This is a genomic window from Vreelandella songnenensis (assembly GCF_003002925.1).
Lineage (GTDB): Bacteria > Pseudomonadota > Gammaproteobacteria > Pseudomonadales > Halomonadaceae > Vreelandella > Vreelandella songnenensis.
Map to the genome: position 1 here is coordinate 170,956 of NZ_PVTK01000005.1, position 57,194 is coordinate 228,149.

Here is a 57,194-nt window from a genome sequence, read left to right on the forward strand (position 1 = left end):
TGATACCACGAACGGTAACTGCTTTGTTCAGTTCGCCTGAAAGGATGATCTTCGCGTGAAGCGTTGCATCCTTCAGCACGTTGGCTTGCTTCAGGGTTTCCATGGTGACTTCGTCACCGGCAACCTTGGCAAGCTCGGCCAGGCGTACTTCTTCAGACACCAGCGATTTAGCTGACGTGAAGCCGAACTTCGGCAGACGACGCTGCAGCGGCATCTGACCGCCTTCGAAACCAGGCTTGACGCTACCGCCACTGCGTGATTTCTGACCTTTGTGGCCACGGCCGCCGGTCTTACCAAGACCGGAACCGATACCACGACCAACGCGCTTTTCAGCGTGTTTGGAGCCCGGTGCCGGGCTCAGGGTATTGAGTTTCATGGATTACTCTCCCTCAACGCGCACAAGGTAGTTAACCTTGTGGATCATGCCGCGTACGGCAGGGGTGTCTTCCAGTTCAACCGTATGACCGATGCGACGCAGACCCAGGCCGTTCATAGTAGCCTTGTGCTTGGGTAGAACGCCGATGGTGCTGCGGATCTGGGTAACCTTGATCGTTGCTGCCATGGTGTCTTACCCCGTGATCGCTTCGACAGACAGACCGCGCTTGGCGGCGATGTCTTCCGGTGCCTGCATGGCAGAGAGACCTTTAACTGTCGCTCGTACCACGTTGACCGGGTTGGTGGAACCGTAGCACTTGGCCAGTACATCGTGGACACCAGCAAGCTCTAGTACAGAGCGCATGGCGCCACCGGCGATGATACCGGTACCTTCAGATGCCGGCTGCATGTACACCTTGGAAGCACCGTGACGGGCTTTTACCGGGTACTGCAGCGTGTGGCCTGCAAGGTTAACCTTGACCATATTGCGACGAGCCTGGTCCATCGCTTTCTGGATCGCAACCGGCACTTCACGCGCCTTGCCACGACCGAAACCGACACGACCTTTACCATCACCAACGACGGTCAGTGCGGTGAAGCCGAAAATACGACCACCCTTGACCACCTTGGCGACGCGGTTGACCTGCACTAGCTTCTCTTGCAGATCACCGCTTTGCTGTTCGTTCTTCGCCATCGTAAAACCCTTTAGAATTCCAGGCCGCCTTCACGAGCGGCGTCGGCCAGAGCCTTGACGCGACCGTGATACTTAAAGCCAGCACGGTCGAAGGCCACCTGGGTGATGCCTGCTTCTTTAGCGCGTTCGGCAATCAGTGCGCCAACCTTGGAGGCGGCGTCTGAGTTACCGGTCGCACCCTCGCGCAGTGCTTTGTCCAGCGTGGAAGCGCTGGCCAACACTTTGCCACCATCCGGCGAGATAATCTGCGCATAGATGTGACGCGGGGTACGGTTGACGCACAGGCGATACACGCCCAGCTCGCGGATCTTGGCGCGAGCGCGGCGGGCACGACGGAGACGAGATTCTTTCTTCGCGTTCATAACCCTGCCTTACTTCTTCTTGGCTTCTTTACGGCGGACCTGCTCGTCGCCGTACCGAACACCCTTGCCTTTGTACGGCTCTGGCGGACGGAAGGCGCGGATTTCCGCGGCGCACTGACCGAGCTTCTGCTTGTCCGCGCTTTTCAGCACGATAGTGGTGTTCTTGGGCGTTTCCGCCACGACACCTTCAGGCAGTTCATAGTCGACCGGGTGCGAGAAGCCCAGTGAAAGATTGAGCGTCTGGCCCTTAGCTTGGGCACGATAACCGACGCCAACAATTTCGAGAGTCTTTGTGAAACCCTCGGATACGCCCGTCACCAGGTTCTGAACCAAGGCGCGGGTAGTACCGGCCATTGCCCAGCTCTTGGCAGTTTCGCTCGGGGCGAAGGTCAGCTGGCCGTCTTCCTGACCAATCACCACGTCCTGGTGAATGGGCATTGACAGCGTGCCCTGGCCGCCTTTGGCGGTCAGCTGGCCAGCGTCGATTTTAACGTCGACACCAGCAGGCACTTTAACCGGATATTTCGCTATGCGGGACATTCCAGCCTCCTAGAATACGGTGCAGATGACTTCGCCACCGACACCCGCCTGGCGCGCGGCACGATCGGTCATGACACCATTGGATGTGGTGACAATCGCGATACCCAGGCCGTCGGCAACCTTAGGCAGGTTGTCCTTGCCTTTGTACTGACGCAAAGACGGCTTGGAAACCCGCTGAATGTGCTCAATAACCGGCTTGCCCTCAAAGTACTTGAGAGTCACAGTCAGTGAAGGCTTGACACCTTCAGCCACTGCGAAGTCGGCAATGTAACCTTCTTCCTTTAGCACGCGGGCCACTTCCACTTTCAGCTTGGAAGACGGCATGACTGCCGTCTCCTTGGTGGCCATCTGCGCATTGCGGATACGGGTACACATATCCGCCAGAGTGTCTTGCATGCTCATTTAATGTGCGCTCCTGATGATTCTACGTGGCGTTACCAGCTGGACTTTTTCAGACCAGGGACGTCGCCACGCATGGCGGCTTCACGCAGCTTGTTACGGCCGAGACCGAACTTGTTGTAAAAACCGTGCGGACGACCGGTAATACGGCAGCGGTTACGCTGACGCACCGGGCTTGAGTCGCGCGGCAGTTGCTGCAGCTTCAGCGTCGCCTCGAAGCGCTCTTCCTCGGACGTGTTAACGTCCGAGATGATTGCCTTGAGCTCAGTACGCTTGGCCGCATACTTCTCGACCAGCTGCGTACGCTTGAGCTCACGCTCTATCATACTTTTCTTAGCCATGATCCAACCCTTATTTCTTGAACGGGAAGTTCAGCGCCGCTAGCAGCGCGCGACCTTCCTCGTCGGTGTTGGCGGTAGTAGTGATAGTGACGTCCAACCCACGGATACGATCGATCTTATCATACTCGATCTCCGGGAAGATGATCTGCTCACGCACACCCATGGAGTAGTTGCCGCGACCGTCAAAAGACTTCGGGTTAAGACCACGGAAGTCACGCACGCGTGGAATCGCGATGTTCACCAGACGGTCAAGGAAGTCCCACATGCGCTCAGCGCGCAGTGTTACCTTGATACCGATCGGCCAACCTTCACGCACCTTGAAGCCCGCGATGGACTTACGTGCTTTGGTCACCAGCGGCTTTTGACCGGAGAGTTTCTCCAGGTCGCCGATGGCATTGTCGATCAGCTTTTTATCACTAACCGCTTCGCCGATACCCATGTTCAGAGTCACTTTCGTGATCCGGGGTACCTGCATAACGTTGGCGTAGCTGAACTGCTCTTTGAGTTGAGCCACCACCTCGTTTTGATAACGTTCTTTCAAGTTCGCCATTGTGCTACCCGACTCGCGTTAGGCGTCGATCTGCGTCTGCGTCGACTTGTAGATACGTACCTTGGTACCGTCTTCCTTAACTTGGAAGCCGACGCGATCCGCCTTACCGGTCTCCGAATTGAAGATGGCTACGTTGGACGCGTGAATCGGAGCCTCACGCTCGACGATACCGCCCTGATTTCCCGCCATGGGATTCGGCTTGGTGTGACGTTTAATCATGTTCACACCGGACACCAGGAAGCGGTTTTCCATTACCCGCTTAACGGTGCCACGTTTGCCTTTATCCTTCCCGGCGATGACGATGACTTCATCGTCACGTTTGATCTTTTGCATATCCGCCTCGCTCCTTACAGCACTTCAGGCGCTAGGGAAATGATCTTCATGAACTTCTCATTACGAAGTTCACGAGTTACCGGCCCGAAGATACGCGTGCCGATCGGCTGTTCGTTGGTGTTATTCAACAAAACCGCCGCATTTCCATCGAAACGGATCAGCGAACCGTCACTACGACGGACGCCACTACGGGTGCGAACGACTACCGCTTTCAAGACTTGGCCTTTTTTGACCTTGCCACGCGGGATAGCCTCTTTCACCGTTACCTTAATGACGTCACCAACGCGGGCGTAGCGACGGTGTGAACCGCCTAGCACCTTGATGCATTGCACCCGGCGCGCTCCGCTGTTGTCGGCGACATCCAGCATTGTCTGAGTCTGAATCATCGGTTTTCTCCAAACCTAATCTGACTGCACTGGTCGGCAGACTTTAGGTATTAACCCTTAGCCTGCTCAACCACCTCGACCAGCGTCCAGGCTTTCTTCTTGGAAAGCGGACGGCACTCCTGAATGGAAACCGTATCGCCTGCCTTAGCCTGGTTCGCCTCATCATGGGCGTGCAGCTTGGTGGAGCGCTTGACGTATTTTCCGTAGATCGGGTGACGTTCACGACGCTCGATCATAACGACGATGGATTTATCCATCTTGTCGCTCACCACCTTGCCGGTGAGCGTACGGGTTTTTTTCTCTTCGGCCATCTCAATCACCTGCCTTCTCGTTGAGCATAGTCTTAACGCGGGCGATATCCCGACGGACCTGCTTGAGCAGATGAGTCTGGCTCAGTTGGCCAGTGGCCTTCTGCATGCGCAGGTTAAACTGCTCGCGGAGTAGCTCGAGGAGCTGCTCTTTAAGCTCTCCTGCGGACTTTTCACGAATTTCCTGTGCTTTCATCACATCACCGTCCGTTTCGCAAAGGTGGTGGACAAGGGCATCTTCTGTGCGGCCAGTTCAAATGCTTCACGGGCCAGCTCTTCGGATACGCCTTCAATTTCGTACAGGACCCGACCCGGTTGGATCTGGGCTACCCAGTACTCAACAGAACCTTTACCTTTACCCATACGAACTTCGAGCGGCTTCTTGGAAATCGGCTTGTCAGGGAAAACGCGGATCCAGATTTTACCGCCACGCTTGACGTGACGTGTGATCGCACGACGGCCGGCTTCGATCTGACGCGCAGTGATGCGGCCGCGACCGGTAGCTTTCAGACCGTATTCCCCGAAGCTGATCTTGCTTCCGCGATGCGCCAGGCCACGGTTGCGGCCTTTCATCATCTTGCGGAATTTCATACGCTTGGGCTGTAACATCGACTCGCTCTCCCTTACCTGGAACCTTTCTTCTTGGGCGCGTTGCCGGCAGGCTGCTGTTGCTTAGCCTTGGCACGTACTTCCTCGATACCGCCGAGGATTTCGCCCTTGAAGATCCACACTTTGACGCCGATAACGCCGTAGGTGGTGTGAGCCTCGAAGGTGGCGTAGTCGATATCAGCACGCAGGGTATGCAGCGGAACGCGACCTTCGCGGTACCATTCGGTACGAGCGATTTCAGCACCACCAAGACGACCTGACAGCTGAATCTTGATGCCGCCAGCGCCAAGACGCATTGCGTTCTGTACCGCGCGCTTCATCGCACGACGGAACATTACGCGACGCTCAAGCTGACCTGCAACGTTGGCTGCAACCAGCTTGGCATCCAGCTCCGGCTTGCGAACTTCTTCGATGTTCACATGAACCGGGACGCCCATCATTTCGGTGAGATCGCGACGCAGACGGTCGACATCTTCACCTTTTTTACCAATCACGATACCCGGACGGGCAGTGTGAATGGTGATGCGGGCATTGTTAGCCGGACGCTCGATGTGAATGCGGCTTACGGAAGCGCTTTTCAGACGCTCTTCCAGGAAGCTGCGCACTTCGAGATCGTTATTGAGCTTATCGGCATAGGCGCCGCGCTCGGCATACCAGACAGAAGCATGGTCTTTGACGATGCCCAGTCGAATGCCTGTTGGATTGACTTTCTGACCCATCTGGTCGACTCCTACTTCTCGGCTACCTTGACGGTGATGTGGCAGGTGCGCTTCAAGATACGATCCGCACGGCCTTTGGCGCGCGGCTTGATACGCTTGAGCGTCATGCCCTCATCGACGCAGATGGTCGAGACACGCAGCTCGTCGATGTCCATGCCGTTGTTTTCTTCCGCATTCGCGATGGCGGACTGAAGCACTTTCTTGACCAGTTTGGCAGCCTTCTTCGGTGAGAAGGTCAGCAGGTCAATAGCTTCGGCGACCGGTTTACCGCGCACCTGGTCAGCCACCAAACGGGCCTTCTGTGCGGATAAAGCAGCGCCACTCAGCTTAGCTGTGACTTCCATCTCTTAATCCTCTCTGGCTTACCGTTTGGCTTTCTTGTCCGCTGCATGCCCGCGGTATGTGCGGGTAGCTGCGAATTCGCCAAGTTTATGGCCCACCATTTCCTCGGAGACGTGCACCGGGACATGCTGGCGTCCGTTATGGACTGCGATGGTCAGACCTACCATGTTGGGCAGGATCATCGAACGACGCGACCAGGTCTTGATCGGTTTGCGATCGTTCTTCTCCACTGCAGCCTCTACCTTCTTCAAAAGATGAAGGTCAATGAAGGGACCTTTCTTTAGTGAACGTGGCACAGCCGTTACCTCTTAATGTCTTGGCAATTTCGATTAACGCGTCTTGTTACGACGACGGATAATCAGCTTGTCGGTGCGCTTGTTCTTACGCGTCTTGTGACCCTTGGTCGGTACGCCCCATGGGGATACCGGGTGACGACCACCACTGGTGCGGCCTTCACCACCACCGTGCGGGTGGTCTACCGGGTTCATCGCGACACCGCGAACAGTCGGACGCACGCCTCTCCAGCGCTTCGCACCGGCCTTGCCAAGTTGACGCAGGCTGTGCTCGGAGTTGCTCACTTCGCCCAGAGTCGCGCGGCACTCGGCCAGCACTTTACGCATTTCGCCAGAGCGAAGACGCAAGGTGGCGTAGTTACCTTCACGAGCGACCAGCTGAGCGCTAGTACCGGCACTGCGAGCAATCTGCGCGCCTTTGCCCGGCTTCAGTTCGATACCGTGAACGGTAGAACCAAGCGGCACATTGCGCAGCGGCAAGGCATTGCCTTTCTTGATCGGCGCGTTGACACCAGATTCCAGCACGTCACCCGCGCTGACACCTTTCGGTGCAATGATGTAACGACGCTCGCCATCTGCATATTTCAGCAGCGCGATGTGCGCACTACGGTTCGGATCGTGTTCCAGGCGCTCAACGGTGGCCGGAATGCCATCCTTGGTGCGCTTGAAGTCGATCAGACGGTAGTGATGACGGTGACCACCGCCCACGTGGCGGGTGGTGATGCGACCGTAGTTGTTACGGCCACCGGACTTGGACTGTTTTTCCAAAAGCGGTGCATACGCACGGCCCTTGTACAGCTCCTCGCCAACGATCTTGACGACGTGGCGACGACCGGCGGAAGTGGGTTTGGTCTTGACGATTGCCATTTTCCGTACTCCTGCCCTTATTCGGCGCCAGAGAAGTCTTCGAGCGTTTCACCCGCAGCCAGGGTCACATACGCTTTGCGGTAACCCTTACGCTGGCCAACGCCGTGTGCAGTACGTTTGGTTTTACCCTTCATGTTCAGTACCTGAACATTACCGACCTTCTTGCCGAACAGTGCTTCAACGGCCTTCTTGATCTCGGGCTTGGTAGCATCAGTTGCCACCTTGAAAACGTACTGGTTGCGCTCTGCAGCTGACGCGGCCTTTTCGGTCACGTGCGGTCCAAGCAGAACCTTGAATACGCGTTCCTGGTTCATGCCAGCTTCTCCTCGAATTTACGCAGGGCGGAGACGGTAACCAGGACCTTATCAAAGGCAACCAGGCTTACCGGGTCAGCTGCCGCGACATCCACCACGTCAACGTGGGGAAGGTTGCGTGCGGCAAGATAGAGCTTCTCGTCGACTTCTTCAGTGACGATCAACACTTTTTCAAGGTTGAGCTCTTTCAGCTTGGCAGCTACCTGCTTGGTCTTGGGCGCTTCGACGTTGAACTCTTCAATCGCGACCAAGCGCTCTTGACGTACGAGTTCAGACAGGATGGAGCGCATCGCCGCGCGGTACATCTTGCGGTTAACCTTCTGGGTGTAGTCTTGCGGACGAGCCGCGAAGGTTACGCCGCCGCTGCGCCACAGCGGAGAGCGGATGGTGCCGGCACGTGCACGACCGGTACCCTTCTGACGCCACGGCTTCTTACCACCACCACGTACGTCGGAACGGCTCTTTTGAGCGCGAGTGCCCTGACGGCCAGCTGCCAGATAGGCAGTGACAACCTGGTGAACTAGCGCTTCGTTGAATTCTTTGCCAAAAGTGGCGTCGGCTACTTCAACGGTACCCGTGCCTGCAGCAAGATTCAGATTCATTGGTAATTATCCCCTTCAGCCAGCTTTCACGGCGCTGCGAACGATAACGTCGCTACCCGGTGCTCCCGGTACGGCGCCCTTGATCAGCAGCAGGTTACGCTCGGCGTCAACACGGACGATCTCAAGGCTTTGAACGGTGCAGCGGACGTTGCCCATCTGACCGGCCATTTTCTTGCCTTTAAATACGCGACCTGGTGTTTGACACATGCCGATAGAACCCGGCGCGCGATGCGACAGGGAGTTACCATGGCTGTTGTCTTGGGTACGGAAGTTCCAGCGCTTAACAGCACCCTGGAAGCCTTTACCCTTAGAGGTGCCGGTCACGTCGATCATTTGACCAGCTTCAAAGAGGGATACGGTGAGTTCGCCACCCACTTCAGGAGCTTCCTCACCTTCTGCAAGGCGGAATTCCATCAGCGAACGACCAGCCTCAACACCCGCCTTGGCAAACTGACCAGCTTGCGCTTTGGAGAGGTGCTTGGCTTTACGAGAACCTGTGGTGATCTGAATCGCTGCGTAGCCGTCAGACTCAATGGTCTTAACGCGCGTAACACGATTAGGATCAACTTCAATAACGGTCACGGGCACGGATGCGCCATCTTCGGTAAAGACACGGGTCATCCCGGCCTTTTTACCGACTAAACCGATAGTCATACTCAGTCTCCTATAGTGTACGGGGCTATCACCCGCTATGGCTGCCCTTTCCAGAGCATTCCACTAGCACATTGTGTGGCGCCTCACGGCGCGGCGGCTGCTGATCGTGCTAACTCGCTAGTGCGAGCGACGAACGCTGGGCCGCAAGTGTCTAGTGTGATTAGTCGAGCTTGATTTGCACGTCTACGCCGGCGGCGAGATCGAGCTTCATCAGCGCATCAACAGTTTTCTCAGTCGGCTCAACGATGTCGAGCACACGCTTGTGCGTACGAATCTCATACTGATCACGCGCATCCTTGTTGACGTGCGGTGAAATCAGAATGGTATAGCGCTCGCGGTTGGTCGGCAGCGGAATCGGCCCACGAACCTGAGCACCAGTACGCTTAGCGGTTTCAACAATCTCCGCTGTGGACTGATCGATCAGGCGATGGTCGAACGCTTTCAACCGAATGCGAATCTTTTGGTTCTGCATTTGCCCTAAACTCCAATGGATGTCGACGGCGCGAGCCGTCTACCCACGCATTCAAAGGATGCGCATTATAGGCACGCCAAAAGCCCATGTCAAACATTTGCTATTGGTGCGCAGAAAAGGGGGCTCCCAGGAGCCCCCTTTCTCATTCAAGTAAAATAATTACTGAACGATTTTGGCCACAACACCAGCACCAACGGTACGGCCGCCTTCGCGAATCGCGAAGCGCAGACCTTCATCCATGGCGATCGGAGCGATCAGAGTAACAACCATTTGCACGTTGTCACCCGGCATGACCATTTCAACACCTTCCGGCAGTTCACAAGTACCTGTTACGTCAGTGGTACGGAAGTAGAACTGCGGACGGTAGCCCTTGAAGAAAGGCGTGTGACGACCACCTTCTTCTTTGGACAGTACGTAAACTTCTGCTTCGAAGGTAGTGTGCGGTTTGATGGTGCCCGGCTTGGCCAGAACCTGACCACGCTCGACGTCATCACGCTTGGTACCACGCAGCAGGGCGCCAACGTTCTCACCTGCACGACCTTCGTCGAGCAGCTTACGGAACATTTCAACACCGGTAACGATGGTTTTGGAAGTGTCGCGGATACCCACGATCTCTACTTCCTCACCCGCTTTCACGATGCCGCGCTCTACACGACCGGTAACAACAGTACCACGGCCAGAGATAGAGAATACGTCTTCGATCGGCATCAGGAACGGCTGGTCGATAGCACGCTCCGGCTCAGGGATGTACTCATCCAGAGCTTTGATCAGGTTAGCTACCGCAGTAGTACCCATGCCGTTCTCGTCTTCACCGTTCAGTGCCATCAGGGCAGAACCAGTGATGATCGGCGTGTCGTCGCCCGGGAAGTCGTACTGGTCGAGGAGTTCACGAACTTCCATCTCTACCAGTTCGAGCAGCTCTTCGTCATCAACCATGTCCGCCTTGTTCAGGAACACAACGATGAACGGTACGCCAACCTGACGAGACAGCAGGATGTGCTCGCGAGTCTGCGGCATCGGGCCATCAGCGGCAGAACATACCAGGATCGCGCCGTCCATCTGAGCAGCACCGGTGATCATGTTCTTGACGTAGTCAGCGTGTCCCGGGCAGTCAACGTGCGCGTAGTGACGCTCTTCAGACTGGTATTCAACGTGCGAAGTCGCGATGGTGATACCACGCTCACGCTCTTCAGGAGCGTTATCGATAGTATCGAATTCACGCCAGTCGCCGCCGAAAACTTCAGCAGACACGCGGGTCAGGGCCGCAGTCAGGGTCGTTTTACCGTGGTCGACGTGACCGATGGTGCCGACGTTGACGTGCGGTTTGGAACGTTCGAATTTTTCCTTAGCCACTGCTATAACCTCTTTACGTTAGCTAACGGTTAACCGTTTTGATTGATGACGGCTTCAACGACGCTGGAGGGCGCCTCCTCGTACTTCGCGAACTCCATGGAGTAGCTCGCACGGCCCTGGGTTTGTGAGCGCAGGTCGGTTGCATAACCGAACATCTCACCCAGTGGCACCGTTGCACGAATGACTTTACCAGCAGATGAGTCATCCATGCCCTGCACCAGACCGCGACGACGGCTCAGATCGCCCATGACGTCACCCATAAACTCTTCGGGAGTCACGATTTCGACCTTCATCACCGGCTCCAGCAGCACGGCCTTGGCCTTCCTGGCACCTTCTTTTACTGCCATAGAAGAAGCAATCTTGAACGCAGTCTCGTTAGAGTCCACGTCGTGGAAAGAGCCATCAAACAGCGTCACTTTAACGTCGATCATCGGGTAACCCGCGATGACACCGTTTTTGAGCTGCTCGTAAGCACCTTTCTCGACCGCAGGAACGTATTCCTTCGGAACCGTACCACCTACGATCTCAGAGTTGAACTTGAAGAAGATTTCGTCTTCGCCTTCACCCTTGTCTGCAGCAGTCAGCGGCTCGATACGCAGCCAAACGTGACCGTACTGACCACGACCACCGGACTGACGTACAAACTTGCCTTCCTGCTCAACGTTGCCACGAATGGTTTCGCGGTACGCTACCTGCGGCTTACCGATGTTGGCCTCAACCTTGAACTCGCGACGCATACGGTCAACGATGATGTCCAGGTGAAGCTCACCCATACCAGAAATGATCGTCTGGCCGGTCTCTTCGTCGGTCTTGACCTGGAAGGAGGGATCTTCCTGAGCAAGTTTGCCCAGTGCAACGCCCATCTTCTCCTGGTCAGCCTTGGATTTCGGCTCAACGGCTACCGAAATAACCGGATCCGGGAATTCCATGCGCTCGAGAACGATCTTGTTGTCGATATCGCACAGGGTGTCACCGGTGGTAACGTCTTTCAGGCCGATACAAGCCGCGATGTCGCCGGCCAGTACTTCCTTGATCTCTTCACGAGAGTTGGCGTGCATCTGAACGATACGACCAACGCGCTCTTTCTTCTGCTTGACGGAGTTGTACACGCCGTCGCCAGATTTCAGAACGCCCGAGTAGACGCGGATAAAGGTCAGCGTACCAACGAAGGGGTCGGTGGCGATCTTGAACGCCAACGCCGCAAAAGGCTGGTTGTCGTCGGCTTCACGAGTCGCGATAGTGCCGTCTTTATCGTCCAGCTCGCCTTCGATCGCTTTAACTTCGGTCGGAGACGGCATGTACTCGATAACACCGTCGAGAACCGCCTGAACACCCTTGTTCTTGAACGCAGAACCACAGGTGACCAGAACGATATCGTTAGCCAGCGTACGCGCGCGCAGACCCGCCTTGATTTCTTCGACGGTCAGCTCACCTTCTTCAAGGTACTTTTCCATCAGCTCGTCAGAGCCTTCAGCAGCCGCTTCGACCATCTCTTCACGATATTTCTCGGCTGTTTCTTGCAGCTCAGCCGGGATATCGATCAATTCGAAGTTCATGCCCAGGCTTTCTTCGTCCCACAAGATAGCCTTCATCTCGATCAGGTCGACGACGCCTTTGAAATCTTCTTCCGTACCCCAGTTGATCTGGATCGGCACGGCATTCGCACCCAGGCGATCTTTCAACTGGTCGACGACCATGAAGAAGTCAGCACCGGTACGGTCCATCTTGTTGACGAAGACCATGCGCGGTACTTCGTACTTGTTGGCCTGACGCCATACGGTTTCGGTCTGCGGCTGAACGCCGGAGGAACCGCACAGTACAACGACCGCGCCATCGAGCACACGCAGCGAACGTTCAACTTCGATAGTGAAGTCAACGTGCCCAGGGGTATCGATGATGTTGATGCGGTGCTCGTCGAACTGCTTGGCCATGCCCTGCCAGAAACAGGTAGTCGCAGCCGAGGTGATAGTGATACCACGCTCCTGCTCCTGCTCCATCCAGTCCATGGTCGCAGCGCCGTCGTGTACTTCACCTACCTTGTGAGAAAGGCCGGTGTAGAACAGTACACGCTCGGTCGTCGTGGTTTTACCCGCGTCGACGTGCGCTACGATACCAATGTTGCGATAACGCTTAAGTGGTGTCTTGCGTGCCACGGTGAAACTCCCGTTAGTTGGCGATGCTCGTTAATTTAGCAAGCGGTGAAAGTGAGCCTTACGCCACCGCCGCCATCACAGCATGATAGCGGCGGGGTGTTGCAACAAAGCGACTCGACTTACCACTTTCAACGACGCCGTGCTGAAACAACGTGCATATATAAACGCGAACCTTGCAGACGCTATGTTTAAAAGCGTCATGCTTGGAAGCGACGCACTTAGAAACGACGCCTTTAGAAACGATAGTGCGAGAAAGCCTTGTTGGCTTCGGCCATACGATGCACGTCTTCGCGCTTCTTAACGGCAGAACCTTTGCCTTCAGCGGCATCCAGCATTTCACCTGCCAGACGCTGAACCATCGTTTTCTCACCGCGACGACGCGCCGCGTCTACCAGCCAGCGCATAGCGAGCGCTTGACGGCGAGACGGACGAACTTCAACCGGCACCTGATAGGTCGCACCACCAACGCGGCGCGACTTGACTTCGACCATCGGCTGGATGGTTTCCAGCGCCTTGTCGAAGATTTCCAGCGGCTCTTCTTTACTACGCTCGGCAACCTTGTCCAACGCACCGTAAACGATGCGCTCAGCTATGGACTTCTTGCCGCTGACCATCAGGTGGTTCATGAACTTCGCCAGACGCTCACTTCCGAACTTGGGATCCGGCAGGATTTCGCGCTTAGCTACAACTCTTCTTCTAGGCATGATAAGCCCTCAATTAAGGATCCTTCAGGTAAACCCGGGACTCACGCTAGGCATTCGGCGCTTGGCGCCGCCCGACCTTACTCTTATCAGACCGTCATATATTCGTGTTAAAGGTAACAGACGGAAATGCAGTACCGCCTCAAGCAGCCTTGACGCCCTGGACTCAGGACTTCGGCTTCTTGGTACCGTACTTGGAACGACCCTGCTTACGGTTCTGTACGCCAGAGGTGTCCAAGGCGCCACGAACGGTGTGATAACGCACACCTGGCAAATCCTTTACACGACCGCCGCGAATCAGAACAACGGAGTGTTCCTGCAGGTTGTGACCTTCACCACCGATGTAAGAAGAGACTTCGAAACCGTTGGTCAGGCGCACACGGCAAACCTTACGCAGGGCCGAGTTCGGCTTCTTGGGGGTAGTGGTGTATACGCGCGTACATACGCCGCGTTTTTGCGGACAAGCTTGCAGCGCAGGCACGTCACTCTTGGTGACGGGGCGCTTGCGCGGCTTGCGCACTAGCTGATTAATCGTTGCCATGGTGTTTAGCTGACTCCAATGGTTGCCTGGCCTTTCAACAAATACGGGCAGCGGATGCGGGCGCACCCACCCCACTGTTAAAGGCTGCGCATTCTAAAGGCTGACCCTAGGCGGCGTCAAGTCCTGCCGGCGGTTTAACCGGCAAGGACATGACGCCTCCAGAGACAGATACTTATTTTACTACTCGGTTTTAGAGCTCGTCGTCAGTATCAAGTGCTGTCAACTGGGCTCCAAGCTCCTGCTCTACCTCGGTCGCCGAGGGATTGAACAGACGCTCGACGTCTTCGCGCTTGCGACGACGTTCTGCGTGGTGAGTCAGACCGGTACCTGCCGGAATCAGACGTCCAACTACCACGTTTTCTTTCAGGCCGCGCAGATAATCGCGCTTGCCGGTCACCGCCGCTTCGGTCAGTACTCGCGTGGTCTCCTGGAAGGAGGCCGCGGAGATGAACGACTCGGTCGCCAGGCTCGCCTTGGTAATACCCAGCAGCAGACGCTGATACTTCGCCGGGAACTTACCCTCTTTCTCGAGACGGGCATTCTGTTCCAGCACACGAACAAGCTCAGCCTGGTCGCCGGTGATGAAGTCAGAATCACCCGAATCGGTAATTTCAACCTTGCGCAGCATCTGACGCACGATCACTTCGATGTGCTTGTCGTTGATGCCTACGCCTTGCAGACGATAAACGTCCTGTACTTCGGCCGTAATGTACTTGGCAAGTTCCGCCACGCCCAGAAGACGCAGAATATCGTGCGGGTTGCTAGGACCATCGGAGATGACCTCGCCCTTCTCGACGCTTTCACCTTCGAACACGGCAATCTGACGCCATTTCGGAATCAGCGCCTCGAACGGATCACCAGACTCCGGGGTAATCGTCAGACGACGCTTGCCCTTGGTCTCTTTACCGAAGCTCACCACACCGCTGATTTCAGCCAGAATGGAGGACTCTTTCGGCTTACGCGCTTCGAACAGGTCGGCAACGCGGGGTAGACCACCGGTGATGTCCTTGTTACCCGAGGCTTCAACCGGGATACGGGCAACGACTTCACCCACACCGATGGTTGAGCCATCGTCGACCGAGATGATCGAGTTACCCGGCAGCAAGTACTGTACCGGCGTGTTCGAGCCGGAAACCGACACGTACTCGCCTGCGGCATCCTGAAGCATGACCATCGGGCGCTTGTCGCGGCCAGCCATCGGGCGTGCTGCGGACTCGATAACTTCGATAGAGGAAAGGCCGGTCATCTCATCGACTGAGCGGTGCATGGTGACACCCTCGTCAAGATCGAGGAACTGCGCTTTACCTTCTACTTCGGCAATGATCGGGTGAGTGTGCGGATCCCATTTGGCGACCATCGCACCGGCATCGACCACATCGCCGTCACGCACGGACAGCTCGGCGCCGTAAGGCAGCTTGTAGTATTCGCGCTCACGACCGTGATCGTCAGCAACCGCCAAGGCGCTTGAACGCGATACCACCACCAGCTTGCCGTCGGCACGCTCTACGTGCTTGATATTGTGCAGACGAACCTTGCCGCCGTGCTTGACCTGTACGCTATCTACCGCGGATGAACGCGATGCCGCGCCACCGATGTGGAAGGTACGCATGGTCAGCTGGGTACCCGGCTCACCGATGGACTGTGCGGCGATAACACCGACAGATTCACCGATATTGACCTGGTGGCCACGGGCAAGGTCACGTCCGTAACAGGACGAACACACGCCGTGCGGCGTATCACAGGTGATGGTCGAGCGTACGATGATCTCATCCACACCCATGGTGTCGAGCTCGGCACACCACTTCTCGTCGAGCAGGGTGTTACGCGGAATCAACACTTCTTCGGTGCCCGGATCGACAACGTCTACCGCTACGACACGACCCAGTACGCGCTGGGACAGCGGCACGATGATGTCGCCACCCTCGATGATCGGGTGCAGCGTCAGGCCGTTTTCAGTACCACAGTCGACCTCGGTAATCACCAGATCCTGGGCCACGTCGACCAGACGGCGGGTCAGGTAACCGGAGTTGGCCGTTTTCAGGGCCGTATCCGCCAGACCTTTACGGGCACCGTGGGTCGAGATGAAGTACTGAAGTACGTTCAGACCTTCACGGAAGTTGGCGACGATGGGCGTCTCGATGATCGAGCCATCAGGCTTGGCCATCAGGCCACGCATACCGGCCAGCTGACGGATCTGGGCGGCAGAACCACGCGCACCGGAGTCGGCCATGATGAAGACGCTGTTGAACGAATCCTGCTCAACCTCGTTGCCATCGCGGTCGATGACGGTCTCTTTCGAGATACCCACCATCATCGCCTTGGCAACTTTATCGTTGGCCTTGGACCAGATATCGATAACCTTGTTGTACTTCTCGCCGGCCGTTACCAGGCCAGATGAGAACTGGTCTTCGATCTCTTTGACTTCGGCTTCCGCTGCATCAACGATTTCAGTCTTGGCATCCGGGATAACGAAGTCGTTGACGCCGATCGAGGCGCCGGACCAGGTCGCCAGGCGGAAACCGGTGTACATAAGCTGGTCAGCGAAGATGACCGTCGGCTTGAGACCGGAGCGGCGATACACTTCGTTGATCAGGCCGGAAATCGCCTTCTTCTTCATCGGCTGGTCGATCAGCGCAAAGGGCACGCCTTCGGGCAGAATGCGGAACAGCAGCGCACGGCCAACCGTGGTTTCGTACAGACGGCGATGGAATGACTTCTCGCCGGTCTCTTCTTCAATATCGATCTCGTCCAGGCGCACCTTGACGCGGGCGTGCAGCGATACCGACTGGGTACCGAAGGCGCGCTCAACCTCGTTGAGGTCGGAGAACACCATGCCTTCGCCCTTGGCGTTGATCTTTTCGCGGGTCATGTAGTAAAGACCCAGAACAACGTCCTGCGACGGTACGATGATCGGCTCGCCGTTGGCCGGCGACAGCACGTTGTTGGTCGCCATCATCAGCGCACGGGCTTCGAGCTGGGCTTCCAGGGTCAGCGGTACGTGTACCGCCATCTGGTCACCGTCAAAGTCGGCGTTGTAGGCCGCACACACCAGCGGGTGCAGCTGGATCGCCTTGCCTTCGATCAAAAGCGGCTCGAACGCCTGGATACCCAGACGGTGAAGCGTCGGCGCGCGGTTCAAGAGTACCGGGTGTTCGCGGATGACATCAGCCAGGATGTCCCACACTTCCGGAAGCTCGCGCTCGACCATCTTCTTCGCGGCCTTGATCGTGGACGCATGGCCCAGCGACTGAAGCTTGGAGTAGATGAACGGCTTGAACAGCTCGAGCGCCATTTTCTTCGGCAGACCGCACTGGTGCAGACGCAGGGTCGGACCCACGGTGATGACCGAACGGCCGGAGTAATCGACACGCTTGCCCAACAAGTTCTGACGGAAACGACCCTGCTTACCCTTGATCATGTCGGCAAGGGATTTCAGCGGACGCTTGTTGGAACCCGTGATCGCACGGCCACGACGGCCGTTATCCAGCAGCGCGTCGACCGCTTCCTGAAGCATACGCTTCTCGTTGCGCACGATGATGTCCGGCGCGTTCAGGTCGAGAAGACGCTTCAGGCGGTTGTTACGGTTGATCACGCGACGGTAAAGGTCGTTGAGATCCGAGGTCGCGAAGCGGCCACCGTCCAGCGGTACCAGCGGACGCAGATCCGGCGGCAGCACGGGCAGCACTTCCATGACCATCCACGCCGGCGCATTGCCGGAGTGGTAGAACGCTTCCAGAAGCTTCAAACGCTTGGAAAGCTTCTTGATCTTGGTTTCAGAGTTGGTCTGCGGAATCTCTTCACGCAGCGTGTTGATCTCTTCTTCCAGATCGATGTCTTTGAGCAGTTCCTGCACGGCTTCGGCGCCCATGCGGGCATCGAAGTCGTCGCCGAACTCTTCAAGGGCTTCGAAGTACTGCTCATCGTTCAACAGCTGGCCGCGCTCAAGCGTGGTCATGCCCGGGTCGATCACCACGAAGCTCTCGAAGTACAGCACGCGCTCGATATCACGCAGGGTCATATCGAGGAACATGCCGATACGCGACGGCAGTGACTTCAGAAACCAGATGTGAGCAACCGGTGACGCCAGTTCGATATGGCCCATGCGCTCACGGCGCACGGCAGCCTTGGTCACTTCGACGCCACACTTCTCACAGATGATGCCGCGATGCTTCATGCGCTTGTACTTGCCGCACAAGCACTCGTAATCCTTTACCGGACCAAAGATCTTGGCACAGAACAGGCCATCCCGCTCCGGCTTGAAGGTACGGTAGTTGATGGTCTCAGGCTTCTTCACCTCGCCGAAAGACCAGGAGCGAATCATGTCCGGCGACGCCAGAGTAATCTTGATCGCGTCAAACTCTTCGGACTGAGATTGCGATTTGAGTACTTTCACCAAATCTTTCATATGACGGCTCCTAGCTCTCTAACTCGATATCGATGCCCAGCGAGCGGATTTCCTTCACGAGTACGTTGAAGGATTCCGGCATGCCCGCCTGCATGGTGTGGTCGCCATCCACGATGTTTTTGTACATCTTGGTGCGGCCTTCGACGTCATCCGATTTGACGGTGAGCATCTCCTGCAGGGTGTAGGCTGCGCCATAGGCTTCCAGCGCCCACACTTCCATCTCACCAAAGCGCTGACCACCGAACTGCGCCTTACCACCCAAGGGCTGCTGGGTAACCAGCGAGTAAGAACCGGTAGAACGTGCGTGCATCTTGTCGTCTACCAGGTGGTTCAGTTTCAGCATGTACATGTAACCCACGGTTACCGGGCGATCGAATGCATCACCGGTACGGCCGTCGTACAGCGCCATCTGGCCCGACTCAGGAATGTCCGCAAGCTTCAGCAGGTGTTTGATCTCGTGCTCTTTGGCACCATCAAATACCGGCGTTGCCATGGGCACACCGCCTTTCAGGTTCTTGGCCAGTGCGATGACTTCGTCGTCACTCAGCGAATCCAGGTCTTCAGCGCGGGCGCCCGGCGTGTTGTACACCTGACCCAGGAAGTCGCGAATCTCGGCAACCTGCTGGCCACGCGCATCACGCAGCATGGCGTCGATCTTGACACCCAGACCGCGCGCCGCCATACCCAGGTGGGTTTCCAGAATCTGACCGACGTTCATGCGCGACGGTACACCCAGCGGGTTGAGCACGACGTCGACCGGCTCGCCCTTCTCGTCAAACGGCATGTCTTCGATCGGCATGATCGCGGAGATAACACCCTTGTTACCGTGACGACCGGCCATCTTGTCGCCGGGCTGGATGCGACGCTTGACCGCCATGTAGACCTTGACGATCTTCAGCACGCCCGGTGCGAGATCATCGCCCTGGGTCAGCTTGCGCTTCTTGTCTTCGAAGCGCTCGTCCATCTCTTTACGGCGGTTTTCCAGCTGTTCGTCAGCCTGAGCCAGAAGCTCGTTGTAGGACTCATCCTGCATGCGCAGTTTGAACCACTGCTGACGCGGCAGCTCTTCAAGGTACTCTTCGTCGAGCACATCGCCTTTCTTGAGTTTCGGACCACCGTTGACCGGCTGACCATCCAGCGTACGCTTCAGACGCTCGAAGGTGGCGTCTTCGGCAATACGGTAGGTTTCCTGCAGATCCTTGCGCACTTCATCGAGCTGCATCTGCTCGATGGAAAGCGCACGGGAGTCTTTTTCGACGCCGTCACGGGTGAAGACCTGAACGTCGATGACCGTACCTTTCATGCCGGTGGGGGCACGCAGGGAGGTATCTTTAACGTCGGAGGCCTTCTCACCGAAGATCGCACGCAGCAGCTTCTCTTCCGGCGTCAGCTGGGTTTCACCCTTCGGCGTCACCTTGCCGACCAGGATGTCGCCCGGGCCCACTTCGGCGCCGATGTAGACAACGCCCGCCTCGTCCAGCTTGCCAAGCGCCGACTCGCCGACGTTGGGAATGTCCGAGGTGATCTCTTCCGGCCCCAGCTTGGTGTCGCGCGACACACAGGTCAGTTCCTGGATGTGAATCGTGGTGAAACGGTCTTCCTGAACCACCCGCTCGGACAGCAGGATGGAGTCCTCGAAGTTGTAGCCGTTCCAGGGCATGAACGCGATACGCATGTTCTGACCGAGTGCCAGGTCACCCATGTCGACCGACGGGCCGTCGGCGAGGATGTCGCCACGTGCCACGCTGTCACCCGGACGCACGATGGGGCGCTGGTTCATGCAGGTGTTCTGGTTCGAACGCGTGTACTTGGTCAGGTTGTAGATATCAACGCCGGCTTCACCGCCGATGATTTCATCTTCATTGACCCGTACGACGACACGACGCGCATCGACGGAATCGATCACACCGCCACGGCGCGCTACGGCACAAACGCCGGAGTCGCGTGCAACGAAACGCTCCATACCGGTACCCACGAGCGGCTTGTCGGCGCGCAGAGTGGGAACGGCCTGACGCTGCATGTTCGCACCCATTAGGGCGCGGTTGGCATCATCGTGCTCAAGGAACGGGATCAGGGCCGCGGCCACCGATACAACCTGACGCGGGGACACGTCCATCAGCGTCACTTGCTCAGGACGCATGAAGGTAGTCTCGCCGCGGTGACGCACCTGAACCAGGTCATCACTGAGCTTGTTGGACTCGTCAACCGCCGCCGACGCCTGGGCGATAACGAAATCACCCTCTTCGATCGCTGACAGGTGAACGATATCGTCCGTCACCTGACCCGCGTTCACCTTACGGTACGGCGTCTCGAGGAAACCGTAGCTGTTGGTGTGGCTGTAGGTGGCCAGCGAGTTGATCAGACCGATGTTCGGACCTTCCGGCGTCTCGATCGGGCACAGACGACCGTAGTGCGTGGCGTGTACGTCACGTACTTCGAAGCCTGCACGCTCACGGGTCAGACCACCCGGGCCGAGTGCAGACACACGACGCTTGTGGGTAACTTCCGAAAGCGGGTTGTTCTGGTCCATGAACTGTGAAAGCTGGCTTGAACCGAAGAACTCTTTCACCGCCGCCGCGACCGGCTTGGCGTTGATCAGATCCTGCGGCATCAGGCCTTCGCTTTCCGCCATGGACAGACGCTCTTTCACCGCACGCTCGACACGTACCAGACCCACGCGGAACTGGTTTTCGGCCATCTCGCCGACACAGCGGATACGGCGGTTGCCCAGGTGATCGATATCGTCAACGTCACCAAAGCCGTTACGGATATTGATCAGCTCGCGCAGTACATCCAGGATGTCCTTGCGGTCCAGCACGCCGGAGCCGGTGTCGGAATCGCGACGCAGGCGGCGGTTGAACTTCATGCGGCCGACACCGGAAAGATCGTAGCGGTCTTCGGTGAAGAACAGGTTGTGGAACAGCGTTTCAGCCGCTTCCTTGGTGGGCGGCTCGCCAGGACGCATCATGCGGTAGATTTCAACGAGCGCCTCGAGCTGCGAACCGGTGGTATCGAGCTTCAGGGTGTCGGAAATGAACGAGCCGCAATCCAGGTCGTTGGTGTAGAGCGTTTCGATCAGGGTGATACCACCCTGGGCCATGCGCTCCAGCACTTCAGGCGTAATTTCGGTATTGCAGGGGCAGATCAGCTCGCCAGTCTTGGTGTCGATCTGATCCTTGGCCAGCGTCTTGCCGAACAGGTACTCCATCGGTACTTCCAGGCGCTCAAGGCCGGCTTTTTCAAGCTGACGAATGTGCTTCTGGGTAATACGACGGCCCTCTTCCACAATGATCTCGCCGTTACCGTCTTTAATATCGAAGGTAGCGGTTTCACCGCGCAGGCGCGAAGGCACCAGCTCCACGGAGAAGCCGGACTTCTCGATGTGGAACACGCTGGTGTCGAAGAACTCGTTGAGGATTTCTTCAGCGCTCATGCCAAGCGCGCGCATCAGTACCGAGGCCGGCAGTTTGCGGCGACGGTCGATACGTACGAACACGTTGTCTTTCGGGTCGAACTCGAAGTCGAGCCAGGAACCACGGTAAGGAATCACGCGCGCTGAATAGAGCAGCTTGCCTGATGAGTGGCTCTTGCCTTTGTCGTGATCGAAGAACACACCGGGCGAGCGGTGGAGCTGGGAAACGATAACCCGCTCAGTACCGTTGATAACAAAGGTACCGTTCTCAGTCATCAGGGGGATTTCCCCCATGTAGACTTCTTGCTCTTTAATATCCTTGATTGCCTTGTTCGAGGAATCGCGATCGTAGATGATCAAGCGAACCTTGACGCGCAGCGGGGCGGAATAGGTCACGCCGCGCAGCTGACACTCCTTAACATCGAACGCCGGCGTGCCAAAGCGATAGCTGACGTACTCAAGTGCTGCGTTACCGGAGAAGCTCTCAATCGGGAACACGGACTTGAACGCCGCATGCAGGCCAACTTCGTGACGCTCGTCAGGCGAACGATCTTGCTGGAGAAAGTCGTAATAGGAATCAAGCTGGATGGCCAGCAAGTAAGGCACATCCATCACTTGGGGCAGTTTGCCGAAATCCTTGCGGATGCGTTTTTTCTCAGTATATGAGTAAGCCATCTGTATTCCCCAGCTTGTTCACCATGGGTGACCGATGCGTGGTCATCGCTGCCCTGCGCGGGCGTGTCAGACGCAGACAGCAAGCTCCTAAGTCGGTAGCTCGCCGTCGAAAATCTTGATCGATAACAGTGTTACAACAACGGTATTACTGTGCTTCTGCAACAACCTTATGGTTGTAACAGAAAAAGGCCGGCAGCGGGATATGCCCGCCGCCAGCCGTGGAAGCTTACGCAGCGCGTAAAGCCGTCAGCACAAGAATTACTTGAGCTCGACGGTTGCGCCCGCTTCTTCCAGCTTCGCTTTAGCTGCTTCAGCGTCGTCCTTGGACATCGCTTCTTTGATGGTCGCCGGAGCGCCGTCAACGGCACCCTTGGCTTCTTTCAGGCCAAGACCGGTGATTTCGCGAACCGCTTTGATGACGTTAACTTTCTTGTCACCAGCAGATGCCAGAACCAGGTCGAATTCGGTCTGCTCTTCTGCAGCAGCTTCGCCGCCAGCAGCCGGGCCAGCCATAACAGCTGCAGCAGCTGATACGCCGAATTTCTCTTCCATCGCTTCGATCAGCTCGACAACTTCCATTACTGACATGTCGGCTACAGCATTGATGATATCGTCTTTAGACAGTGCCATTTTTCATTCCTAACTTTGCGGGAGTCTCGGTCGGCCGAGAACTCAGGATTCATTGCTCGGTTCAGGCAGCGAGCTGCAACAACAGTTCACGCCGCCTGCAAAAAGATCTGCTTACGCAGCTTCTTCTTGCTTCTGGTCGCGCAGGGCGGCCAGAGTACGAACCAGCTTGCCAGCGGAGGCTTCTTTCATTACCGACATCAACTTGGCAATAGCTTCGTTGTAAGTCGGCAGGGTTGCCAGACGGTCGATGTCAGCAGCCGGGATCAGTTCGCCTTCGTAGGCCAACGCCTTCACTTCGAAGTTCTGCTCGGTTTTAGCAAAATCCTTGAACAAACGAGCGGCAGCGCCCGGATGGTCAGTAGAGAAAGCCAACAGAGTCGGACCAACAAAGCTCTCGTTCAGACACTCCCACTGAGTGCCCTCGAGGGCGCGGCGAGCCAGAGTGTTGCGAACAACACGCAGCTCTACACCATTCTCACGTGCCTGCTTGCGCAGATCGGTCATTTTACCGACCGTTACACCGCGAGAATCGGCAACTACGACGGAGAGTGCGCCCTTGGCCGCTTCACTGACCTCGGCAACAATCGCTTTCTTGCCTTCAAGTGCTAGTGGCACAGTGATCACTCCTTCGTGCCGGAACCGTTAAGGGCTCCGGAGGTTACCATCTCTTTCAGGCCTGATATAACCGGCGCTGAAAGCCTTGGGGGATGGTGCTCACCAGAAAGCAGTGTCAGCTAAAAGCTTCAACCAACTGGCGGCCACACCATCTGCGCAGGCGCTCTAGGCAATTAAGCCGCGCTGACATGTAGACATACGGCGCGGCACCTGCGGTCTTTGACGGTGCTCTGGCAGGCTTACCTCACCAGAGGACCGCAAAGTTCTTGCTCGGTTCTTACTAGAAACTGACGACGTTCTGCTTATACAAATGCAGAGTGGTCGATAGTCAGACCTGGGCCCATGGTAGTGGACAGGGTGACTTTCTTAAAGTAAATACCTTTGGAAGAGCTCGGCTTGAGACGCTTCAGGTCTGCAACCAGCGCTTCCAGGTTACCCTGAACGGACGCCGCATCGAACGTCACTTTACCCAGCGTAGTGTGGATAATGCCGTTCTTGTCAGTACGGAAACGTACCTGACCCGCTTTGGCGTTCTTGACGGCCGTGGCAACGTCAGGCGTTACAGTGCCGACTTTCGGGTTAGGCATCAGGCCGCGCGGACCCAGGATCTGACCCAGCTGACCCACAACGCGCATGGCGTCGGGTGAAGCGATAACGACGTCAAAATCCATCACGCCTTTTTTCACTTGCTCAGCCAGTTCGTCCATACCCACGATGTCAGCGCCGGCTTCTTTAGCCGCTTCAGCGTTGGCGCCCTGAGTGAAGACTGCTACACGAACGTCTTTACCGGTGCCGTTAGGCATGACGGTAGCGCCACGTACAACCTGGTCGGATTTACGCGGGTCAACGCCAAGGTTGATCGCAACGTCAACAGACTCGTTGAATTTGACGGTAGACAGCTCAGAGAGCAGCGCAACCGCTTCTTCCAGAGAGTAGGACTTGTTGGCGTCTACTTTTTCGCGAATCACTTTCGCGCGCTTGGACAGTTTAGCCATGATCAGAGACCCTCCACGTTAAGGCCCATGCTACGAGCGCTGCCTGCGATAGTACGTACGGCGGCGTCGAGATCGGAAGCCGTCAGATCAGGTTCTTTGGTCTTGGCGATCTCTTCAAGCTGCTCGCGAGACACGGTGCCGACCTTCTTCTTGTTCGGCTCACCAGAACCAGACTTGATGCCAGCGGCTTTTTTCAGCAGCACGGCAGCAGGCGGCGTCTTGGTGACGAACGTGAAGCTACGGTCAGAGTAGACAGTGATCACGACAGGCGTCGGCAGGCCCGGCTCAATGTCTTGAGTCGCGGCGTTGAACGCTTTACAGAATTCCATGATGTTCACGCCGTGCTGACCCAGCGCTGGGCCTACGGGCGGACTTGGATTGGCTTTACCTGCAGCTACCTGCAGCTTGATGTAAGCCTGGACTTTCTTGGCCATGGTAATTACTCCATTTGGGTACTAGCGCCTTGCGGCTCCCCGGGACTAACGAGACAGCCAATGGCTGCCTCTTGCGAATTTTCGACTGCGAGACCTATCGGCTTGCAAGCTTACTCTTTTTCAACCTGAGAAAACTCGAGCTCGACAGGGGTTGCACGCCCAAAGATCAACACGCTGACCTGCAAACGGCTCTTGTCGTAGTTGACTTCCTCGACCACGCCGTTGAAATCAGCAAACGGGCCATCCACCACGCGCACCGACTGGCCTGGCTCGAACATGGTCTTGGGCCGCGGCTTGTCGGTACCGTCTTTCACGCGACGCAAGATAGCGTCGGCTTCACGAGACGTGATCGGTGCCGGTTTCTCTTTGGTGCCGCCAATGAAGCCCATGACGCGCGGGGTTTCATTGACGAGGTGCCATGTTTCGTCGGCCATTTCCATCTCGACCAGTACATAGCCGGGATAGAATTTGCGCTCGCTCTTGCGGCGCTTGCCGTCGCGCATCTCAACGACTTCTTCCGTCGGCACCAGAATCTCGCCAAAGCGATCTTCCATGCCGTGCATTTTCACACGCTCGATAAGTGAGCGCATGACATGCTTTTCGAAGCCGGAATAGGCGTGAACGACGTACCAACGTTTGGACATGAAAGCTCCTAACCAATGACGCCGGACATTGCCCAGCCAAGAAGAGTATCAATCAACCACAGCATCAAACCCACCACGAGAACAGCCACCAGAACAATCGCGGTGGTTTGAATCGTTTCGGGACGGGTCGGCCATACAACGCGCTGAATCTCTTTCTTGGCGCTAACGGCCAGCTCCATCAAGCTGCGACCTTTGGCAGTGGTGAGTGCGATCAGACCTGCAAGCGCACATAACACCACCACGCCCAGAACGCGGTAGAGCAGACCAATATCGGTGAAATAGGTATTACCTACGACAGCAACGACAAGCAGCGCTATAACCGCCGCCCACTTGAGCCCGTCATGGCGCGTCTGTTGCACCTCGGCGCCATGTTTTACAGAACTCGGCTTCATAAAAACGAGACTCCTCAGGGTGCAGCGAGCGACTATGGAATTCTTTAAATACATACCAACCTGGGGAAGGTTGGCAGGCCAGGAGGGAATCGAACCCCCAACCTGCGGTTTTGGAGACCGCTGCTCTGCCAATTGAGCTACTGGCCTGTATCATCGCGTGCCCGGGCATTTAGCCAAGCCCAAGCAACAGCGGGCGCCATGGTAGCGGAGAAGTAACCGCCTGACAACCCTTTTTTGCAGATTAAGCGTGCAGTATGCACCACCTAATCACAGAGACAAAAAAAGCGAGCTTGGCTCGCTTTCTTCGCAATATGGAGCTCATGGACGGAATTGAACCGTCGACCTCACCCTTACCAAGGGTGTGCTCTACCCCTGAGCTACATGAGCATAAACACATCAACTGGAGCGGGCGGCGGGAATCGAACCCGCACCATCAGCTTGGAAGGCTGAGGTTCTACCATTGAACTACGCCCGCAAACCTGGGGCCACGTAACCGCTGCCCGAATGACAAGCCGCGCACGCCGAACGATAGACAATGCCCACTTACCGGCTTTCATCCAGCAACATCGACCCTGGCCGACGCTGCTTAAATCTGGTGGAGAGAGAAGGATTCGAACCTTCGAAGCTTTCGCGGCAGATTTACAGTCTGCTCCCTTTGGCCACTCGGGAATCTCTCCATCTTTGGCGGCACATTATGCCAGCCTCCAAAACAGTGTCAAGCTAGATATTTACTTAATTTATCGTAGCTTGCGATGCCTGAGCACCCATACCTGCCTTGGAACGCGCTGCATTCTGTCAAAGCAGCATGGAGAATGCAAGGCCTGCGCGAATTTTTTCTAATGATACCGGCTCAGGCACCCGTGGCGCGCCGGACATCTTGCCCGCCCGTTCGGCAAACGTCAGCGGGAAGCTGGCTTCAAGCCCCCCGTAAACCATGTCCGGCCACACCGCGTGAGGCACCTGAACACCTCTGGACACCACGCGCGCATCACCGCCGGTCAGCAGCATGGGCAGCGAGATGCCCTGCTGGTCACATACTTCGCTGTAGATACGGTTGATGGCGCTGACCGCAGCCATGTAAATACCGTGATTGACCGCGTCCACTGTCCGCCGCCCGGGTTCCAGAAGCGCGTCCGCTTCACTTTCAGGGTCGATGGCCACATTGCGCGTACCCAGCTTCAAGCTCTCTTTCATCAGGCGCAGCCCGGGAATGATGAAGCCTCCCAGGTGAACACCGCCCGGCAGCACGAAATCGATGGTAATGGCGCTGCCGCAGTCGACCGCGCAGCAGCCTCCGGCCAATTGATAGCCGGCAAGCGCGCCCATCCAGCGATCAACCCCGAGACGCCCGGGCTCGTCGTAGCCGTTGATCACCCCCAGGGCCTCCGCCTGGGAGTGGGCCACGAACACGTGGCGCACCTGACGGCGCAGAAGGGTAACGGTTTCCTCCAGCACCGCCGCGCGAGCTACGCTGGAGATACGCACTGCCTCGACCACGTCGAGGTCGGGAATATCCGCCCCCGGGCGCCACTCTTCGCGGGTCCATACCGCACCGCGCGAGCGTATCTCGCTACTTTCGGCATCCTTGAGTCGCCACTTCGACAAGGTGTTGCCGATATCCAGATCCAGAATCATAAGCGCCTGCGTACGCTGATCTCACCGCCTGCCAAGCGCCGCGAGTGACCGTTTTCAGTAACCCACAGGTTACCGCTCTCATCCACGTCGCCTGCGATCGCATCGCTTGCGCGCTCCCCTTGAATAATACACACGGGCAATCCGGCATAGGCGTGACGTGCATTCCATCCGTCACGCCAGGCGGCAAAGCCTACCTGCTCGAACTCGGCCAGCATGGTCAAAAGCCCGGCGACCATGTCGGCGGCCAGCTGATTGCGCGAAAGCCCGGCATGCACATCAAACAGGGCCGCCACCGGTTGGTCAATGGCAGCGCGCTGGGATTCACTCAGCGACAGGTTCATGCCCATGCCGATCACCACCTCACAAGGGCCCGCAGCATCGCCGGTGACCTCGATCAGAATACCGGCAAGCTTGCCCAGCTCATCGCCGGTTTCGGCCAGCAGAATGTCGTTGGGCCACTTGAGCCTGGGCGCTGCCCCGTGCTGCTCCAGCACCTGGGAAACCACCACGCCGACGGCCAGGCTCAGCCCTTCAAGAGCAGTCACTCCAGATTCGAAGCGCCAGCCCAGCGACATCATCAAGCTCTGCCCCCAGGGGGTGGTCCACACCCGGCCGCGCCGGCCGCGCCCCGCGGTCTGCAGCTCGACCAGGCAGACTTCGCCGTGTCCGGCGGCCTGGCTAAAACGCTGACGCAGGTACTCGTTGCTCGACGGCAGCTGATCTTCCACGAACAGGCGTGTCAGCAGATGGCGCGCCTGGGCGGGCAGGCGCTCAACGATTCTGGCGCCTTCCAGCGGCTCCAGACGCTGAGCCAGCCGGTAGCCTCTCCCCTTGACGGCTACCAGCTCCACGCCGAGCGCTTCCAATTTTTTTAACTGTTTCCATACGGCAGCCCGCGAAACGCCCAGCGCTTCACCTAATTGTTCACCGGAGTGAACCTCGCCATCGCTCAACAAACGCATCAGGTTACCGATGGTCATGTGCTTGCCCCAACTGGGAAAACGCCTATCTTAACGGATGCAGCGCAGAGGCGAAAACTGCCGCCTTTGGGTTATTGACTCGCCGCTTTATTTAAGACAGCGCTGGTAGTCGACCACCCCCAGACCCTATAATGCCGCCCTATTTTTCCAGCAGGATCGCGTCGTGATCGAGAATCTTCGTAACATTGCCATCATCGCCCACGTTGACCACGGCAAAACTACCTTGGTAGACAAGCTGTTAAGTCAATCAGGCACCCTAGACCGCAAGGCCGAAGGCCAAGAGCGGATCATGGACTCCAATGACCAGGAAAAGGAACGCGGCATTACCATCCTGGCCAAAAACACGGCCATTCAGTGGCAAGATGGCAATGGTACGGGCTATCACATCAACATCGTGGACACCCCTGGGCACGCCGACTTCGGTGGCGAAGTCGAGCGCGTCATGTCCATGGTGGACTCGGTTCTGCTGCTGGTCGACGCGGTTGACGGTCCGATGCCCCAGACTCGCTTCGTTACCCAGAAAGCGTTCTCCCAGGGCCTGAAGCCGATCGTCGTGGTCAACAAGATTGACCGCCCCGGCGCGCGCCCGGACTGGGTCATCGACCAGATCTTCGATCTGTTCGACAACCTCGGCGCCACCGACGAGCAGCTCGATTTCCCGATCATCTACTGCTCGGCGCTGAACGGCATTGCCGGCATGGACCCGGAAGAACTTGCCGAGAACATGGATCCCATGTTCCAGGCCATCGTGGACATCGTCGAGCCGCCGAAAGTCGAAGTCGACGGCCCCTTCCAGATGCAGATCTCCGCACTGGATTACAACAGCTACGTAGGCGTTATCGGTCTTGGCCGCATCAAGCGCGGCAGCGTCAAGCCGGGCCAGCAGATCACCGTGATCACCAAGGAAGGCAATACCCGTAAGGGTAAGGTCGGCCAGGTCATGACGCACATGGGTCTGGAGCGCGTACAGACGACTGAAGCCACCGCCGGCGACATCGTCTGCATCACAGGTATCGAAGATCTGGCGATTTCCGATACGCTGTGCGACTCAAGCGCCGTTGAAGCCCTGCCGCCGCTGTCCGTCGACGAGCCGACCGTCTCCATGACCTTCCAGGTCAACGACTCGCCGTTCGCCGGTAAAGAAGGCAAGTTCGTGACCAGCCGGAACATCAAGGACCGTCTTGATCAAGAGCTGATTCACAACGTGGCGCTGCGCGTTGAACAGGGCGAAACCCCTGAGAAATTCAAGGTTTCCGGCCGTGGTGAGCTTCACCTGTCGGTACTGATCGAAACCATGCGTCGTGAAGGCTTCGAGCTTGCCGTTGGCCGCCCGGAAGTCATCATCAAAGAAATCGACGGTGTGAAGCAGGAGCCCTACGAAGAAGTCATCATCGACTGTGAAGAGCAGCACCAGGGCTCGATCATGGAAGAGCTTGGCTACCGTAAGGGTGAAATGACCAACATGAACCCGGATGGCAAGGGTCGTGTTCGTCTGGACTTCATCATTCCGGCACGCGGCCTGATCGGCTTCCGTGGTCAGTTTTTGACCCTGACCTCCGGCACCGGCATCCTGACCAGCCGTTTCGATCACTACGGCCCGCTGAAGCCTGATGCGTCCATCGAGCGTCGTAACGGCGTGCTGGTCTCCATGGTGGGCGGCAAGGCACTGGCCTATGCGCTGTACGCCCTGCAGGATCGCGGCAAGCTGATCATCGACCACGCCACTGAAGTTTACGAAGGCATGCTGATCGGCATCAACAACCGTGCCAACGACATGGTGGTCAACCCGACCAAGGGCAAGAAGCTCGATAACATGCGCTCCACCGGTAACGATGAAAACATCGTGCTGACGCCGCCGATCAAGTTCACCCTGGAACAGGCCATCGAATTCCTGGATTCCGATGAGCTGGTGGAAGTGACGCCGACGCACATCCGTCTGCGCAAGAAGCACCTGACTGAAAACGAGCGTAAGCGCGCCGGCAAGAAATAAGCCACCGCCTGAGCGCTTGAAAACGCCCCCTGAAGCCCCTGGCCTCAGGGGGCGTTTTGCGTTTATTAGCTTTCACAGGAGATAAAATCGCCGCGTTAACGCAGCCTAAACGGTAGGGTGCTGGAAAGCGGAGGCTTTCTAACGCAAAGTAGACCCAACAGTTCGAGACAGACGTACCACCCCTGTTCATCCCAGTGTCTGGATCCCCTTCCAGCCACCCGTACCTGGACACCGATCTCATGAGCGGTCATAACGTCTGGACCCACAAAGGCACGTTCCTGCTCGCCGCGGTCGGCTCTGCCGTGGGGCTGGGTAATCTGTGGCGCTTCCCTTACCTGATCGGCGAGAACGGCGGCGGGGCGTTCATTCTGGTGTACGCACTGACCATCTTTGCCGTCGGCATACCCATTCTGATCGCCGAAACCATGCTGGGCCGTACCAGCCGCCGCAGTCCGATCATGGGCATGCGCCACCTGACCAGGACGCACCGCACCTTCCGCTTCTGGGAGTCGATTGGCTGGCTGGGGGCCGCCGCCGCCTTTCTGATCCTGAGCTTCTATTCGGTGATCGCTGGCTGGGCCATTCACTACACCTGGCTGATGTTTACCGGTTCGCTGCTCGAGGCCGATGCGCGCACCATCAGCGAGGGTTTTACCGCTCTGCTCGCCTCACCTGCCCTGATGACGCTCTACCACACCCTGTTTATCGGCTGCTCAGGCATCATCGTGGGCATGGGTATTCACAAGGGTATCGAATCCGGGCTTCGCATCATGATGCCCGCGCTGTTCGGCATCCTGCTGGTGGTGCTGGTCTACAGCGTGATCAATGGCGATATCGCCGCGGCGGCGCGCTTTCTGTTCACCTTCAACGTGGCGGATTTGAGCGTTGAAGGATGGCTGCAGGCCATGGGGCAATCGTTTTTCACCCTGAGTCTCGGCATGGGCGCCATCATGGCCTACGGCGCTTACATGACCAGCGAGACCTCGCTGACCCGCACCGCCATTGCCGTCGCCTTTATCGATACCGCCGTTGCCATGGTGGCCGGCCTTGCCATCTTTGCGCTGGTGTTCGGCGCCGGGCTCGATATCAATCAGGGGCCGGGGTTGATGTTCGTCACCCTGCCGCTGGCCTTTGCCGACATGCCCATGGGCGCGCTGATCGGCGGCATCTTCTTCATTCTGGTGCTGGGCGCGGCGATCAGCTCGGCCATCTCGCTGATCGAGCCGGTAGCGGCCTATCTGGTCGAGCGCTTTGACATGACCCGCCCCCAGGCGGTGGCCGTCATGGTCGTGGCGGCGTGGGCCATGGGGCTTTTAACGGTCATCAGCTTCAACATCTGGGCAGAAGGCACGATTTTCCACGCCCTGTTCGGGCGTAGCGCGTTTGAGCTTATTGAGCTTTTGACCAATGTCTTTATGCCCCTGGGTGGGCTTATGATTGCCCTCTTTGCAGGCTGGGCCCTGACCCAGACGGAAGTGAGAAAAGAGCTTGATACCAGCACGGCCTGGTTTGCCACGTGGCGGTTTCTGGTGCGTTTTGTCAGCCCGGCGGCGGTCGCGTTCGTGTTCCTGCGCGCCCTGCCCGGCATAGAGGGTTACCTGATACCGGCCGGGGGCGCAGTGCTTTTCGTCGGCCTGTTTGCTCTGGGCCAGCACCGCTTGGCCAGGCGTCGCCAACGTACACAACAATAGCCACAAAGCGCGAGGGAGCGATGACACCGCTTATCGAAGTTCAGCAAGTCAACAAGGCCTTCGGCGGCCTGCAGGTTATCAACAACTGCTCGATCCACGTCGAGAAAGGCTCCATCACGGGCATGATCGGCCCCAACGGCGCGGGTAAATCTACCCTGTTCAACCTGATCGCCGGCGCGCTCACCCCGGACAGCGGCCGCGTGCTGCTCGATGGCGAGGACATCACTGCGCTGAGTGCCGACCAGCGGTTTCACAAGGGTTTGCTGCGCACCTTTCAGATCGCCCACGAATTCAGCCAGATGAGCGCGCTCGAGAATCTGATGATGGTACCGCCGCGCCAGGCCGGCGAGCGCCTGTTCAGTACCTGGTTCAAGCCCGGCCAGGTGCGCGAACAGGAGGCCGAGGTGCGCAGGCGTGCGCTCGAAGTGATTGATTTCGTCGGGCTGCACCATGTGCGTAACGAGCTTGCCGGCAACCTTTCTGGCGGCCAGAAGAAGCTTCTGGAACTTGGCCGCACCATGATGACGGATGCCAAGGTGGTGCTGCTCGATGAAATCGCCGCCGGGGTCAACCGCACCCTGCTGGGCGATTTGATCGGCAATATCGAACGCCTCAACCGCGAAATGGGCTACACCTTCCTGGTCATCGAACACGACATGGAGATGATCGCCCGGCTATGTGATCCGGTCATCGTGCTGGCCCAGGGCAGCGTCATGGTCGAGGGACATATCGAGGAGATCCAGAACAATCCGGACGTCATCGAAGCCTATTTCGGCACCGACGCCGCCTGAGCGGCGCCTTGCGCAAGAGCTGCGAAAAGACCAAGTCAAAAACTAAGACAAAAACCACATGCCGCGTGAACGCGGCGCTGCGAGACACTTTTCTATGTCATTACCGATGTCATCAACGACGCCTTTGCTCGAGGCGCGCGACGTGCACGGTGGCTATGGCGGCATGAACATCCTCAACGGGGTGAACATGACGCTACACGCCAACGAAGTGGGGGTCATCGTCGGGCCCAACGGGGCGGGCAAGTCCACCATGCTGAAAGCCGTCTTCGGCCTTCTGAACGTCACCCAGGGCGAGATTCTGCTCAATGGCCAACCGATCCATAACCTGCCGCCCAACAAGCTGGTAGAGCGCGGCATGGGCTTTGTGCCCCAGGAGAAAAACGTTTTCCCGAGCCTGACAGTCAAGGAGAACCTGGAGATGGGCGCGTATTTGAAGCCGCAAAACGTCAAGCGCATGCTCGAGCAGGTGTATGCATTCTTCCCGCCACTGGTCGAAAAACGCCACCAACCGGCGGGTGAGCTTTCCGGCGGCCAGCGGCAGATGGTCGCCATGGGCCGGGCGCTAATGGCCGAGCCAAGCCTCTTGCTGCTGGATGAACCTACCGCCGGGCTTTCACCGCTTTACATGAACGAGATCTTTGATCGGGTCAAACAGATCAATGCCGCCGGCGTCGGGATCTTGATGGTCGAGCAGAACGCAAAGCAAGCGCTCGCCATTGCCGACAAGGGCTTCGTGCTGGCCGCCGGCCAGAACCGTTTCACTGATACGGGTGCTGCGCTTCTTGCCGACCCGGATGTCGCCAAGAGCTTTTTGGGCGGCTAGCCCGGGGGAGAAACCTGTGAACGAACTGGTCTTTTTTATCAACAACGTGATCATTGCCGGCAGCGTGACCGGCTCGATCTACGCCATTGGCGCCATTGGCGTGACGCTGATCTTCAGCATCATGCGTTTTGCCCACTTCGCCCACGCCGACATGATGACGTTTGGCGCCTTCATGGTGCTGCTGCTGACTACGCTGTTTCCCGCCGCTGGCACCAGCATCGGTGTGCCCACGGCGCTGGTCATGCTGCCGCTCGCCATGCTGCTGACCGCCGCACTTGCCGTGGGTATCGACAAGGCCTTCTACAAGCCGCTGCGCGCTCATGGGGTCAAGCCCATCGTGCTGGTGATCGGCTCCCTTGGCGTCACGCTGATGCTGCAGGGGCTTATTCGCCTGTTTTCAGGCACTGGCGGGCAGAGCCTGTACGTGGATGACCGCAAGGAGATCTTCCGCCTGGCGCTGCCCTTCGAGGGCGCCCGCGCGCCTATCGTGATTACCGAGCCGCAGCTTTACCTGTTCGTGATTACCCTGGTGGCGGTGGTGGCGCTGCACGTGTTTCTCAACCGCTCGCGGCTGGGCAAGGCGATGCGCGCCATGTCGGATAACCCGGAGCTTGCCCAGGCCTCGGGCATCAACACCAATACCATCGTGGCGGTTACCTGGGTGATTGCCGGGGGCCTGGCGGCCATTGCCGGCACGCTGCTGTCGCTGGATGTGACCTTCAAGCCCGATTTGAGCTTCTTCCTGCTGCTGCCGATCTTTGCCGCGGCGATTGTGGGCGGGGTGGGCCATCCTTACGGCGCAATTGCCGGCGGCTTCGTGGTGGGCTTTGCCGAAACCCTGGCGGTCTTCAACTGGAACGTGCTGCTGCGCCCCTTCCGCGACAGCCTGCCCACCTGGCTGGAACTGCCGTCCAACCTGGCCTTCGTGGGTACCGAGTACAAGATCGTGGTGCCGTTCTTCATTCTGGTGGCCATTCTGGTGTGGCGTCCTACCGGCCTGTTCAAGGGCAAGGTGATCCAATGAGCAATTCGACAGAAACCCGCGACCCGACCTATACCCCGCGTGACGCCACGCCCGCGCGGCGCTTTCCCGTACGCGAGGTAGTGCTGTTTGGCGCGCTCCTGGCCGCCATTCTGGCGGTTTACGCGCTGATGGGGGCGGCCTACAGCACACGCATGCTGGTGGAGGCCGCCTGCTATGCCATTCTGGCGCTGGGTCTGACCATTCAGTGGGGCTACGCCGGGCAGTTCAATGCCGGGGTGATGGGCTTTGTGGCGCTGGGCGGCTTTTGCGCCATGCTGTTCAGCGTACCGGTCAACGATGCCTTCTGGGGCACCAGCCTGCCCGGCGAGCTGGGCAGCGTATTGCTCTACGGCGTGGCCGCCACCTTCCTGGTGGTAGGCGCCAGCCGACTTGACCGTCTGGGGGTACCCAAAAAGCTGCGCACTCTGATTACCGTGGTGCTGGCGCTGGTGCTGTACTTGATCGTGATCAGCCAGCTGCGCGAGGTGACCAGCCAGATTCAGTCCCAGGCGGGGTTTGTGGGTGGTCTTGGCCTGCCCGCCTGGGTGGGCTGGATCGTGGGCGGGGCGCTGGCCGGTGGCGTGGGCTACCTTATCGGCCACGTCTGCCTGGGCCTGCGCAGCGACTACCTGGCGATTGCCACGCTGGGCATTGCCGAGATCATCAAGGCATTTCTGAAGAACTCCGACTGGTTGACCCGGGGCACCGCCACCGTGTCGCCGCTGCCTTGGCCCACGCCCGGGCCGGCGGAGCTTGGTTTTACCCTGTCGCGGGCGGTGTATCTGTCCTTCACGGCGGTGGTGATTGCGGTGATCTTCTTTCTGCTTCACCGCGCCTATCACGCCCCCTGGGGGCGGATGATCCGAGCGATTCGCGACAATGAGGTTTCCGCTGCCGCCATGGGCAAGGACATCAACAAGCGCCGCCTGGAGATCTTCGTGCTCGGCTGCATCCTGATGGGCCTGGGCGGCGGCATGCTGGGCACCTTCAATAGCCTGTTCGACCCTCAGGGCTACCTGCCGCTCAACCACACCTTCCTGGTGCTGGTCATGGTGATTCTGGGCGGGCCCGGCAATAACCTGGGCACCATCTTCGGCGCCGTGGCGGTGTATATCATCTGGATCATGTCGGAGCCGCTGGCGCTGTTTGTGATGGAGCTTGTGGTCAGCGTCGGGGAAGGTACCTTCGGCTGGGATGCGCCCAGCAACATGGATAGCCGAGCGCTGCAGGCCCGGGTACTGGTCATCGGCATGCTGATCACGCTGGTACTGCGCTTTGCCCCCAAGGGACTATTGCCAGAGAAGATTGCCCATCACGGCTGATTGAGCGATCGCGCGCGTTACACATTAGTGCCTTTACAAACGAAAGCCCCGATCAACGATCGGGGCTTTCAGGTTTAGACAACCATTGCTACGTCAGGCACTGCTTACAGATCCACCTGCCCTTTCGTGGTGAAGGTGCCATTCTCGACCGCCATTTCCACGACCACGCCGGGCACGTCGCCATTGTCATCGAACTCATGGGAGCCGGAGGCGCCTTCATAATTGATCTCGGTGCCGGCGGCAATCAGCTCGACCGCTTTTTCCCACTCGCCGGGCAGAATCACCTCACCTGGGGCGCTCGAAACGCTGCGCAGGGCATCGACCAGGCCTTCACGCTCGGCGCTGCCGTTCTGCTCGATGGCCAGCGCCAGCAGGAAGGCGGCGTCATAGGCCTGAGCGGCAAACACGGCGCTGGGGTCGAACCCGGCAGCTTCGGCGGCGTCATTGAAAATCGGCGTGCCGGGAAGGTCCGGACTGCCCGGGCGGGTGGCGATCATGCCGTCGAGCACGTCGGCGCCAATGGCTTCGATCAGGCTGTCACCCACCATGCCGTCGGCCCCCACATACTGGGTGAACATGCCGCTTTCATAGGCCTGGCGAAGCACGGTCTGGCCGGAGGTGTCGGCATAGGCCAATACCACCAGCGTATCCACACCGCTTGCCGACAGCGAACCCAGCTCCGAGCGGTAGTCGGCGCGGTTATCCTCGTGGGCCAGGTTCTCGGCAATATCGCCGCCGCCGGCTTCAAAGGCGGCGCTGAAAGCATCGGAAAGGCCGCGGCCGTAGTCGTTGTTGACGAAGGTAACCGCCACCGCGTCGATGCCTTTATCCAGCAGCAGCTTGGCCAGGATCTCGCCCTGGAAGGCGTCGGAAGGCACGGTGCGGAATACCAGGTCGTTATCGTCAAGTTCGGTGACCGCAGGCGCCGTGGAGGCGGGTGACACCATCACCACGCCCCCCGGAATGGCCGCGTTGTTGGCCGCGGCAATCGTGGCACCGGTGCACAGCGCGCCGACAATCGCGGTGACCTGCTCGGAATTGACCATGCGGTCGGCGGCGTTGGAGGCCGCCGAGGCATCAGAGCAGGTGGTATCGCCTGATGGCATGGAAAGTGTCTGGCCGCCGAGTATCCCGCCCTGCTCGTTGACCTGTGCAACGGCCAGCTTGGCGCCTTCAAAAATGGGCGGCGTCAGGCTCTCGATTCCCCCGGTAAAACCACCCAGAAAGCCAATCTTGACCTCTTCTGCCTGTGCAAACCCTGCCAGGGCAAGTGAAGAGGCCGCAACGGCGGTGGCTAATGCGCGTTTATTGATCATATTGTTCGTCGCTCCCAATGAGGTAAACATTCCCGCGCCGTGCGCGGAAACTTTATCTAATCTGGAACCACTGCGCCAAAAACACAAGCAACGCTTTCTAACGCTGCTTTGATGTTGACCTACAGCCAGCGCTCAAGCCGGAAGGTATGGCTGATCCAAGCATTGAAATGCCGCCACAGACTGCCAGGCTCTTCTGTCAGCAGGCGTGGCTCGCCGTCGTGCTCCAGCTCCCAATTCACATGGCCAGCGTCATCCAGCACCACGTGATAGCTGATGGCCGGGTCACGGCCGATCTCCACCAGCTCGTCGAAAGCCGCCATCAGCGTTGCGCTTTTCACCAGCACGCCGACCTCGGTATTCCACAGCACCGAGCGCGGGTCAACATTGAAGGAGCCGACAAACAGCTGGTCATCAAAGCTGATGGCCTTGATATGCAGGGCGGACGCCGAGGCACCGGGCACACGCATCTCGTTTTCGGCATCTACCTCGTCGGCCTCCTGCTCCGGGCGCAGCTCGTAGAGCGTGACACCGTGCTCTAGAAGCGTTTGCCGCCAGGGGGCGTAGGCACCGTGCACGACGGCAGCATCGGTGGACTCAAGCGAATTGGTGATCACCTCTACCGCCACCCCCTGATCAGCCAGGTGGGTCAGGCGCTCGACGCCGTCTTCGGTGGGCACAAAGTAGGCGGAAATCAGCGTCAGCCGTTCGCTGGTCTGGGTATTGGCCGTCAGATCGCCCAGCAGCGTGGTCTGCCAGTCCGGGGCGCCGCTTTCGGCAAGCTTGCCCGGTGCATCCCACAGCGCCTGGCCTTCGCCCCAGTGGAGCGTCTCCCAGGGCGGCGCCTCGCGCGACTGCTGGCGCAGCTCGGAAAAGTAGGCGGAATCGGCGTTATCATCCAGCCACTCGTCAAGCTCACTCTGAAGCGCCTGCCAGGCGTCGTCCGCCACCTGGTGATAGCGCTCGATGGGCTGGGCCAGGCCATGGTTCCAGTAAAGATCGAAGCTTCTGGAGAGCTCCGGCACCACCTCGCCCACGGTAACCAGATCCAGGTCGGCGAAGTTGCGCGCATCGTTGGCGTCGAAATACTCGTCACCCAGATTGCGCCCCCCCACAATCGCCACGCTGTTGTCGGCGATCCAGAGCTTGTTGTGCATGCGCCGGTGCTGCTGGGCTGGGTTGGTGATCGACGCCAGTACCCGCGTCACCAGGTGGCCCCGGCCCACCGCTACCGGATTGTAGACCCGCACATGAATACCCGGGTGGCTTGCCAGGGCAGCCAGGCGCTCGCCCTGGCCGACTGCGCCGATGTCATCTACCAGCAGCCGCACCCGTACGCCCTCTTCGGCGGCCTTGAGCAGGCGTGACAGCACCAGGTTGGTGGTCTGCCCCTCGCCCAGCAGATAGGTCTGGATATCCAGCTCGCGCTGGGTCTGCTGGATAAGCCCGGCGCGCACGGCAAAGGCCTCCTTGCCGTTGGCCAGCATGCCAAAGCCGTCCGGCTCGCTCTGGGCAGCCAGCACCTGTTCAACCTGCCCGCCCAGCCAGGTCTGCCGGGCCTCCTCCAGGGTCAGGGCCGTCTGGTGTTCGCGCACCACCGCGTGAGTACAACCGGCAAGCAGCAGACAAAGCGCCAGCCAGCCAAGCCAGCGCGACCACTCACGGGCACTAGGCATGGTCGCTGTCATCACGCCGTGCGGCGCGCTGTTTACGCAACCGGTTACGGCGATACACCCGCACCAGGGCGATAGCCAGGGCGGCGGCCAGCATCAGGCCAAGCGTCACGCCCTGCCAGGGCCGTGCGGCATCGCCCAGCACAGTCTCAAGCGTGATGACGACGATCAGGCCCAATGCCTGGGAGCCAATGGCCAGCGCACGCAGGACATCAAAGGCGGGTTGAGGCATAGACAAACTCCGTAAAAGACAGCTCTCGTGATATGGTCTCTAGTGTACCTGCTTATTGGAAAGACCATGAATGCCATCGCCCTTGGGCCGCTGTTGATTTCGTTACCCAGGCTTTACGCCATTGGCTGCGCGCTGCTGCTGTGGCTGGCCGCTCGCTACTTGCTGCGCCTGCCGTCGGCGGCCCGGCAGCGCTGGTTTACCGGGCTGGTCATCGCCTGGCTGGTCGGCGCGCGCATCGCGCATATTACCCTTCATGGGGAGAGCTATAGCGCCACGCCCCTAGACACGCTCAAGCTCTGGCAGCCGGGCTATCACGGCATCGGCGGGCTGCTGGCGGGGCTTCTCTGGAGTGTTTTTGCGCTGCGCAAGCACCTTCTTGCCCTGCTCGGCAGTACCGCGCTGCTGCTTGGCGCCTCTGGTGTGTGGCTTGTTTTGATGACGGTGTCGCCGCTGGGCGGCACGTCTGACATCAGCCGGATACCCGAACTCAGCCTGGAAAACCTGGAGGGCGAAGAGGTCTATCTGCCCGCGCTTGTGGAGGGCAGCGAGCGGGTCGTGGTCAACCTGTGGGCCACCTGGTGCCCACCGTGCCGGCGGGAAATGCCGCTGCTCGAAGAGATGGCCGGGCATGAAGGAGTGACCGTTGCCGTCATCAACCAAGGCGAGGATCTGCTGCCCATCGTGCGTTATTTGGACGCAGAAGGACTCACCTTTACCCACGCCCTGCGCGACCCAGGCCAACAGCTGATGGCACTGTTTGAAGCCCCCGGCCTACCCACCACCGTACTTTTCGATGGCCAGGGCAATACCCTGGATATACATGTAGGCGAGCTTACCCGCGCCCACCTTGAGCGCTGGCTGGAAGATTGACGGCGATACTCCTTAATCCCCCGCCGCCTTTGCGTTAGAATCCCCCGCCCTACTGCTGCCGATGGCGCGCCCTCGGCAGCGTATGACCCGTTTTTGTAGACTTCCCCGAGGCATCATGAGCGATTTTTCTCCCGGCCAGCGCTGGATTAGCGACGGCGAAGCCGAGCTTGGGCTTGGCACCGTGCTTAACTGCGACGCCCGTAGCGTTACCATCTTGTTCAGTGCCAGCCAGGAAACCCGTACCTATAACACCCGCCAGGCGCCACTGACCCGGGTGATGTTCGGCAGCGGCGACCGGGTACTGTCCGCCGACGGCTGGCAGATGATCGTTGATGACAGCAAAGAGTCTCACGGCCTGATCACCTACATTGGTGAAGACAGCGAAGGCGCGCTGCGCGAGCTGCCCGAAGCCAAGCTTGCCGACACCATGCAGTTCGACCAGGCCCGCGACCGGCTGCTGACAGGCCAGGTGGATCGCAACGACTGGTTCGACCTACGCTTTCGCACCCTGCACCACTTTCAGCGCATCGAGCAGCACAGCGCGCTGGGCTTTGCCGGGCCGCGCATCGACCTGATCCCCCACCAGCTGTATATCGCCGATGAAGTGGCCCGGCGTCACGCGCCTCGGGTGCTGCTGGCCGACGAAGTGGGCCTGGGCAAGACCATCGAAGCCGGGCTGATTCTGCACCGTCTGCTGCTGGCCGGGCGCGTCGAGCGCGCGCTGATTCTGGTGCCCGACAGCCTCACCCACCAGTGGCTGGTGGAACTGCTGCGCCGCTTCTCGCTCAACGTCAGCCTGCTCGACGAACACCAGAGCCAGGCCCACGGCAGCGCCAACCCGTTCGAAAGTGCCCAACTGGTACTGGCAAGCCAGGGCTGGCTGTTTGCCAACATTCATCGTCAGGATCAGGCGCTCGCCAGCCGTTTCGACCTGCTGATTGTCGATGAGGCGCACCACCTGGACTGGAGCAGCGAAGGCAGCGGCCCGGGCTATCAGTGCGTCGAGCAGCTCGCGGCGGAAATTCCCGGCCTGCTGCTGCTGACCGCCACCCCCGAACAGATGGGTATCGAAAGTCACTTTGCCCGCCTGCGCCTGCTCGACGGCGAGCGCTACCACGACCTGGAGCGCTTCAAGGACGAGGAGCGCCACTACGCCGGCGTAGCCAGCGCCATTGACGCCCTGGATGAGCTGCCCGCTGCGCCGGATGCCCGCGCCCGCGTCGAGGCCGTCGCCGACGACCGCGACAGCCAGGCGCTGCTGGCCACACTCTGCAACCCGGAAGCCAGTACCGAGCAGCAGGACGCCGCCCGCCTTCAGCTGCGCGACGCCCTGCTTGACCGCCACGGCACCGGCCGGGTGATGTTCCGCAACAGCCGCCGTCACGTAGGTGGCTTCCCCGAGCGGCGCCTGCACCTGGCGCCTCTGGAGCTGCCGTCGGCCTACCGCCGGGTGGTGCGTCGTCTGGAGCGCGACGACGACTATCTTGACGAGCTGTTGATCGAAACCGGCATGGATCATCCGGATGTACTGATCTACCCGGATGCCATGTATCGCGAGCTCAGCAACGACCCGCTCAATGGCGAGGCCTGGTGGCATATCGATCCGCGGGTCAACTGGCTGCTCGAGAAACTCAGCGACGACAGCGACACCGGCTTTGCCAACGACAAGGTGCTGGTGATTGCCCACCATCGCGAAACCGCCGAAGGCATCGCCGAAGGGCTGCGCGTACTGGGCGGCTATCAGGCGCCGGTCTTTCATGAAGGGCTGTCGCTGGTGGAGCGTGACCGCGCCGCGGCCGCCTTCGCCGATGAGGAAGAAGGCGTTCAGGTGCTCGTCTGTTCGGAAATCGGCTCGGAGGGGCGCAACTTCCAGTTCTGCCGCCATCTGGTCATGTTCGATATGCCCCAGCACCCGGACCAGCTGGAGCAGCGCATTGGCCGCCTGGACCGTATCGGCCAGAAGCATGCCATCGAACTCCACGCCCCGACCTTTATCGGCAGCCCCGGCGAGCGCCTGCTGCGCTGGTATCACGAAGGCATGGATGCGTTCAGCGCGCCCCACGGCATCGGCAGCGATCTGTTCGAAGCCTTTGGCGATGCCCTGGCGGATGCGCTTTTAGATGATGAAACGCTGGATGAAATCATCGAAGAGACCCGGGAGATGTTTACCGCCAAGCTTGCCGAGCGCGATGCGGGCCGCAACCGTCTGCTGGAGCTCAATGCCTGCCGCCCGGCCCGTGCCCAGGAAGTCATTGATGCCGTGCGCGAACTTGACGAAGACGCCGCGCTGCCACGCTATGTCGAACGTGCCCTGGACGTATTTGGCGTCGACAGCCAGGAGATCGGCAAGGGGCTTTTCCACCTTCAGCCCAGCCAGCACATGCTGGACGGACTGCCGGGACTGGTGAAGGGTGAGGAGGGTTTTACCGCCACCTACAGCCGCGCCCAGGCGCTGGCCCGCGACGATATCCATCGGCTTTCCTGGGAGCACCCGCTGCTGCGCGAAATGATGGGTCGCGTGCTGGATGGCACCATGGGCAACACGGCCCTGGCCCTGTTGCGCCACCCCTCCATCCCCAGCGGCCGGCTGATGGCGGAGCTTGTGTTCCGCACCCACTGCCCGGCGCCCCGCTCGCTGCATCTCAACCGCTTCTTGCCGCCCACCGCTGTGCGCGTGCTGCTGGATGAATCCGGCGCCAACCTGACCAGCAAGATCTCGTTCACCGGCCTGGGCAAGAACCTGCAAAAGGTCAACAAGTCGCTGGCCCGGGACTTGATCAAGAGCCGTCACGACCAGCTGCGCGAGCTGCTGAGCCAGGGGGAAGGCGAGGCAGAGCGCGAACTGCCGAGTATCGTGGAAGCCGCCGAGACGCGCATGCGCAGCCAGCTGGATGCCGAGCTTGCCCGCCTGACCGCACTTGCCGAGCACAATCCGTCGGTGCGTGATGAGGAGCTTGCAGCGCTGAAGCAGGAGCGCGTAGCGCTGAGCGAGGCGATCGAGAATACCCGGCTGCGTCTGGACTCCGTTCGGGTCATCATTACCGTGGACCCGAACGCCTGACCCCTGGGGCTATCCGTTAAAGAATGGCCGCAAGTGCCCTGTCGAGCGTGGGATAGTGAAATTCGAACCCCGCCTCGGCAAGGCGTGCCGGGCGCATATCGGCCCCGGTCAGCAGCAGCCGGGACATTTCCCCAAGGCCCGCCTTCAAGACAAAGGCGGGTACCGGGAAAATGGCCGGGCGGTGCAGCTGGCCGGCCAGCGTCCTGGTAAATTCGGCGTTGGTGACCGGATGCGGGGCGCTGCCATTGAATACCCCGCTTAACGCATCGTGTTCCAGCAGAAAGATAATCGCGGCCACCAGGTCATCGCGATGAATCCACGGCATGAACTGCTTACCGCTGCCAAAACGCCCGCCCAGGCCCATCTTGAACGGGGGCAGCATCTTCTCGAGCGTGCCTCCCCCGCTGTCCAGCACAAGCCCCGTGCGCAGAATCGCCAGACGCACACCGAGTTCTTCTACCGGTTCAGCAGCAGCTTCCCACTTGGCGCATAGCCGATGGGCAAACTCGTCGTGGGGAGCGGTTTCTTCGGTGACGACGCGCTTGCCCTGATCACCGTAATAACCCATCGCAGAGCCGCTGATCATGACCTTGGGGACCGGCTGGCCGCTGGCCTTGAGCTGCTCGCACAGCGTGACCAGTTGATGGGTGGCCTTGGTGCGTGACTCGACCAGGCGTTTTTTCTGCGCCTCGCTCCAGCGCTTGCCGGCAATCGATTCGCCGGCCAGATTGACGATGGCCTGTGGCGGGGCATCCATGAAGCCGAGCGCGCTGTCACGAATATCACACCCGTCAGGCAGCTTCTCCCGCGCCTTGTCCGGATGACGCGACACCACCTGTACCGCGTGGCCAAGCGCCAGCAGCTTTTCGCAAAGACGCTGGCCGACAAAACCGCTGCCGCCTGTTATCAGTACACGCATGGTGTCACTCCTGTTGATAGACGCTTTCGGGCAAATAGAACCGCGTACACTACCTATACACTGCAAACGCCGCATGTTTACCCAAAGTAGCTTTAGTAGTATCCCTGTAGAACCTGGCTATTTTATCAACATAGGTTACGAACGGCTTATAAACCAATCGTTCCATTAACATCACGTACTTAGAACATATTTTAAATCTTGCTTGAATTGACTTTAAATCCAAAGGTTGTACCGGATAGCGACAAGTTGTACAAATAGGGCTAGGATAGACGTACTTCAATTACGTTTATTCAAGCGATACACGATATGGATTGTGAAACAACTTCGCCGCATCGCGCCCCAAGAGCGCTTAGCTTTATGCGGTTTGAGTCAACCAAGAGGCAAAGGCGCCCATGAGTAGCAAGGCGACCCATCCACCCGATACTCCGCTCTATCCGATTCGGGAAGTTTCCCGTTTGACGGGTGTGAACTCGGTCACCCTGCGCGCCTGGGAGCGACGCTACGGCCTGATTCGTCCTAAACGCACGCCAAAAGGCCACCGTTTATATGCTCAGGACGATATCGCGCGCATCGAGCGCATTCTTCAGTGGCTCAATCGCGGCGTGCCGGTCAGCCAGGTCGTGGACCTGCTCGACCAGCCCGAAACCATCGAAGCGCCAGCCCCGGATGCAGGCGACTGGTTAAGCCAGCGTCAGCAGCTGCAGGCCGTTATAGAAGCGCTGGATCTGCCCAAGCTCGAGATGCTCTATCACCAGAGTCTGGCGCTTTATCCGTTGAGCGTTGCCGTCAACGAGCTGTGGCAGCCGGTACTGATGGCGCTGGAAACCAAGTGGGCCATACAGCCGGACAATCTGGTGCGCCGCACGCTGGAAGCGTTCTTGCGCAGTCAGGTAGGCACCCGCCTGCACTACGCCAATCAGTCCACACGCGGCCCTCTGATACTGCTTAACGCCATGCCCGATGACCCCGGCCCCCTCTGGGTGCTGATGGCTGCCTTGATGGCCAGCGAGCAGGGTTACCGCGTTCAGATGCTGGATCACTCCCTGCCGCTTGAAGACCTGCCACAGGCCGTGGCTCGCCTTCACTCCTCCATGGTGCTGTTGACCAGCGGCCAACGGGAGAGCGATAGCTTCATTCATACGGCGCTTCCCAACGCCGCTGAGGCGCTCAACGTGCCGCTTGGCGTATGCGGTGCCGTGGCCAGGCTGCGCGATAGCGAATTGCGCAGTGGTCCTGTACATACCCTGGGTGATGACCTGCCCCAGGCGATTGCGCGTCTCAGGCCGCTGCTGCGTGAGTCGGGCGTGCTGTAAATATCTGTTGATCGGGCGCGAGCCCCGAGATTTGGCACTACCGGAGAGAACATGGATGTTCAACTAGTCTGGTTGCGAAGCGACCTGCGCATTCACGATAATACGGCGCTCGCGGCGGCCGCCGCCAAAGGGCCGGTGGTGGCGGTCTTCCTGCGCAGCGTTGCCCAGTGGCAGTATCACGGCCACGGTGCGACGAAGATCGACTTCTGGGCGCGCGGCGTTAGCGCGCTCAAGGATGCACTCAACGGGCTTAACATTCCCCTGCTGCACCGCGATATTGACCGCTACGATGACGCGCCCCAGGCGCTTCTAGACATCGCACGCGAGCACAACATCGCACGGCTGCATTTCAACTATCAGTACCCGCTCAACGAACAGCGCCGCGACCAGGCGGTGCTGGATGCCTTCAAGAAGGAAGGCATCGCCGTCCACGGCTATCATGACGCAGTCGCCTTTGCCCCCGGCACGCTGCTGACCGGCAAGGGCGACTACTACGGCGTGTTTACGCCTTTCTCCAAGGCGTGGCACAAACAGGTCAGCGCCGAGCAGCTTGAGCTGCGCGATACGCCCGAACCGCAAGAGCGGCTATCCATCAAAAGCGACAAGCTGCCGGAGCTACCCGAATTCGATGATGCCCCGGTAGGCGGCCGCGAGTGGCCCGCCGGTGAAGAGACGGCAGGCGACCATCTGGCGCGTTTTTTACGCTTTCGTGGCCGTCACTATAACGACCAGCGCGACTTTCCCAGCGTACGCGGCACCAGCGAGCTTTCGCCTTACCTGGCGCTGGGCATGATTTCCTACCGCCAGTGTCTGCAGGCCGTGATGAGCGAAAACGGTGGCCACCTGGCCGATGGCGATGCGGGGCTAACCACCTGGGTGAACGAGCTTATCTGGCGTGAGTTTTATCAACATGTGGCGGTAGGATTTCCCGAAGTATGCCGCTATCAGCCGTTTCAGGAACACACCAAGCAGCTTGCCTGGCGCGAGGATGACGAAGGCTTCAAGGCCTGGTGCGAGGGGCGTACGGGATATCCGCTGGTGGACGCGGCCATGCGTCAGATGCTGGCAACGGGCTGGATGCACAACCGGCTCAGAATGGTCACGGCCATGTTCTTGAGCAAGCATCTGCTGATCGATTGGCGCCGGGGCGAGGCGTTTTTCATGCGCCATCTGGTAGATGGTGAGTTCTGTGCCAATAACGGCGGCTGGCAGTGGGCGGCGTCCACCGGTACGGATTCAGCGCCCTATTTCCGGATCTTCAACCCGACCACCCAGTCCACGCGCTTCGACCCTGACGGCGAGTTCATTGCCAAATGGGTGCCGGAGCTTGCCGAGCTGCCCGCCAAGGCGCGCCATGCGCCGCCTCGGGACATGCTGACCCAACTGGACTACCCGGAACCCATCGTGGATCACAAGGCTGCCCGAGCGCGCGCGCTGGATGCATTCAAGGCGCTGAGCAAATAAAGGCCGGCTTGCTGCGATCAGACTAGAGGGCGCCTGCCGCAGCGGTCAGCGCCGTCCAGCGCTGCTCCAGTTCAGCCGCCGGTAGCGGGCGGGCAAAATAGAACCCCTGCACGATCGAGCAGCCTGCATTGATCAGAAACTGGCACTGCTCTTCGGTTTCAACGCCCTCGGCAACCACGTCCAGGCCCATCCCTCGGGCCATGGCAAGCACCGCTTTTACAATGGCGGCATCCGCATGGCTTGCGGGCAGCTCGCGGATAAAGGCGCGGTCCAGCTTGATCTTGTCCACCGGTAGCCGCTTGAGATAGCCCAGCGACGAGTAGCCTGTGCCGAAATCATCAATGGCAATCGAGTACCCCTGCTCTTTCAAGGCTTTCAAGCGGGGGCCCATGTCGCCGGCGCGCTCGTCGATCAGTACCGATTCGGTAAGCTCCAGGCCAATCTGGGAGGGTTTTAACTGATAGCGCTTCAAGCAGGTATTCAGCTGCGCTTCCAGGTCGCCCTGAAACAGCTGCAGGGCGGAAATATTGATCCAGATGGGTAGCTTGGGCATACCGCTGTACTGCCAGTGAGCCTGCTGAGCGCAGGCTTTCTCGATCACCCAGCTGCCCAGCTCCGACATCAGACCGTGGCGCTCGGCCAGCGGAATGAAGTCGCCCGGCGAAATCATGCCGTCCAGCGGGTGGCGCCAGCGCAGCAGCGCTTCCATGCCGAGAACCTCGCCGGTGCCCGGGTGGTGCTGGGTCTGGTAGTGCAGCTCAAGCTGGTCACCGGAGATCAGTGCCGCACGCAGGTCGCTGACCAGCGCCAGCTGCGGGTTATCCTGCTTGTCCAGTGCCGGGCGAAACCGCAGGCTATGATTGCGCCCCAGCCGCTTGGCACTGTACAGGGCAGACTCAAGACGCTGGAAAAGAACGCCCGAGTCGCGGCCATCTTCCGGCGCCCGACAGCTGCCGATGGTGAGGCCCAGGCGCAAAAGCTGGTCGCTGATTTCAAACGGCCGACTCATATGCTCGCGAAGCCCCGCTACCCACGTTTCATGGTCATCATAGGTAGTGGTACGAATCACCATGAATTCGTCTCCTCCCAGCCGCCCAACCACGCTGCCCGCGACATAGCTTGCCAACCGCTGGGCAAAACGGGCCAGTAGCCGGTCCCCCTGCTCAACGCCCAGGCTGTCATTGACGGACTTCAGCCCGTCGATATCGATCAGGGCAATATCCAGGCTCTCGCCTGCCCGCAGATGGCGCAGACGCGACCCCATCAGATCATGCAGCCGCCGGCGGTTGGGCAGCCCGGTCAGCGGGTCTTCATAGCCAATACGCCGCAGATCATGCTCGCGCGCCTTCTGCGCCGAGATATCGGTAAACAGGCTGATGAAGTGGGTAATAGTGCCGCGTTTATCGGTAATCGCACGCACCTTCAACCACTCGGGATACTCGTCCCCATGCTTGCGCCGGTTCCACATTTCTCCTTCCCAGCGCCCGGTAGCCTTGAGGGTACTCCAGAAGTTCTGGTAAAACGCCTTGTCGTGCCGGGGAGCAGCCAGGGCTTCAAGTTTCAGCCCGACCACTTCGTCGCTGGCGTAGCCGGTAATATCGGTAAAGGCAGGATTGACCGCCAGGATCCGGTTGTGTGCATCGCTCACAACGACGGCATCACTCGCCAGATCCGTGGCGTTGTTCGCCAGCCGATAACGCAGCCGCTGCTGGCGCACCTGGTGCCAGGCATCCCATAGCCCGAATACCACAAAACTGACCGCCACCAGGCGCAGCATGGCATCGGGCAGCCATACACAGGCAGGCAGGGCAGCGAGCGCTATCCAAACCAACGGACGATTGAGAGAAACAGGGAGCCACATGGCGATTCGCTACGTCCTATCCTGAAAACTGACATAAAATAAACATGACCTCGAGCAACATACGCATCATGCCGCGTTACCAAAAGCTTGAATACACGCATATTACGTTAATAGGTCATTTAAGTGGGCAATTCACTCATTGCAAAGCCCCCTAAAAGACTGGCTGGCAGCGACTACCGCTTAATAAAAAACGCTCGTTAGCAGCGATATATGGCGTCTTACGTGCATTCGAGGGTTTCGGGAAGTAGACTAGGACAGGCCTTGCGGGCCGTGCCTAGGCGCGAGGCCCCAGTGCTATGCTCAGGTGCTATGCCTCGGCTCTTGGTGCCGCACGCGGCCAACAATCATCTTGAAACTCGGAACGATTCAGTGACCAAGCAACATTCCTTTGATCGCGAAGAACTGCTGGCCTGCTCGCGCGGCGAGCTATTCGGCCCCGGCAATGCGCAGCTTCCGGCTCCCAACATGCTGATGCTCGACCGTATTGCGCACATCCATGAAGAAGGCGGCGAGCATGGCAAGGGCGAACTGATCGCCGAGCTGGATATCTCTCCGGACCTGTGGTTTTTTGACTGCCATTTCCCGGGCGACCCGGTGATGCCTGGCTGTCTGGGGCTTGATGCCATGTGGCAGCTGGTCGGCTTCTATCTGGGCTGGCTTGGCCACCCGGGCCGTGGTCGTGCGCTTGGCTGCGGTGAAGTCAAGTTCAGCGGGCAGATCATGCCGGATGCCAAAAAAGTGACTTACCGTATCAATATCAAGCGTATCATTACCCGACGGCTTATCTTGGGTATCGCTGACGGTACTGTATCCGTTGACGGACGCGATATTTATCAGGCTAACGACTTGCGCGTTGGTCTATTCACCTCCACTGCGAATTTCTAACAGGAGGCTCCCATGCGACGAGTGGTAGTCACCGGCCTTGGCATCGTGTCATGCCTTGGCAATGACCAGCAACAGGTTCTCGAGGCGCTCAAGAGCGGGCGCAGCGGTATTCGTTTCAAGGAAGAGTACGCCGAGCGAGGATTCCGCAGCCACGTAGCAGGCAGCGTTGATATCGATCTGGATGCCCTTATCGATCGTAAGCTGCGCCGCTTCATGGGTGACGCAGCGGCTTATGCCTATGTCTCCATGGCGCAGGCCATCGAAGATGCTGGCCTTTCCGAAGAGCAGGTGTCCAACGAGCGTACCGGGCTTATCGCCGGCTCCGGCGGTGCATCAAGCGCCAACCAGGTAGAAGCTGCCGACGTCATGCGCGAGAAAGGCCTGCGCCGCGTGGGCCCCTACCGGGTTACCCGCACCATGGGCAGCACGGTATCGGCCTGTCTTGCCACCCCGTTCAAGATCAAGGGCGTGAACTACTCGATCTCCTCTGCCTGTGCAACGTCTGCACACTGTATCGGCAGTGCGATGGAGCAGATTCAGCTGGGCAAGCAGGACGTGGTCTTTGCCGGCGGCGGTGAAGAGGAGCACTGGACGCTTTCCTGCCTGTTCGATGCCATGGGCGCACTCTCTACCCAGTACAACGATACCCCTGACCAGGCATCGCGCCCCTACGATCAGGCGCGCGACGGTTTTGTCATCGCCGGCGGCGGCGGCATGCTGGTACTTGAAGAGCTGGAGCATGCCAAGGCACGCGGCGCCAAGATCTACGGCGAGCTGGTAGGTTACGGCGCCACCTCCGATGGCCACGATATGGTAGCGCCCTCCGGTGAAGGCGCGGTGCGCTGCATGCGTCAGGCGATGGCGACCGTGGAAGGCGATATCGACTATATCAACACCCACGGCACCTCCACGCCGGTTGGCGATGTCGCCGAGCTCAAGGCGGTACGTGAAGTGTTTGGCAACTCGACACCGGCAATGAGCTCCACCAAGTCCCTCACCGGGCACTCCCTGGGCGCCACCGGCGTACAGGAAGCCATCTACTCGCTACTGATGATGCAGCACGACTTCGTGGCCGCGTCTGCCAACGTCGAGCACCTTGATGAGCAGGCGGATGGTTTCGACATCGTCACCCAGCGGCGTGATGGCGTAACGCTTGAGCGCATCCTGTCCAACAGCTTCGGGTTCGGCGGCACCAACGCCTGCCTGGTGTTCCAGCGCTTCGCTGACTGAGACACCGGTCGGGAATAAAAAACGGCGCCTTCAAGGCGCCGTTTTTGTTGCTGGCCACTTCTCATCTTTGCCGCTCACTAGCGTACCAGCGGGCGGGGCACCTCGGAAATTTCCTGCAGCTGCCCTTCGATCCAGGCCTCCACTTCCGCAAGCACCTCGTCCGGCGTGCGCCCTTGGGTCTGGATAGGCTCACCAATGCGCACCCGCAGCACGCCTGGACGTTTCACCCAGTAGCGCCCCGGCCAGCGCTCCCCGGCATTGTGCGCCACCGGCAGTACGGGCACGCCTGCTCGGCAAGCCACTACGCTGCCACTCTTGTTGTAGCGCTTGCGCACGCCAGGGTCGACCCGCGTTCCTTCCGGAAAAATCAGGACCGAAAGCCCCGTGCCCAGCCGTGCCACGCCCTGACTCAATACCTGCTTGAGCGCGCGGGCGGGCTTGGAGCGGTCCAGGCTGATCGGGCGCAGCAGGCGCAGCCCCCAGCCAAAGATCGGGATACGCAGCAGTTCGCGTTTGAGCACGGTGCAAACCGGAGGTTTCATTACCTGCAAGAACACCGTCTCCCACTCGCACTGATGGTTGGCCTGAATAACGCACGGGCCTTCAGGGATGCGCTCACGCCCCTGGATATCGTAGCGAACGCCACAGGCTATCCGGAACCAGACCATCAGGAAGTGGTTATACAGATTGAGCAGCCGATAGCGCCCGGCTAGCGGTAAAAAGGGTGCAATGGGCAGAAACAGCACGCCACTAATCAGCATGGCGAAGAAATACCCGGCATAAAATACCAGGCTACGAACCACATTGATCAAACGGACTCTCCTGTACTGGCGTCAAGCTGGTCATCGCGCGTCAGGCACCAGGCATCCAGCATACGGCCCACTTCCAGCCGCCACGGCTTTTGGTGCACGCCAAACACATCCAGCACGCGGCGGCAGTTCAAGACGCGCCGCAGCTTGGCATCGTGGTGGTGGTTCAGGGCGGTTACCTGCCCAAGCTCTATCTGTTCACCCCGGCCTTCCAGGTGGGTCGCCAACTGAGTGCGCACCATGGAAGTAAACGTGAACGCACTGACCGGCTCGGTACCTGCCAGATGATAGGCGCCCCAGGCATTGGCACCGCTCGCCTGCTGCTGAAGCATGCCCACCAGCGCCATGGCCACAGCGTCCACCGAGGTAGGACAGAACACCACATCTTCCGCCGCGCGCACGCTTTCTCCCAGCATCAGCCTGTCAATGATGTCATTGAGCCAGGCGTGGCTGCCTTCAAGCGCAAACAGCGGGCCCAGGCGCACAATCAGATGGCGATGATACTCCGCTCGAATCCGGTCGCCGGTGGTCACCAGCCGGCGCAGACATTCGTCGCGCGGAGTGGGCACCACATGCTCATCGATGGGCTCGTCAAAGCCCTCTTCGTAGAGCTGATCCGACACGCACCACACCAGCGGCACGCCCTGTGCCAGACACGCCTCCAGGCAGCTATCCACCGCGTCCGCATGCGCCCCGACCACCGCAGGGGTCATCTCCAGCGGCTGTGCCAGGGGTGGAATGATCACCGCGTCCGGGGCGATCCTTTGCAGCTGGGCGGCGCTAACCACCACCCCCTGCTCGATCACCAGTTCAGTATCCGTACGGCGGTTTACTTCTCGGGCCAGTGCCAAGCTCAAGCAGTGCCCTGCATCCAGTATCAGCAGCTTCAAGACAGACCCTCTTTTATCAACCAACGAACATCGCCAACGACCAGAGTGCAGCGTACTCGACTGACGTCAGAACGGGATTTCGTCGTCGAAATCGTCAAAGCTACCTGGGTCCGGCGCGCCATAGTTGCTGTTCTGCTGGCCCTGCTGCGGAGCGCCGCCGCCCTGCTGGGGGGCTGGCTGTGGGCGTGGTGCAGGCTGGCCACCCTGCTGCGGGTTGCCCTGGCTCGGTGCGCCCTGGCCCTGCTGGCCCTGGTTCTGATAGCTCTGACCGCCATAGTTGTTGCCCTGAGGCGCGCCATTCTGCTGCGCATAGCCGCCCTGAGGCGCACCGCCCTGGCTGTTGCCGTAGCCATTCTGCGGCGCGCCGCCGCCCTGGAAATCACCGCCGCGGCCATCGAGCATCTGCATGTCGTTGGCAACGATTTCCGTGCTGAAGCGATCCTGGCCGTTCTGATCCTGCCATTTACGCGTCTGCAGACGGCCTTCGATATACACCTTGGAGCCTTTTTTCAAATACTGCTGGGCAATTTCAGCGGTCTTGTTGAACAGCACGATACGGTGCCATTCGGTACGCTCCTGGCGCTGACCGCTCTGACGGTCCATCCAGGTGTCGGACGTCGCCAGGTTCAGGTTGGCAACCGCCGTGCCGCTTGGGGTAAAGCGCACTTCCGGGTCTTGCCCCAGGTTGCCGATCAAGATCACTTTATTGATACCGCGAGCCATAAGGCGCTCCTTCATTTAACTGACGTATAGGTAGACATCCGCGCGCTACTTGCCTCGCCGATGCCTGTGTCTTTAGCGGCTGACAGGCAGCCGCCTCAGGATTTCGGAGGAATCAGTCGTGTCAGCGCATCTCGATCAAGCCGCTGACGATTAACCTTTAAATAGACCAGGCGCTCTTCGGGCACCACCATTACATCCTCGACGCCCACCACCTCGGCCAGACGTTCGAGCAGTAAATCCAGCATATCAGGTGGCGTATCGTTGAGCGCCACCACTTCGCTTGAAAGCGGCGGTGGAGACGGCATCTGCCACATCGCCAACCACCATAGCAGGGCCAGCACCGCACAGCCGATAAACACGGCGTCAAGCCCCCACGTGTTGGCCAGCAAGCCGCCCAGCGTGCCGCCCAGAAACGCACCCATGAACTGGCTGGTGGAGTACACCCCCATGGCGGTGCCCTTGGCGCCTGCCGGGGCGAGTTTACTGAGCATTGAAGGCAGCGTGGCTTCCAGCAAGTTGAAGCCGGTAAAAAACACGAACAGGCCGATAAACAGCCAGCGCCCCTCGGAAAACGGCAGGCCAAGTGTCGCCAGGCTCACCGCAATCGCGCCAATGGCGACCAGGCACACCGCCTTGATCTGCTGCTTTTTCTCGGCCACGATCATCAGCGGCACCATGGCGACAAATGAAAGCCCCATGATGGCAAGGTAAGCCAGGCCGTGATGCGCCAGCGGAATACCGGCTTGCTGCAAGCGAAAGGGCACCGCCACGAAAATCGCCATCAGTACCAGATGCAGAGCAAAGATCGACATGTCCAGGCGCCACAGGTCCGGCCGCGTAATCACGCTTTTGAACTGCTCCCGATCAAGCCCCACGTCGCGGTGACGCACCCGCCGCGGCGCGGGCGGTACCCAGCGCCACAGTACCAGAAGACCCAACAGCGTCAGCAGGGCGGTAAACCAGAATACCCCGGCAAGCCCGGCCCAGGAGGCGAGCCAGGGCCCGATCACCATGGCAATCGCAAACGATACGCCTATCGATAGCCCGATGGTCGCCATGGCCGCCGTGCGTACCTGCTCACGGGTCTGGTCGGCCAGAAGCGCCATGATGGCGGCCGCCACGGCCCCGCCGCCCTGCAGCGCACGCCCGACAATGATGCCCCCAATGGAATCGGCAAGGGCCGCCACCACACTGCCCACGGCAAAGATGATCAGCCCGAGTGCAATCACCCGCTTGCGACCAATGCGGTCAGACAACAAGCCAAAGGGAATCTGCAGGGTGGCCTGGGTGAGTCCGTAGACACCTAGCGCAATGCCCACCAGCAGCGGAGTGGCACCTTCAAGCGCATCGGCATACAGCGCCAGCACCGGCAATACCATGAAAAGCCCCAGCATGCGGGACGCATAAAGCCCGGCCAGGCCGCTGATTGCACGACGCTCACTGGCCAGTAGCAGTGCAGAAACCTTGCGCATAATGCCCTTGAGTATGGTGAATAGAGCCAAAGCCCCTGGATAACCGTCCATTCTAGCGGTTTGCAACCACGCTGGAAACGCCGTCCTGCGTTAAGCTGTCACAAAGCGTTTTTGCCGGATAGGGGATGGCAAACGTATAATTACTCTTTTGCCGCGCGAGTCGAGGTGTTGATGGACAGCATTCTGGTCAGGGGTGCACGCACCCACAACCTCAAGCAGATCGATGTGGAGCTGCCCCGCGACAAGCTGATTGTGATTACCGGCCTGTCAGGTTCGGGTAAATCGTCGCTGGCGTTTGACACGCTCTATGCCGAAGGACAGCGGCGCTATGTAGAGTCGCTCTCTACCTACGCGCGCCAGTTCCTGTCAATGATGGAAAAACCCGATGTGGATCACATCGAGGGGCTTTCGCCTGCAATCTCCATTGAGCAGAAATCCACCTCCCACAACCCGCGCTCGACCGTGGGCACCATCACCGAAATCTACGACTACCTGCGCCTGCTGTTTGCCCGTGCCGGCACGCCCCGCTGCCCCGAGCACGGTGAAGACCTTGAAGCTCAGACCATCTCCCAGATGGTCGATCAGGTCATGAATCTGGCCGAGGGCACCAAGCTGATGCTGCTGGCCCCTGTGGTAAAAGGACGCAAGGGCGAACACCTGCAGCTGCTGGCCGAGCTTCGCGCCCAGGGCTTTGTGCGTGCGCTGATCGATGGTCAGGTGCTGGAGCTTGACGATATTGCGCCGTTGGACAAGCGCAAGAAGCATGACATCAGCGTGGTGGTCGACCGCTTCAAGGTACGCGACGACATCGCCCAGCGCCTGGCCGAGTCCTTCGAGACTGCGCTCAACCTGGCCGACGGTACTGCCATGATCCATTTCATGGACGGCGAGCAGGAAGATATGGCGTTCTCGTCGCGCTTTGCCTGCCCGGTCTGCGGCTACTCGCTGTCCGAGCTCGAACCGCGCATGTTCTCGTTCAACAACCCGGCCGGCGCCTGCCCGACCTGCGACGGCCTGGGCATACAGCAGTATTTCGATCCGGAAAAGCTGATCAGCCACCCGGAGCTTTCCCTCGCGGAAGGCGTCATCAAGGGCTGGGACCGGCGCAACATCTACTACTTCACCCAGCTGCAGGCCCTGGCCAAACACTACGGTTTCGAGCTTGAAACGCCCTGGAACGAACTGCCGCGCCACGAGCAGAAGATCATTCTCAACGGCAGCGGCAGCGAAAAGATTCCGTTTGCCTACGTGGGCGACCGCGGCCGCAAGGTCACCCGCGAGCACGTCTTCGAAGGCGTACTGCCCAACATGCAGCGCCGCTACCGGGAAACCGAGTCCAACATGGTGCGCGACGACTTGGCGAAATACATCGCCATGCAGCCCTGCGCCACCTGCCACGGCACGCGTCTGCGCAAGGAGTCGCGCCACGTATTCGTGGATGACCGTAACATTGCCGACGTGGTGCGCACACCAATCGGCGAAGCCCAGCGCTACTTTGCCGAGCTGAGCCTGCCTGGCCGTAAAGGCGAGATTGCCGGCAAGATCGTCAACGAGATCCACGCCCGGCTGGAGTTTCTGGTCAACGTCGGGCTGGATTATCTGAACCTTGAGCGCAGCGCCGATACGCTCTCCGGCGGTGAAGCGCAGCGGATTCGCCTGGCAAGCCAGATCGGCGCGGGCCTGGTCGGGGTCATGTACATTCTTGACGAGCCTTCGATCGGCCTGCACCAGCGCGACAACGATCGCTTGTTGAAAACTCTGGAGCGGCTGCGCGACCTGGGCAATACGGTGATCGTGGTTGAGCACGATGAAGACGCCATTCGCGCCGCTGACCACGTACTGGATATCGGCCCCGGGGCGGGGGTTCACGGCGGTGAAATTGTCGCTCAGGGCACGCCTCAAGAGGTCATGGATAACCCCAACTCGCTGACCGGCCAGTACCTCACCGGCACCCGCGAGATCAGCGTGCCGCCCTACCGCATTCCCGGCAATCCGGAGAAGCAGCTGGTAGTGCGTGGAGCAACCGGCAACAACCTGCAGAACGTGACGCTCAGCCTGCCGCTGGGGCTGTTCATTGCCATTACCGGGGTATCGGGCTCAGGCAAGTCGACCC

Annotated in this window: 57 protein-coding genes and 4 tRNA genes (2 of these 61 only partly in view); 13 read left to right on the top strand and 48 right to left on the bottom strand. The window is 59.3% G+C overall.

Annotated elements, in window-relative coordinates; all coding sequences use genetic code 11:
- From rplO to B0H98_RS10380, 39 genes are all read right to left on the bottom strand, one after another.
- Positions 1-376: the 5' portion of a 50S ribosomal protein L15 gene (rplO, locus tag B0H98_RS10190; RefSeq protein WP_030074208.1), read on the bottom strand. It extends 59 nt beyond the left edge of the window; 376 of the gene's 435 nt are visible here — the first part of the coding sequence; it begins with the start codon at positions 374-376; its stop codon lies off the left edge, out of view.
- A gap of 3 nt (positions 377-379) precedes the next feature.
- A complete protein-coding gene (rpmD, locus tag B0H98_RS10195; protein WP_106374958.1) occupies positions 380-562 on the bottom strand; it encodes a 50S ribosomal protein L30 in 183 nt (60 codons plus the stop codon).
- A 6-nt stretch (positions 563-568) separates the two neighbouring features.
- Positions 569-1,069: a 30S ribosomal protein S5 gene (gene rpsE, locus B0H98_RS10200; protein ID WP_078089853.1), complete on the bottom strand. Its 501-nt coding sequence runs from the start codon at positions 1,067-1,069 to the stop codon at positions 569-571.
- 11 nt (positions 1,070-1,080) lie between these two features.
- Positions 1,081-1,431 carry a 50S ribosomal protein L18 gene (rplR, locus tag B0H98_RS10205; RefSeq protein WP_008959159.1) on the bottom strand — a complete coding sequence of 117 codons (351 nt, stop codon included), beginning with the start codon at positions 1,429-1,431 and terminating at the stop codon, positions 1,081-1,083.
- A 9-nt stretch (positions 1,432-1,440) separates the two neighbouring features.
- Positions 1,441-1,971, bottom strand: coding sequence for a 50S ribosomal protein L6 (gene rplF, locus B0H98_RS10210; protein ID WP_106374959.1), 531 nt, complete (start codon positions 1,969-1,971; stop codon positions 1,441-1,443).
- Positions 1,972-1,980: 9 nt separating this feature from the next.
- Positions 1,981-2,373 carry a 30S ribosomal protein S8 gene (gene rpsH, locus B0H98_RS10215; protein WP_106374960.1) on the bottom strand — a complete coding sequence of 131 codons (393 nt, stop codon included), beginning with the start codon at positions 2,371-2,373 and terminating at the stop codon, positions 1,981-1,983.
- A 32-nt stretch (positions 2,374-2,405) separates the two neighbouring features.
- Entirely contained in the window at positions 2,406-2,711 is a 306-nt protein-coding gene (gene rpsN / locus B0H98_RS10220) for a 30S ribosomal protein S14 (RefSeq protein WP_106374961.1), read from the bottom strand.
- 10 nt (positions 2,712-2,721) lie between these two features.
- The gene (gene rplE, locus B0H98_RS10225) at positions 2,722-3,261 is read right to left on the bottom strand and encodes a 50S ribosomal protein L5 (RefSeq protein ID WP_106374962.1); all 540 of its coding nucleotides are present in this window, start codon (positions 3,259-3,261) and stop codon (positions 2,722-2,724) included.
- An 18-nt stretch (positions 3,262-3,279) separates the two neighbouring features.
- Positions 3,280-3,594 carry a 50S ribosomal protein L24 gene (rplX, locus tag B0H98_RS10230; protein WP_106374963.1) on the bottom strand — a complete coding sequence of 105 codons (315 nt, stop codon included), beginning with the start codon at positions 3,592-3,594 and terminating at the stop codon, positions 3,280-3,282.
- 14 nt (positions 3,595-3,608) lie between these two features.
- Entirely contained in the window at positions 3,609-3,980 is a 372-nt protein-coding gene (gene rplN, locus B0H98_RS10235; RefSeq protein WP_009723896.1) for a 50S ribosomal protein L14, read from the bottom strand.
- A gap of 50 nt (positions 3,981-4,030) precedes the next feature.
- Positions 4,031-4,291 (bottom strand): 30S ribosomal protein S17, encoded by a 261-nt coding sequence (gene rpsQ, locus B0H98_RS10240; protein WP_009723897.1) that lies wholly within the window; start codon positions 4,289-4,291, stop codon positions 4,031-4,033.
- A gap of 1 nt (position 4,292) precedes the next feature.
- Positions 4,293-4,484: a 50S ribosomal protein L29 gene (gene rpmC / locus B0H98_RS10245; RefSeq protein WP_018917730.1), complete on the bottom strand. Its 192-nt coding sequence runs from the start codon at positions 4,482-4,484 to the stop codon at positions 4,293-4,295.
- Positions 4,484-4,897 carry a 50S ribosomal protein L16 gene (gene rplP, locus B0H98_RS10250; RefSeq protein ID WP_007112000.1) on the bottom strand — a complete coding sequence of 138 codons (414 nt, stop codon included), beginning with the start codon at positions 4,895-4,897 and terminating at the stop codon, positions 4,484-4,486. Before rplP ends, rpmC begins: the two co-directional genes overlap by 1 nt.
- A gap of 14 nt (positions 4,898-4,911) precedes the next feature.
- On the bottom strand, positions 4,912-5,616 hold the full coding sequence (rpsC, locus tag B0H98_RS10255) for a 30S ribosomal protein S3 (protein ID WP_106374964.1): 705 nt from the start codon (positions 5,614-5,616) through the stop codon (positions 4,912-4,914).
- Positions 5,617-5,627: 11 nt separating this feature from the next.
- Positions 5,628-5,960 carry a 50S ribosomal protein L22 gene (rplV, locus tag B0H98_RS10260; protein ID WP_009723900.1) on the bottom strand — a complete coding sequence of 111 codons (333 nt, stop codon included), beginning with the start codon at positions 5,958-5,960 and terminating at the stop codon, positions 5,628-5,630.
- 18 nt (positions 5,961-5,978) lie between these two features.
- Positions 5,979-6,254: a 30S ribosomal protein S19 gene (rpsS, locus tag B0H98_RS10265; protein ID WP_009098993.1), complete on the bottom strand. Its 276-nt coding sequence runs from the start codon at positions 6,252-6,254 to the stop codon at positions 5,979-5,981.
- Between the two features lie 33 nt (positions 6,255-6,287).
- Positions 6,288-7,118, bottom strand: a complete 831-nt coding sequence (rplB, locus tag B0H98_RS10270) for a 50S ribosomal protein L2 (RefSeq protein ID WP_106374965.1) — start codon at positions 7,116-7,118, stop codon at positions 6,288-6,290.
- A gap of 17 nt (positions 7,119-7,135) precedes the next feature.
- On the bottom strand, positions 7,136-7,432 hold the full coding sequence (gene rplW, locus B0H98_RS10275; RefSeq protein WP_106374966.1) for a 50S ribosomal protein L23: 297 nt from the start codon (positions 7,430-7,432) through the stop codon (positions 7,136-7,138).
- A complete protein-coding gene (gene rplD / locus B0H98_RS10280) occupies positions 7,429-8,034 on the bottom strand; it encodes a 50S ribosomal protein L4 (RefSeq protein WP_106374967.1) in 606 nt (201 codons plus the stop codon). Before rplD ends, rplW begins: the two co-directional genes overlap by 4 nt.
- A 15-nt stretch (positions 8,035-8,049) precedes the next feature.
- Positions 8,050-8,688, bottom strand: a complete 639-nt coding sequence (rplC, locus tag B0H98_RS10285) for a 50S ribosomal protein L3 (RefSeq protein ID WP_106374968.1) — start codon at positions 8,686-8,688, stop codon at positions 8,050-8,052.
- A 160-nt stretch (positions 8,689-8,848) separates the two neighbouring features.
- Positions 8,849-9,160: a 30S ribosomal protein S10 gene (gene rpsJ, locus B0H98_RS10290; protein WP_009098983.1), complete on the bottom strand. Its 312-nt coding sequence runs from the start codon at positions 9,158-9,160 to the stop codon at positions 8,849-8,851.
- 159 nt (positions 9,161-9,319) lie between these two features.
- Entirely contained in the window at positions 9,320-10,513 is a 1,194-nt protein-coding gene (tuf, locus tag B0H98_RS10295; protein WP_106374969.1) for an elongation factor Tu, read from the bottom strand.
- Between the two features lie 29 nt (positions 10,514-10,542).
- Positions 10,543-12,666 (bottom strand): elongation factor G, encoded by a 2,124-nt coding sequence (gene fusA / locus B0H98_RS10300; RefSeq protein WP_106374970.1) that lies wholly within the window; start codon positions 12,664-12,666, stop codon positions 10,543-10,545.
- Positions 12,667-12,899: 233 nt separating this feature from the next.
- Positions 12,900-13,370 carry a 30S ribosomal protein S7 gene (rpsG, locus tag B0H98_RS10305; RefSeq protein ID WP_106374971.1) on the bottom strand — a complete coding sequence of 157 codons (471 nt, stop codon included), beginning with the start codon at positions 13,368-13,370 and terminating at the stop codon, positions 12,900-12,902.
- Between the two features lie 163 nt (positions 13,371-13,533).
- Positions 13,534-13,908: a 30S ribosomal protein S12 gene (rpsL, locus tag B0H98_RS10310; protein ID WP_106374972.1), complete on the bottom strand. Its 375-nt coding sequence runs from the start codon at positions 13,906-13,908 to the stop codon at positions 13,534-13,536.
- A 190-nt stretch (positions 13,909-14,098) separates the two neighbouring features.
- Complete coding sequence (gene rpoC / locus B0H98_RS10315; protein WP_106374973.1) at positions 14,099-18,313, bottom strand: DNA-directed RNA polymerase subunit beta'; 4,215 nt, start codon at positions 18,311-18,313, stop codon at positions 14,099-14,101.
- A gap of 10 nt (positions 18,314-18,323) precedes the next feature.
- Positions 18,324-22,400, bottom strand: coding sequence for a DNA-directed RNA polymerase subunit beta (gene rpoB, locus B0H98_RS10320; protein WP_106374974.1), 4,077 nt, complete (start codon positions 22,398-22,400; stop codon positions 18,324-18,326).
- 258 nt (positions 22,401-22,658) lie between these two features.
- Positions 22,659-23,030 carry a 50S ribosomal protein L7/L12 gene (rplL, locus tag B0H98_RS10325; RefSeq protein ID WP_106374975.1) on the bottom strand — a complete coding sequence of 124 codons (372 nt, stop codon included), beginning with the start codon at positions 23,028-23,030 and terminating at the stop codon, positions 22,659-22,661.
- Between the two features lie 111 nt (positions 23,031-23,141).
- Entirely contained in the window at positions 23,142-23,645 is a 504-nt protein-coding gene (gene rplJ, locus B0H98_RS10330) for a 50S ribosomal protein L10 (protein WP_106374976.1), read from the bottom strand.
- 302 nt (positions 23,646-23,947) lie between these two features.
- On the bottom strand, positions 23,948-24,640 hold the full coding sequence (gene rplA, locus B0H98_RS10335; RefSeq protein ID WP_106374977.1) for a 50S ribosomal protein L1: 693 nt from the start codon (positions 24,638-24,640) through the stop codon (positions 23,948-23,950).
- A 2-nt stretch (positions 24,641-24,642) separates the two neighbouring features.
- Positions 24,643-25,074: a 50S ribosomal protein L11 gene (gene rplK / locus B0H98_RS10340; protein WP_106374978.1), complete on the bottom strand. Its 432-nt coding sequence runs from the start codon at positions 25,072-25,074 to the stop codon at positions 24,643-24,645.
- Between the two features lie 110 nt (positions 25,075-25,184).
- A complete protein-coding gene (nusG, locus tag B0H98_RS10345) occupies positions 25,185-25,718 on the bottom strand; it encodes a transcription termination/antitermination protein NusG (protein ID WP_106374979.1) in 534 nt (177 codons plus the stop codon).
- An 8-nt stretch (positions 25,719-25,726) separates the two neighbouring features.
- The gene (gene secE / locus B0H98_RS10350; protein WP_167392672.1) at positions 25,727-26,110 is read right to left on the bottom strand and encodes a preprotein translocase subunit SecE; all 384 of its coding nucleotides are present in this window, start codon (positions 26,108-26,110) and stop codon (positions 25,727-25,729) included.
- A gap of 71 nt (positions 26,111-26,181) precedes the next feature.
- A tRNA-Trp gene (locus B0H98_RS10355) sits at positions 26,182-26,257 on the bottom strand.
- A 165-nt stretch (positions 26,258-26,422) separates the two neighbouring features.
- Positions 26,423-26,497 (bottom strand) — tRNA-Thr (locus B0H98_RS10360).
- Positions 26,498-26,511: 14 nt separating this feature from the next.
- A tRNA-Gly gene (locus B0H98_RS10365) sits at positions 26,512-26,585 on the bottom strand.
- Between the two features lie 118 nt (positions 26,586-26,703).
- Positions 26,704-26,787 (bottom strand) — tRNA-Tyr (locus B0H98_RS10370).
- Between the two features lie 118 nt (positions 26,788-26,905).
- On the bottom strand, positions 26,906-27,745 hold the full coding sequence (locus B0H98_RS10375) for a type III pantothenate kinase (protein WP_106374981.1): 840 nt from the start codon (positions 27,743-27,745) through the stop codon (positions 26,906-26,908).
- Entirely contained in the window at positions 27,742-28,725 is a 984-nt protein-coding gene (locus B0H98_RS10380) for a biotin--[acetyl-CoA-carboxylase] ligase (protein WP_106374982.1), read from the bottom strand. Before B0H98_RS10380 ends, B0H98_RS10375 begins: the two co-directional genes overlap by 4 nt.
- 163 nt (positions 28,726-28,888) lie before the next feature.
- On the opposite strand from B0H98_RS10380, the gene typA reads away from it, so the two are divergent.
- The 6 genes from typA to B0H98_RS10410 all read left to right on the top strand — a co-directional run bounded on the left by typA (position 28,889) and on the right by B0H98_RS10410 (position 36,366).
- Complete coding sequence (typA, locus tag B0H98_RS10385) at positions 28,889-30,715, top strand: translational GTPase TypA (protein WP_106374983.1); 1,827 nt, start codon at positions 28,889-28,891, stop codon at positions 30,713-30,715.
- 239 nt (positions 30,716-30,954) lie between these two features.
- Complete coding sequence (locus tag B0H98_RS10390; RefSeq protein ID WP_106374984.1) at positions 30,955-32,406, top strand: sodium-dependent transporter; 1,452 nt, start codon at positions 30,955-30,957, stop codon at positions 32,404-32,406.
- A 20-nt stretch (positions 32,407-32,426) separates the two neighbouring features.
- Complete coding sequence (locus tag B0H98_RS10395; protein ID WP_106374985.1) at positions 32,427-33,197, top strand: ABC transporter ATP-binding protein; 771 nt, start codon at positions 32,427-32,429, stop codon at positions 33,195-33,197.
- 106 nt (positions 33,198-33,303) lie between these two features.
- Positions 33,304-34,020 carry an ABC transporter ATP-binding protein gene (locus tag B0H98_RS10400; RefSeq protein WP_106374986.1) on the top strand — a complete coding sequence of 239 codons (717 nt, stop codon included), beginning with the start codon at positions 33,304-33,306 and terminating at the stop codon, positions 34,018-34,020.
- A gap of 16 nt (positions 34,021-34,036) precedes the next feature.
- Entirely contained in the window at positions 34,037-35,044 is a 1,008-nt protein-coding gene (locus B0H98_RS10405; protein WP_106374987.1) for a branched-chain amino acid ABC transporter permease, read from the top strand.
- Positions 35,041-36,366: a branched-chain amino acid ABC transporter permease gene (locus B0H98_RS10410; RefSeq protein ID WP_106374988.1), complete on the top strand. Its 1,326-nt coding sequence runs from the start codon at positions 35,041-35,043 to the stop codon at positions 36,364-36,366. The genes B0H98_RS10405 and B0H98_RS10410 overlap by 4 nt, the downstream gene beginning before the upstream one ends.
- A gap of 104 nt (positions 36,367-36,470) precedes the next feature.
- On the opposite strand, the gene B0H98_RS10415 is transcribed toward B0H98_RS10410, so the two are convergent.
- The 3 genes from B0H98_RS10415 to B0H98_RS10425 form a co-directional block, all read right to left on the bottom strand.
- Positions 36,471-37,682: an ABC transporter substrate-binding protein gene (locus B0H98_RS10415; protein ID WP_106374989.1), complete on the bottom strand. Its 1,212-nt coding sequence runs from the start codon at positions 37,680-37,682 to the stop codon at positions 36,471-36,473.
- 119 nt (positions 37,683-37,801) lie between these two features.
- Positions 37,802-39,355 (bottom strand): phospholipase D family protein, encoded by a 1,554-nt coding sequence (locus B0H98_RS10420; protein WP_106374990.1) that lies wholly within the window; start codon positions 39,353-39,355, stop codon positions 37,802-37,804.
- Entirely contained in the window at positions 39,348-39,584 is a 237-nt protein-coding gene (locus B0H98_RS10425; protein ID WP_106374991.1) for a hypothetical protein, read from the bottom strand. Before B0H98_RS10425 ends, B0H98_RS10420 begins: the two co-directional genes overlap by 8 nt.
- Before the next feature lie 66 nt (positions 39,585-39,650).
- Here B0H98_RS10425 and B0H98_RS10430 point away from each other — a divergent pair, with 66 nt between their 5' ends.
- Together B0H98_RS10430 and rapA are read left to right on the top strand one after the other, a co-directional pair.
- Complete coding sequence (locus tag B0H98_RS10430) at positions 39,651-40,454, top strand: TlpA disulfide reductase family protein (protein WP_106374992.1); 804 nt, start codon at positions 39,651-39,653, stop codon at positions 40,452-40,454.
- Positions 40,455-40,569: 115 nt separating this feature from the next.
- Positions 40,570-43,515: an RNA polymerase-associated protein RapA gene (gene rapA / locus B0H98_RS10435; protein ID WP_106374993.1), complete on the top strand. Its 2,946-nt coding sequence runs from the start codon at positions 40,570-40,572 to the stop codon at positions 43,513-43,515.
- Between the two features lie 16 nt (positions 43,516-43,531).
- Here the strand turns inward: rapA and B0H98_RS10440 are convergent, their stop codons facing one another.
- Positions 43,532-44,434, bottom strand: coding sequence for a TIGR01777 family oxidoreductase (locus tag B0H98_RS10440; RefSeq protein WP_106374994.1), 903 nt, complete (start codon positions 44,432-44,434; stop codon positions 43,532-43,534).
- Between the two features lie 392 nt (positions 44,435-44,826).
- On the opposite strand from B0H98_RS10440, the gene B0H98_RS10445 reads away from it, so the two are divergent.
- Both B0H98_RS10445 and phrB read left to right on the top strand, forming a co-directional pair.
- On the top strand, positions 44,827-45,747 hold the full coding sequence (locus B0H98_RS10445; RefSeq protein WP_106374995.1) for a MerR family transcriptional regulator: 921 nt from the start codon (positions 44,827-44,829) through the stop codon (positions 45,745-45,747).
- Between the two features lie 51 nt (positions 45,748-45,798).
- A complete protein-coding gene (gene phrB / locus B0H98_RS10450) occupies positions 45,799-47,211 on the top strand; it encodes a deoxyribodipyrimidine photo-lyase (protein ID WP_106374996.1) in 1,413 nt (470 codons plus the stop codon).
- Positions 47,212-47,233: 22 nt separating this feature from the next.
- Here phrB and B0H98_RS10455 read toward each other — a convergent pair whose 3' ends face one another.
- Positions 47,234-49,072, bottom strand: a complete 1,839-nt coding sequence (locus tag B0H98_RS10455) for a putative bifunctional diguanylate cyclase/phosphodiesterase (RefSeq protein ID WP_106374997.1) — start codon at positions 49,070-49,072, stop codon at positions 47,234-47,236.
- Positions 49,073-49,441: 369 nt separating this feature from the next.
- Here B0H98_RS10455 and fabA point away from each other — a divergent pair, with 369 nt between their 5' ends.
- Both fabA and fabB read left to right on the top strand, forming a co-directional pair.
- Positions 49,442-49,957 (top strand): 3-hydroxyacyl-[acyl-carrier-protein] dehydratase FabA, encoded by a 516-nt coding sequence (fabA, locus tag B0H98_RS10460; RefSeq protein WP_018917764.1) that lies wholly within the window; start codon positions 49,442-49,444, stop codon positions 49,955-49,957.
- Positions 49,958-49,969: 12 nt separating this feature from the next.
- Positions 49,970-51,187: a beta-ketoacyl-ACP synthase I gene (gene fabB, locus B0H98_RS10465; RefSeq protein ID WP_106374998.1), complete on the top strand. Its 1,218-nt coding sequence runs from the start codon at positions 49,970-49,972 to the stop codon at positions 51,185-51,187.
- A 77-nt stretch (positions 51,188-51,264) separates the two neighbouring features.
- On the opposite strand, the gene B0H98_RS10470 is transcribed toward fabB, so the two are convergent.
- The 4 genes from B0H98_RS10470 to B0H98_RS10485 all read right to left on the bottom strand — a co-directional run bounded on the left by B0H98_RS10470 (position 51,265) and on the right by B0H98_RS10485 (position 55,081).
- On the bottom strand, positions 51,265-51,999 hold the full coding sequence (locus tag B0H98_RS10470) for a lysophospholipid acyltransferase family protein (RefSeq protein ID WP_106374999.1): 735 nt from the start codon (positions 51,997-51,999) through the stop codon (positions 51,265-51,267).
- Positions 51,996-52,886, bottom strand: coding sequence for a sugar nucleotide-binding protein (locus tag B0H98_RS10475; protein WP_106375000.1), 891 nt, complete (start codon positions 52,884-52,886; stop codon positions 51,996-51,998). The genes B0H98_RS10470 and B0H98_RS10475 overlap by 4 nt, the downstream gene beginning before the upstream one ends.
- Positions 52,887-52,952: 66 nt before the next feature.
- On the bottom strand, positions 52,953-53,609 hold the full coding sequence (ssb, locus tag B0H98_RS10480; protein WP_106375001.1) for a single-stranded DNA-binding protein: 657 nt from the start codon (positions 53,607-53,609) through the stop codon (positions 52,953-52,955).
- A gap of 95 nt (positions 53,610-53,704) precedes the next feature.
- Positions 53,705-55,081, bottom strand: a complete 1,377-nt coding sequence (locus B0H98_RS10485) for an MFS transporter (RefSeq protein ID WP_106375070.1) — start codon at positions 55,079-55,081, stop codon at positions 53,705-53,707.
- Between the two features lie 171 nt (positions 55,082-55,252).
- On the opposite strand from B0H98_RS10485, the gene uvrA reads away from it, so the two are divergent.
- Positions 55,253-57,194: the 5' portion of an excinuclease ABC subunit UvrA gene (gene uvrA / locus B0H98_RS10490; protein WP_106375002.1), read on the top strand. It continues 902 nt past the right edge of the window; 1,942 of the gene's 2,844 nt are visible here — the first part of the coding sequence; the start codon lies at positions 55,253-55,255; its stop codon lies beyond the right edge, outside the window.

Bases quoted from the DNA above. Each gene is read 5' to 3' on its own strand.
- rpmD (WP_106374958.1), bottom strand. From the start codon at position 562: ATGGCAGCAACGATCAAGGTTACCCAGATCCGCAGCACCATCGGCGTT.
- rpsE (WP_078089853.1), bottom strand. From the start codon at position 1,069: ATGGCGAAGAACGAACAGCAAAGCGGTGATCTGCAAGAGAAGCTAGTG.
- rplR (WP_008959159.1), bottom strand. From the start codon at position 1,431: ATGAACGCGAAGAAAGAATCTCGTCTCCGTCGTGCCCGCCGCGCTCGC.
- rplF (WP_106374959.1), bottom strand. From the start codon at position 1,971: ATGTCCCGCATAGCGAAATATCCGGTTAAAGTGCCTGCTGGTGTCGAC.
- rpsH (WP_106374960.1), bottom strand. From the start codon at position 2,373: ATGAGCATGCAAGACACTCTGGCGGATATGTGTACCCGTATCCGCAAT.
- rpsN (WP_106374961.1), bottom strand. From the start codon at position 2,711: ATGGCTAAGAAAAGTATGATAGAGCGTGAGCTCAAGCGTACGCAGCTG.
- rplE (WP_106374962.1), bottom strand. From the start codon at position 3,261: ATGGCGAACTTGAAAGAACGTTATCAAAACGAGGTGGTGGCTCAACTC.
- rplX (WP_106374963.1), bottom strand. From the start codon at position 3,594: ATGCAAAAGATCAAACGTGACGATGAAGTCATCGTCATCGCCGGGAAG.
- rplN (WP_009723896.1), bottom strand. From the start codon at position 3,980: ATGATTCAGACTCAGACAATGCTGGATGTCGCCGACAACAGCGGAGCG.
- rpsQ (WP_009723897.1), bottom strand. From the start codon at position 4,291: ATGGCCGAAGAGAAAAAAACCCGTACGCTCACCGGCAAGGTGGTGAGC.
- rpmC (WP_018917730.1), bottom strand. From the start codon at position 4,484: ATGAAAGCACAGGAAATTCGTGAAAAGTCCGCAGGAGAGCTTAAAGAG.
- rplP (WP_007112000.1), bottom strand. From the start codon at position 4,897: ATGTTACAGCCCAAGCGTATGAAATTCCGCAAGATGATGAAAGGCCGC.
- rpsC (WP_106374964.1), bottom strand. From the start codon at position 5,616: ATGGGTCAGAAAGTCAATCCAACAGGCATTCGACTGGGCATCGTCAAA.
- rplV (WP_009723900.1), bottom strand. From the start codon at position 5,960: ATGGAAGTCACAGCTAAGCTGAGTGGCGCTGCTTTATCCGCACAGAAG.
- rplB (WP_106374965.1), bottom strand. From the start codon at position 7,118: ATGGCAATCGTCAAGACCAAACCCACTTCCGCCGGTCGTCGCCACGTC.
- rplW (WP_106374966.1), bottom strand. From the start codon at position 7,432: ATGAACCAGGAACGCGTATTCAAGGTTCTGCTTGGACCGCACGTGACC.
- rplD (WP_106374967.1), bottom strand. From the start codon at position 8,034: ATGAATCTGAATCTTGCTGCAGGCACGGGTACCGTTGAAGTAGCCGAC.
- rplC (WP_106374968.1), bottom strand. From the start codon at position 8,688: ATGACTATCGGTTTAGTCGGTAAAAAGGCCGGGATGACCCGTGTCTTT.
- rpsJ (WP_009098983.1), bottom strand. From the start codon at position 9,160: ATGCAGAACCAAAAGATTCGCATTCGGTTGAAAGCGTTCGACCATCGC.
- rpsG (WP_106374971.1), bottom strand. From the start codon at position 13,370: ATGCCTAGAAGAAGAGTTGTAGCTAAGCGCGAAATCCTGCCGGATCCC.
- rpsL (WP_106374972.1), bottom strand. From the start codon at position 13,908: ATGGCAACGATTAATCAGCTAGTGCGCAAGCCGCGCAAGCGCCCCGTC.
- rpoC (WP_106374973.1), bottom strand. From the start codon at position 18,313: ATGAAAGATTTGGTGAAAGTACTCAAATCGCAATCTCAGTCCGAAGAG.
- rpoB (WP_106374974.1), bottom strand. From the start codon at position 22,400: ATGGCTTACTCATATACTGAGAAAAAACGCATCCGCAAGGATTTCGGC.
- rplL (WP_106374975.1), bottom strand. From the start codon at position 23,030: ATGGCACTGTCTAAAGACGATATCATCAATGCTGTAGCCGACATGTCA.
- rplA (WP_106374977.1), bottom strand. From the start codon at position 24,640: ATGGCTAAACTGTCCAAGCGCGCGAAAGTGATTCGCGAAAAAGTAGAC.
- rplK (WP_106374978.1), bottom strand. From the start codon at position 25,074: ATGGCCAAGAAAGTCCAGGCTTACATCAAGCTGCAGGTAGCTGCAGGT.
- nusG (WP_106374979.1), bottom strand. From the start codon at position 25,718: ATGTCCAAACGTTGGTACGTCGTTCACGCCTATTCCGGCTTCGAAAAG.
- secE (WP_167392672.1), bottom strand. From the start codon at position 26,110: ATGAAGCCGAGTTCTGTAAAACATGGCGCCGAGGTGCAACAGACGCGC.
- B0H98_RS10375 (WP_106374981.1), bottom strand. From the start codon at position 27,745: ATGATTCTGGATCTGGATATCGGCAACACCTTGTCGAAGTGGCGACTC.
- B0H98_RS10380 (WP_106374982.1), bottom strand. From the start codon at position 28,725: ATGACCATCGGTAACCTGATGCGTTTGTTGAGCGATGGCGAGGTTCAC.
- B0H98_RS10390 (WP_106374984.1), top strand. From the start codon at position 30,955: ATGAGCGGTCATAACGTCTGGACCCACAAAGGCACGTTCCTGCTCGCC.
- B0H98_RS10395 (WP_106374985.1), top strand. From the start codon at position 32,427: ATGACACCGCTTATCGAAGTTCAGCAAGTCAACAAGGCCTTCGGCGGC.
- B0H98_RS10400 (WP_106374986.1), top strand. From the start codon at position 33,304: ATGTCATCAACGACGCCTTTGCTCGAGGCGCGCGACGTGCACGGTGGC.
- B0H98_RS10410 (WP_106374988.1), top strand. From the start codon at position 35,041: ATGAGCAATTCGACAGAAACCCGCGACCCGACCTATACCCCGCGTGAC.
- B0H98_RS10415 (WP_106374989.1), bottom strand. From the start codon at position 37,682: ATGATCAATAAACGCGCATTAGCCACCGCCGTTGCGGCCTCTTCACTT.
- B0H98_RS10420 (WP_106374990.1), bottom strand. From the start codon at position 39,355: ATGCCTAGTGCCCGTGAGTGGTCGCGCTGGCTTGGCTGGCTGGCGCTT.
- B0H98_RS10425 (WP_106374991.1), bottom strand. From the start codon at position 39,584: ATGCCTCAACCCGCCTTTGATGTCCTGCGTGCGCTGGCCATTGGCTCC.
- B0H98_RS10430 (WP_106374992.1), top strand. From the start codon at position 39,651: ATGAATGCCATCGCCCTTGGGCCGCTGTTGATTTCGTTACCCAGGCTT.
- rapA (WP_106374993.1), top strand. From the start codon at position 40,570: ATGAGCGATTTTTCTCCCGGCCAGCGCTGGATTAGCGACGGCGAAGCC.
- B0H98_RS10440 (WP_106374994.1), bottom strand. From the start codon at position 44,434: ATGCGTGTACTGATAACAGGCGGCAGCGGTTTTGTCGGCCAGCGTCTT.
- B0H98_RS10445 (WP_106374995.1), top strand. From the start codon at position 44,827: ATGAGTAGCAAGGCGACCCATCCACCCGATACTCCGCTCTATCCGATT.
- phrB (WP_106374996.1), top strand. From the start codon at position 45,799: ATGGATGTTCAACTAGTCTGGTTGCGAAGCGACCTGCGCATTCACGAT.
- B0H98_RS10455 (WP_106374997.1), bottom strand. From the start codon at position 49,072: ATGTGGCTCCCTGTTTCTCTCAATCGTCCGTTGGTTTGGATAGCGCTC.
- fabB (WP_106374998.1), top strand. From the start codon at position 49,970: ATGCGACGAGTGGTAGTCACCGGCCTTGGCATCGTGTCATGCCTTGGC.
- ssb (WP_106375001.1), bottom strand. From the start codon at position 53,609: ATGGCTCGCGGTATCAATAAAGTGATCTTGATCGGCAACCTGGGGCAA.
- B0H98_RS10485 (WP_106375070.1), bottom strand. From the start codon at position 55,081: ATGCGCAAGGTTTCTGCACTGCTACTGGCCAGTGAGCGTCGTGCAATC.